Source organism: Lactobacillus hamsteri DSM 5661 = JCM 6256 (genome assembly GCF_000615445.1).
Taxonomy (GTDB): Bacteria; Bacillota; Bacilli; order Lactobacillales; family Lactobacillaceae; genus Lactobacillus; species Lactobacillus hamsteri.
Genome location: NZ_BALY01000016.1, coordinates 1 through 42148, shown reverse-complemented (window position 1 = coordinate 42148; position 42148 = coordinate 1). Strand labels below are relative to the sequence as shown.

The 42148-nt window shown below is 36.3% G+C and carries 32 protein-coding genes, 3 pseudogenes and 1 riboswitch; of the genes and pseudogenes, 22 read left to right on the top strand and 13 right to left on the bottom strand.

Going from position 1 to position 42148, the window contains the following annotated elements; translation table 11 throughout:
• Window positions 1–18: 18 nt before the first annotated feature.
• Window positions 19–882 (bottom strand): GRP family sugar transporter, encoded by an 864-nt coding sequence (locus JCM6256_RS05385; RefSeq protein WP_025080742.1) that lies wholly within the window; start codon window positions 880–882, stop codon window positions 19–21.
• A gap of 238 nt (window positions 883–1120) precedes the next feature.
• On the opposite strand from JCM6256_RS05385, the pseudogene JCM6256_RS09870 reads away from it, so the two are divergent.
• Window positions 1121–2427: pseudogene (locus tag JCM6256_RS09870) on the top strand (NCS2 family permease).
• 259 nt (window positions 2428–2686) lie between these two features.
• On the top strand, window positions 2687–3997 hold the full coding sequence (locus tag JCM6256_RS05375) for an NCS2 family permease (RefSeq protein WP_025080741.1): 1311 nt from the start codon (window positions 2687–2689) through the stop codon (window positions 3995–3997).
• 53 nt (window positions 3998–4050) lie between these two features.
• Here the strand turns inward: JCM6256_RS05375 and JCM6256_RS05370 are convergent, their stop codons facing one another.
• Window positions 4051–4794, bottom strand: coding sequence for a MerR family transcriptional regulator (locus JCM6256_RS05370; protein WP_025080740.1), 744 nt, complete (start codon window positions 4792–4794; stop codon window positions 4051–4053).
• Between the two features lie 139 nt (window positions 4795–4933).
• Window positions 4934–5031: riboswitch (purine riboswitch) on the top strand.
• An 84-nt stretch (window positions 5032–5115) separates the two neighbouring features.
• On the opposite strand from JCM6256_RS05370, the gene JCM6256_RS05365 reads away from it, so the two are divergent.
• From JCM6256_RS05365 to JCM6256_RS05345, 5 genes are all read left to right on the top strand, one after another.
• Window positions 5116–6426 carry an NCS2 family permease gene (locus tag JCM6256_RS05365; RefSeq protein ID WP_025080739.1) on the top strand — a complete coding sequence of 437 codons (1311 nt, stop codon included), beginning with the start codon at window positions 5116–5118 and terminating at the stop codon, window positions 6424–6426.
• A gap of 137 nt (window positions 6427–6563) precedes the next feature.
• Window positions 6564–6998, top strand: a complete 435-nt coding sequence (locus JCM6256_RS05360; protein ID WP_025080738.1) for a CopY/TcrY family copper transport repressor — start codon at window positions 6564–6566, stop codon at window positions 6996–6998.
• 12 nt (window positions 6999–7010) lie between these two features.
• A complete protein-coding gene (locus JCM6256_RS05355; protein WP_025080737.1) occupies window positions 7011–7388 on the top strand; it encodes a cupredoxin domain-containing protein in 378 nt (125 codons plus the stop codon).
• Window positions 7388–7675 carry a cupredoxin domain-containing protein gene (locus JCM6256_RS05350; protein WP_025080736.1) on the top strand — a complete coding sequence of 96 codons (288 nt, stop codon included), beginning with the start codon at window positions 7388–7390 and terminating at the stop codon, window positions 7673–7675. Before JCM6256_RS05355 ends, JCM6256_RS05350 begins: the two co-directional genes overlap by 1 nt.
• On the top strand, window positions 7675–9615 hold the full coding sequence (locus JCM6256_RS05345) for a copper-translocating P-type ATPase (RefSeq protein ID WP_025080735.1): 1941 nt from the start codon (window positions 7675–7677) through the stop codon (window positions 9613–9615). Before JCM6256_RS05350 ends, JCM6256_RS05345 begins: the two co-directional genes overlap by 1 nt.
• Window positions 9616–9662: 47 nt before the next feature.
• On the opposite strand, the gene JCM6256_RS05340 is transcribed toward JCM6256_RS05345, so the two are convergent.
• On the bottom strand, window positions 9663–11078 hold the full coding sequence (locus tag JCM6256_RS05340; RefSeq protein WP_051545875.1) for an APC family permease: 1416 nt from the start codon (window positions 11076–11078) through the stop codon (window positions 9663–9665).
• A 273-nt stretch (window positions 11079–11351) separates the two neighbouring features.
• On the opposite strand from JCM6256_RS05340, the gene JCM6256_RS05335 reads away from it, so the two are divergent.
• The 3 genes from JCM6256_RS05335 to JCM6256_RS05325 all read left to right on the top strand — a co-directional run bounded on the left by JCM6256_RS05335 (window position 11352) and on the right by JCM6256_RS05325 (window position 16255).
• A complete protein-coding gene (locus JCM6256_RS05335) occupies window positions 11352–13463 on the top strand; it encodes a putative ornithine decarboxylase (protein WP_025080733.1) in 2112 nt (703 codons plus the stop codon).
• 10 nt (window positions 13464–13473) lie between these two features.
• Window positions 13474–14739: a methionine gamma-lyase family protein gene (locus JCM6256_RS05330; RefSeq protein WP_025080732.1), complete on the top strand. Its 1266-nt coding sequence runs from the start codon at window positions 13474–13476 to the stop codon at window positions 14737–14739.
• Between the two features lie 157 nt (window positions 14740–14896).
• The gene (locus JCM6256_RS05325; RefSeq protein ID WP_025080731.1) at window positions 14897–16255 is read left to right on the top strand and encodes an MFS transporter; all 1359 of its coding nucleotides are present in this window, start codon (window positions 14897–14899) and stop codon (window positions 16253–16255) included.
• A gap of 124 nt (window positions 16256–16379) precedes the next feature.
• Here the strand turns inward: JCM6256_RS05325 and JCM6256_RS05320 are convergent, their stop codons facing one another.
• Entirely contained in the window at window positions 16380–18032 is a 1653-nt protein-coding gene (locus JCM6256_RS05320) for a malolactic enzyme (protein ID WP_269079370.1), read from the bottom strand.
• A 99-nt stretch (window positions 18033–18131) separates the two neighbouring features.
• Here JCM6256_RS05320 and JCM6256_RS05315 point away from each other — a divergent pair, with 99 nt between their 5' ends.
• The gene (locus JCM6256_RS05315) at window positions 18132–19022 is read left to right on the top strand and encodes a LysR family transcriptional regulator (RefSeq protein ID WP_025080729.1); all 891 of its coding nucleotides are present in this window, start codon (window positions 18132–18134) and stop codon (window positions 19020–19022) included.
• 14 nt (window positions 19023–19036) lie between these two features.
• On the opposite strand, the gene JCM6256_RS05310 is transcribed toward JCM6256_RS05315, so the two are convergent.
• Together JCM6256_RS05310 and JCM6256_RS05305 are read right to left on the bottom strand one after the other, a co-directional pair.
• Window positions 19037–20002 carry an AEC family transporter gene (locus tag JCM6256_RS05310; RefSeq protein WP_025080728.1) on the bottom strand — a complete coding sequence of 322 codons (966 nt, stop codon included), beginning with the start codon at window positions 20000–20002 and terminating at the stop codon, window positions 19037–19039.
• 180 nt (window positions 20003–20182) lie between these two features.
• Complete coding sequence (locus tag JCM6256_RS05305; RefSeq protein WP_025080727.1) at window positions 20183–21736, bottom strand: ClC family H(+)/Cl(-) exchange transporter; 1554 nt, start codon at window positions 21734–21736, stop codon at window positions 20183–20185.
• A 169-nt stretch (window positions 21737–21905) separates the two neighbouring features.
• Here JCM6256_RS05305 and JCM6256_RS05300 point away from each other — a divergent pair, with 169 nt between their 5' ends.
• Window positions 21906–22418, top strand: a complete 513-nt coding sequence (locus tag JCM6256_RS05300) for a hypothetical protein (protein ID WP_025080726.1) — start codon at window positions 21906–21908, stop codon at window positions 22416–22418.
• A 36-nt stretch (window positions 22419–22454) separates the two neighbouring features.
• On the opposite strand, the gene gnd is transcribed toward JCM6256_RS05300, so the two are convergent.
• The 7 genes and pseudogenes from gnd to rpmH form a co-directional block, all read right to left on the bottom strand.
• Window positions 22455–23840, bottom strand: a complete 1386-nt coding sequence (gnd, locus tag JCM6256_RS05295; RefSeq protein WP_025080725.1) for an NADP-dependent phosphogluconate dehydrogenase — start codon at window positions 23838–23840, stop codon at window positions 22455–22457.
• Window positions 23841–23950: 110 nt separating this feature from the next.
• Window positions 23951–25752 (bottom strand): annotated as a pseudogene (spxB, locus tag JCM6256_RS09865) (pyruvate oxidase).
• Window positions 25753–26101: 349 nt separating this feature from the next.
• A complete protein-coding gene (gene mnmG / locus JCM6256_RS05285; protein WP_025080724.1) occupies window positions 26102–27997 on the bottom strand; it encodes a tRNA uridine-5-carboxymethylaminomethyl(34) synthesis enzyme MnmG in 1896 nt (631 codons plus the stop codon).
• 20 nt (window positions 27998–28017) lie between these two features.
• Window positions 28018–29403 (bottom strand): tRNA uridine-5-carboxymethylaminomethyl(34) synthesis GTPase MnmE, encoded by a 1386-nt coding sequence (gene mnmE / locus JCM6256_RS05280; protein WP_025080723.1) that lies wholly within the window; start codon window positions 29401–29403, stop codon window positions 28018–28020.
• Between the two features lie 117 nt (window positions 29404–29520).
• Window positions 29521–30390, bottom strand: a complete 870-nt coding sequence (locus JCM6256_RS05275) for a YidC/Oxa1 family membrane protein insertase (protein ID WP_025080722.1) — start codon at window positions 30388–30390, stop codon at window positions 29521–29523.
• A gap of 1 nt (window position 30391) precedes the next feature.
• Window positions 30392–30757, bottom strand: coding sequence for a ribonuclease P protein component (rnpA, locus tag JCM6256_RS05270; RefSeq protein WP_025080721.1), 366 nt, complete (start codon window positions 30755–30757; stop codon window positions 30392–30394).
• A 52-nt stretch (window positions 30758–30809) separates the two neighbouring features.
• Window positions 30810–30950 (bottom strand): 50S ribosomal protein L34, encoded by a 141-nt coding sequence (gene rpmH, locus JCM6256_RS05265; RefSeq protein WP_008472873.1) that lies wholly within the window; start codon window positions 30948–30950, stop codon window positions 30810–30812.
• 463 nt (window positions 30951–31413) lie between these two features.
• Between rpmH and dnaA the strand changes: the two genes are divergently transcribed.
• From dnaA to JCM6256_RS09860, 10 genes and pseudogenes are all read left to right on the top strand, one after another.
• The gene (gene dnaA / locus JCM6256_RS05260) at window positions 31414–32772 is read left to right on the top strand and encodes a chromosomal replication initiator protein DnaA (protein WP_025080720.1); all 1359 of its coding nucleotides are present in this window, start codon (window positions 31414–31416) and stop codon (window positions 32770–32772) included.
• 174 nt (window positions 32773–32946) lie between these two features.
• Window positions 32947–34077: a DNA polymerase III subunit beta gene (dnaN, locus tag JCM6256_RS05255; RefSeq protein ID WP_025080719.1), complete on the top strand. Its 1131-nt coding sequence runs from the start codon at window positions 32947–32949 to the stop codon at window positions 34075–34077.
• Between the two features lie 224 nt (window positions 34078–34301).
• Window positions 34302–34523 carry a S4 domain-containing protein YaaA gene (yaaA, locus tag JCM6256_RS05250; protein ID WP_025080718.1) on the top strand — a complete coding sequence of 74 codons (222 nt, stop codon included), beginning with the start codon at window positions 34302–34304 and terminating at the stop codon, window positions 34521–34523.
• Complete coding sequence (recF, locus tag JCM6256_RS05245) at window positions 34523–35650, top strand: DNA replication/repair protein RecF (protein ID WP_025080717.1); 1128 nt, start codon at window positions 34523–34525, stop codon at window positions 35648–35650. The genes yaaA and recF overlap by 1 nt, the downstream gene beginning before the upstream one ends.
• Window positions 35651–37609 (top strand): DNA topoisomerase (ATP-hydrolyzing) subunit B, encoded by a 1959-nt coding sequence (gyrB, locus tag JCM6256_RS05240; RefSeq protein WP_025080716.1) that lies wholly within the window; start codon window positions 35651–35653, stop codon window positions 37607–37609. It begins immediately after the preceding gene.
• 10 nt (window positions 37610–37619) lie between these two features.
• A complete protein-coding gene (gene gyrA / locus JCM6256_RS05235) occupies window positions 37620–40103 on the top strand; it encodes a DNA gyrase subunit A (protein ID WP_025080715.1) in 2484 nt (827 codons plus the stop codon).
• A gap of 211 nt (window positions 40104–40314) precedes the next feature.
• Complete coding sequence (gene rpsF, locus JCM6256_RS05230) at window positions 40315–40611, top strand: 30S ribosomal protein S6 (RefSeq protein WP_025080714.1); 297 nt, start codon at window positions 40315–40317, stop codon at window positions 40609–40611.
• A 40-nt stretch (window positions 40612–40651) separates the two neighbouring features.
• A complete protein-coding gene (ssb, locus tag JCM6256_RS05225) occupies window positions 40652–41176 on the top strand; it encodes a single-stranded DNA-binding protein (protein ID WP_025080713.1) in 525 nt (174 codons plus the stop codon).
• Between the two features lie 31 nt (window positions 41177–41207).
• Window positions 41208–41444 (top strand): 30S ribosomal protein S18, encoded by a 237-nt coding sequence (rpsR, locus tag JCM6256_RS05220; protein WP_003549366.1) that lies wholly within the window; start codon window positions 41208–41210, stop codon window positions 41442–41444.
• A 135-nt stretch (window positions 41445–41579) separates the two neighbouring features.
• Window positions 41580–42148: pseudogene (locus JCM6256_RS09860) on the top strand (hypothetical protein); the annotation flags it as partial.

Here is a 42148-nt window from a genome sequence, read left to right as displayed (position 1 = left end):
TTTTATTTTTGAAATAAATTAATGCATAATCGTTGTTAAAATTGCACCGATTAAAATAATGATTAAGCCAGAAATAGTGAAAATGAAACCTTTTTTGGTCTTCTTTTCATGCAAGAATAACATTCCACCTAGTGTAGAAATAACTACAGAAAGTTGAGAAACAACAAAGGCTGTATTAACACCATTATCCTTAACAGAAAGAATATAACCAATTGCGGCAATCGCAAAAATAAAACCTGCAATCAAGCTTTGCCAACTGCTTTTAGCCTTTAATTCACCCAGTTGCTTAGTAAATACTAAGTAAACAAGGACAGCTAAAACCATTCCGACTGATTCTGGGAAGAAAATAGCAAGGCCTGAAGCGGACATTGCCTTAGGAATTGAGTTATAAATGATGAAACCAAGTGTGGTGCAAACTAACATAATAATTGTTCCTACTTGGTTCTTCTCATTGCCTTCGCTTGTTCCCTTATCAGAAATAGAAGTAAGAATTGCTCCGATAATTAACAATGCAATTCCAATAAAGCCCCAAATCTTTGCGTTAGTAGAAGCCCATTCCCCAAAAATCACTACACCAACTAATGATGTTCCGATTAATTGCAAACCTGTAGAAATTGGCATGGTTTCAGAAACACCAATTTTTGCATAACCCGTATATTGACCAAGTTGTCCAACAACCCAGAAAGCACCGGCAAGAGCAGCAAGCCAGAATGTCTTTGCATCAATATTCATTTTAATAAATGGCAAAGCAATAATACCAACAATCAACGTCCCTACCGTTGTTCCCAAAATTTGGTTAATAGGTTTGCCATTTACCTTAGCAACCGCAAGGGGCAAAATTCCCCAAGCAACTGCCGGAATAAACATATAAACAATATTCATATTCAGTTTTCTCCCTAAATTCTTTGTATCAAAAAGTAAGTGAATGAAACTATTTTAGCGGTTTCATTACCTTAAAGTCAATATATTTTCAGAATTTAATTAATCGCTTACATTAATATATAATCGTTTGATTGCCATTTTCTTTTTATAATTCGTATTTACAAAATAAAACTAGAATGATAGAGTATAATAGTTGTTTGAATTGACACAAAACACGAACATTTCTTTGGAGAGAAAAATGAATTTTATTAAATCTTACTTTAAGCTTGATCAATATAAGACAAGCGTAAAAACCGAGTTCTTGGCCGGTTTAACAACCTTCATTAGTATGTCTTACATTTTATTTGTTAATCCTAACGTTTTAGGCGACAGTGGCATGAATACGGGAGCTGTTTTCACCGCAACAGCTTTAGCCGCTGCTCTTGGAACAGCGATTATGGGGATTGTTGCTAATTACCCAATTGGTGAAGCTCCTGCTTTGGGAATCAATGCATTCTTTGCTTACACAGTTTGTGTCGGCATGCATGTTAAGTGGCAAACAGCCTTAGCCAGCGTTTTTGTTGCCTCAATTATTTTTATCTTGATTACTTTGTTTAAATTACGTGAAAAAATTATTGATGCAATTCCTTCCGACTTGAAGTTCGCAATTTCATCAGGTATTGGTTTGTTCATTGCGTTTTTAGGTTTACAAGATGGTGGCTTGATCGTTGACAATAAATCAACTTTGGTTGGTTTAGGATCACTTCATAATCCTCTTGTTTGGATTACTATTTTTGGCTTGCTCGTAACTGTAATTTTGATGATTTTAAACGTTCCTGGCGCTATTTTCATCGGAATGGTTTTATCAGCAATCTTCGGAATCTGTACAGGTCAAATTGCCATTCCTCATAAAGTTGTTTCAATGGCTCCAAGCCTCGCACCAACTTTTGGCCAAGCTGTTTTCCATATTAAAGATATTAATACTTTGCAAATGTGGATCGTTGTTTTAACCTTCCTTCTTGTTACATTCTTTGATACTGCAGGTACTTTAATTGGTTTGGCACAACAAGCCGGCTTTATGAAAAATAATAAGATGCCTCGCGTTGGTAAAGCTTTGGCTGCCGATTCAAGTGCCATGATGGTCGGCTCTGTTTTGGGAACTTCACCTGTGGGTGCTTTCGTTGAATCAAGTGCGGGAATCGCTGTTGGTGGTCGAACTGGTTTAACAGCTGTCTTTGTTGCTATCTTCTTCCTTATTTCAATGATCTTCAGCCACTTTTGGCAGTCTTTACAACTCAAGTTACTGCACCTGCTTTGATCATCGTTGGTGTCTTGATGGCTCAAAATACTGCCCATATTCATTGGAATAAGCTTGAAATTGCCGTTCCATCTTTCTTAATTTTATTAGGTATGCCTCTTACTTATTCAATTTCAGATGGTTTGGCTTTAGGTTTAATCACTTATCCAATTTGTATGGTAGCCGCAAAGCGTGGTAAAGAAGTTAGCCCAATGATGTGGGTACTGTTCGTGGTATTCTTAATCTTCTTGTGGGTACTGAATTACTAAGTAAAAAAGATAAATATTAACAAAGAAGAACTGAGATAATTCTCGGTTCTTTTTTGTTTTCCGAACAAAAATTACGTTTTTCATCCATGGAGGCGAATTCATTCAACAAAAACGAATATAATCACCATTTTATCTTGAAATAGTTAACTATTACTGTATAATTTTAATTGATCATTCGGTATTAACTATTGCATCTTGCGAATATCTTTAGTTTATAGAATATAATCGGATATTTTGCGAACATTGCCAGGAGGGCTATATGAATTCTATTAGTAAATTTTTTCACTTAAATGAGAACAATACCTCATTCAAAACAGAATTACTAGCGGGTTTAACTACTTTCGTAAGTATGTCTTACATTTTATTCGTTAACCCAAATGTGTTAGGTGGAAGTGGAATGGATAAAGGCGCATTATTTACTGTAACGGCCTTATCCTCAGCTTTTACTTGTATCGTAATGGGCTTAATTGCAAACTATCCTATTGCTTCTGCTCCAACCCTTGGTTTAAATGCATTCTTTACTTATACAGTTTGTCTGGGCATGCATGTTAAATGGCAAACAGCCTTGGCTGCTGTCTTAGTTGCTTCTATTTTATTTATTCTGTTAACAGTATTCAAAATCCGTGAAATGATTATCGACGCAATTCCCGCAGATATTAAATATGCGATTTCAGCTGGAATTGGTTTATTTATTGCCTTTATTGGCTTACAAGGTGGTAAGTTAATCCAAAACAGCGACTCAACATTAGTTACAATTGGTAGTTTAAATAATCCTGCTGTTTGGATTACAATTTTCGGTTTGCTTGTAACTGTTTTTCTTATGATAGCCAAAGTTCCGGGAGCTATTTTCATTGGAATGATTTTAGCAGCCATCTTTGGTATCGTAATCGGTCAAATTCCTATGCCAAAAGGAGTAATCTCGGCCGTTCCAAGTATTACGCCAACCTTTGGTCAGGCAATTTTCCATATTGGCGATATTAATACTATGCAGATGTGGGTAGTTGTTTTTACCTTTTTGCTCGTAACATTCTTCGATACTACAGGAACTTTAATTGGCTTGGTTCAACAAGCAGGCCTGATGAAAGACAATAAAATGCCTCGTGCTGGTCAAGCTTTAGCGGCTGACTCATCCGGAATGCTTGTCGGTTCCGTTTTGGGAACCTCGCCTGTTGGCGCCTTTGTTGAATCAAGTTCAGGTATCGCCGTCGGTGGTCGAACTGGTTTAACAGCTGTTTGGGTAGGAATTTTCTTCTTAATCAGTACAATCTTTAGTCCAATTTTAAGCGTCTTTACAACGCAAGTTACCGCACCTGCCTTAATCATTGTCGGTGTTTTAATGGCAGAAAATTTAGCTCATGTTCATTGGACAGATTTGGAAATTGCTATTCCCGCATTCTTAATTGTAGTAGGAATGCCGCTTACGTATTCAATCTCTGATGGTCTAGCTTGGGGGATAATTGCTTATCCAATTTCAATGATTGCCGCTAAAAAATTCAAGCAAATTACCCCAATGATGTGGATCCTATTCATAGTCTTTATTATTTACTTTGCTGTCTTAAACATAAAATGAAAATCTCCTTAATCAAAGAAAACAGAGTTCAAAAATTTGAACTCTGTTTTTGTTCATCGTGCTACTTCTAAGCAATATGATTTTTCATTACACTTAGGACAACGCAATTTTCTAAATTTAGGTGTATGCGCAGCCCAGAAAAATTTTCTAAGTTTTGGAATGAATTCATTTCCGCAATTCGGACAAATATATGCAACATTTTGGTAGTACTTTAATGTTAACAAAGTTCCAAAAATTGCGATTAAGATTACCATTATTGTAAAAATAGCTACTGCCAACATTGGCTTAGCTTCTTTACCTGCAATAACTGTACCATATATTCCTGATATTTCGACTAAAAATAGGATTACAGCATAAATCCACATTTTTCTTCTATAGCGAGTTAATTTTGCTTCATTTTTCATAAGTCTCGTAATGTCAGCTACATTATCATTTTTTATATTTCTAGGTCGTAAGATCTTTTTAAAATCTTTCAACAGTTTCTGTTTATCTTTTAACACTGCTATTTTTTCTTCATTAATCTGTTGTTGCCGTTCAATTAATAATCTAAAAGATTGGGAACTATTTTTATCATGTAATAATTTCTTGATATCTTTTAAAGTAAATCCTAATTCTTTTAAATATGAAATTAGCTTTAACTGTTCAAGTTCTTTGTCCGTATAAATTCGATAGCCATTTTCTTCAATTTTGGCAGGAGAAACCAAATTCTTTTCATCATAAAAGCGAACCGTTCGGGGAGATACTTGTGCTAATTTTGCAATTTCACTAACACTATATTTTTTACTTTCATCTGACATTACTTTCACCTCTTTCTATAATTTAAAATACACGTTTACGATACGTTAAGGTCAAGAGTTATTTGTTATATTTCCTAGGAAATATTGATATGAATTACTTTATATTTTCTCACATTGCATAAGAATTAAAACTCTGCTAGAATACGACTAAAGTAATATCTATATATCGTCGAAATAAGGTCGACAGTTTCTACCCTGATCCGGAAAATCAGGACTATAGGTAATTGAGGTCATAAATTTTAAGGCAGCTTTTACCGTACATGGTTATGGTAGAAGTTGTCTTTTTATTTTTCGATATATTATTTCTACACGGAGGAATCAATGGAGTTGTTAAATAAAGTCTTTCATTTGCAAGATGCTCATACCACTGTCAAACGCGAACTAATCGCTGCATTAACCACATTTGTCAGTCTCTCCTACATCTTATTCGTTAACCCCAATATTTTGCATGCAGCAGGAATTCCAGCTGGCGCAGCTTTTACCGTTACAGCCGTTGCTACAGCAATCGGATGTTTTATTATGGGTTTGGTTGCCAACTATCCAATAGCTTTGGCGCCAACTTTGGGAAGTGCCGCCTTCTTTGCTTACAACGTTTGTGGCAACATGCATATTAATTGGCAAACAGCCTTAGCAGCTGTTTTAGTTGCTTCAATTTTATTTGTATTAATTACAGCTCTTCATTTGCGTGAGTTAGTTGTTGACGCTATTCCACAAGATTTAAAATATGCTATCTCAGCTGGTATTGGATTGTTTATTGCCTTTATCGGCTTGCAAAACGGAAAATTAATCGTTGATAGTAGTTCCTCACTTGTAACGCTTGGAAAGTTTTCTTCTCCAGCTGTCTGGATTACATTATTCGGTTTAGTTCTTACTGTTATTTTGATGGCAATGAACGTTCCAGGCTCAATCTTTATCGGAATGATCGTTACTGCAATATTCGGAATTTGTATTGGTCAAATTCCATTGCCACATTCATTCATTTCTACCCCGCCTTCAATGGCGCCAACTTTTGGTCAAGCAATTTTCCATTTAAGTGACATTAATACGCCACAATTGTTTATTGTTGTTTTGACCTTTTTGCTTGTTACCTTCTTTGATACAGCAGGTACTTTAATCGGAATGACTGAACAAGCTGGTTTAGTAGATAAAGATGGCAAAATCCCACGCATCGGTCGTGCCTTTGCTGCAGATTCAACAGCTATGATCGAAGGTGCAATTTGCGGTACAGCTCCTCTTGGAACTTCAGTTGAATCAAGTGCCGGTATCGCTATGGGCGGTCGAACAGGTTTAACTGCAATTTTTATTGGTATTTTCTTCTTGATTTCAATGATCTTCAGCCCACTTTTAGCGGTTATTCCAACAACAGTTACAGCTCCTGCTTTGATTATTGTTGGCGTGCTTATGGCATCTAATTTGAAGAAGATCGATTGGGAAAAATTTGAAATTGCCTTCCCTGCTTTCTTAATTGTTGTTGGTATGCCTCTTACTTACAGCATTTCTGATGGGCTTGCTTTAGGTATGATCGCTTACCCAATTACGATGATTGCAACTAAACGTTATAAAGAAGTTTCTGTAATGATGTATATTCTATTCTTTATCTTTATCGGATTCTTCTTGATTACTAATTTATAAAAATAAAGTTTCATATGAAACATCTAGCAAGAACTTAGTAAGTTCTTGCTTTTTTATTATTCAAAAGATAGGTATCTTAGTTTACAAGTGTAAACTTATGGTGTATATTTACAATTGTAAACGAAAGGAAACAAAACATGATGCACGAAACAGTTAATACAATTTCAGATAGCGAATGGGAAGTCATGCGCATTGTCTGGACGCTTCAATCCGCCAGTTCAACTCAAATTATTGAAGAACTACAGGCAAAAAAAGATTGGACAGAGTCAACTATTAAAACTTTGCTTCGGCGTTTAGTAAAAAAAGGCCTGCTAGCAACCAAAAAAGACGGTAGACGCTTTATTTATTCGGCCACGGTCAATCAAACCGATATGATGGCAGAAGCCGCTCAAGAGCTTTTAAATCGCATGTGCGATATGCACAAAGGAGAAGTGATTCTTAAACTTTTAAATGACTCTCCTATTTCTAAAAACGATTTAAATAAAATGAAAAAAGAAATAGCTATAAAAGAAAAAACGGCTCCAAAAATGGTTCCATGCAATTGTTTGCCTGGAAAAGAAAAAATTTGTTAGAGGTAAATAATTATGAATATTTCACAAATTTTTACAATCGTTATTGGCTTAATTTTAATAGCCTTCATTATTTGGTGGTTCTTTGGCAAGCATAAAGAAGCCAGTGGTACTTCAACAATTGTTAACAATGAACAAACAGCAACAATTGTTGTTAATGGAGGCTATTCTCCTTCAACCGTTGTCTTGAAAAAAGGCGTCCCTGCTCAAGTAAACTTTGACATGCGCGACTCTACTGCTTGCTTATCGCACGTTGTATTTGAGCAGCTTGGCGTTAATGAAGATTTAACTAAACAAAAAATTACTACAGTTAATATTCCAACAGACAAAGCAGGAACTTATAACTTTGCTTGCGGAATGGATATGTTTCATGGAAAGGTTGTTGTTAAATAATGAGTATTTTTTCAAAAAAACAAACTAAAAAAGTCGTTGTAAATGCAGAAAACCATGGTTATAAACCTGATACAATCACTTTCAAGCAAGGCAAACCTGCTCAACTTAAATTTATTTCATCAGACAATATGGGCTGCATGAATGAAATTGTTTCTAAAGATTTAAACTTTGATGAAAATTTAGATGGTAAAAAAGAAGTCATAATCGATATTCCTACTGACAAGCCCGGAACTTATAACTACGCTTGCGGAATGGATATGTTCCATGGAAAGGTTGTTGTTAAGTAATGAAATTATCCAATATTAAACGCTTTTGGATTTCATTCATTTTAGCAATTCCAATGCTTATCCAAATGATTGCAATGCCTTTTCATTGGATGATGCCCGGATATAATTGGATCGCATTTATAACGACAACAATTATCATGGCAATTTCAGCTGCGCCCTATTGGAAAAGTGCGTGGGCAGCCTTTAAAAAGCATAGTGCTAATATGAATACACTCGTGGCGGTAGGAACTTCTGTTGCCTATTTTTACAGCATTTTCGCTATGTTTACCGGTCGTGAAGTTTACTTCGAAAGTGCCGCTTTTGTAACAGTATTTGTTTTGCTTGGCGATGCTATGGAAGAAAAAATGCACGATAATGCCTCCAATGCTTTAGCTAAATTAATGGATTTACAAGCAAAAGATGCCGAGGTATTACGTGACGGCAAATACGTAAAAATTCCATTAGAGGATGTGCAAGTCGGTGACTTAATTCGAGTTAAACCCGGAGAAAAGATCCCCGTTGATGGAACGATCATGGAAGGATCCTCTACAATTGATGAATCAATGGTTACAGGTGAAAGCATGCCTGTAACTAAAAAAGCTGGCGATCCAGTTGTAGGTTCAACGATTAACAATAACGGAACAATTACATTTAAAGCAACAAAAATTGGCCAAGATACTATGCTTGCTCAAATTGTTGATTTAGTTAAAAAGGCTCAAACCAGTCATGCTCCAATTCAAAAGATGACTGATAAAATTTCAAATATTTTTGTTCCCGCTGTCTTAATCATCGCTATTCTAACTTTTATCATTTGGTATGCATTTTTAGGTGCAACTATTGTTGAAGCAATGCTATTTGCAGTTTCTGTCATCGTTATCGCTTGCCCATGTGCACTCGGCTTAGCAACTCCAACAGCATTAATGGTAGGTACAGCAAGAAGCGCAAAGATGGGCGTTTTGATCAAAAATGGTGAAGTCCTTGAAGAAGTCAGCGACATTGATACTGTTGTTTTTGACAAAACCGGAACTATCACAATTGGTAAACCCGAAGTCACAGATATTATCGGCGACAATGAGAAAGTTCTCTCTGTTGCAGCAAGTCTCGAAGAATCTTCTGAACATCCTCTTGCCTCCGCAATTATGAAAAAGGCCACAGAAGAAAAAATTCCTTTAATAAAAGCAAACCATTTTGAGGCTATCGAAGGCAAAGGGGTTAAAGCAGAATACAACGATCAAATTGCTTTTGTCGGTAGTGAAAAAATTGCATCAAATATTGAAATTCCCCAGGAAATATCTCAAAATGCTGAACAATTACAAAGACAAGCAAAGATAGTTGTCTACGTTGGTTTCAATAATCAAATTATTGGACTTATTGCTATTCAAGATACGCCCAAACCAAGTTCAAAAGAAGCAATCACTGAATTAAAAAAGCGTGGTTTAACAACTATTATGCTTACTGGTGATAATGAAAAAGTTGCTCAAGCGATTGCCGATGAAGTTGGCATCGATAAAGTAATTGCTGGTGTTTTACCAACTGAAAAAGCACAACATATCAAAGATTTACAAAATTCTGGTAAAAAAGTAGCCTTTGTTGGTGATGGAATTAATGACGCTCCTGCTTTATCAACCGCAGATGTTGGTATCGCAATGGGTTCAGGAACTGACATTGCCATCGATTCAGGTGGAATTGTCCTTGTACAAAACGATTTAAGAGGCGTTGTGAGAGCGTTAGATATTTCTAAGAAGACTTTCAATAGAATTAAATTAAACCTCTTCTGGGCACTTATCTACAACACAATTGGTATTCCTATTGCCGCCGGGCTTTTTATGGGCTTAGGTTTAACTTTAAGTCCTGAACTCGCCGGCCTTGCAATGGCCTTCTCATCTGTTTCAGTTGTTGGTAGTTCACTTTTGCTTAATAAAACAAAAATTGCTGGTGATACAACCCAAAAAGCTGTTTAAAGCAATAAAAAAGACGCTTCTAAATTTACAGAAGCGTCTTTTTATTTTTACATCATTTCGTTTTTCTTTTCTTTATGCTTACGCATAAGTGGCAAGATAAATCCTAAACCGAAAAGAACGAATACAGTAATAAAGTTCATAATTAATTGATGACTAAAGGCAACTGTACCAACCTTAACATTTTGTGGAATGAAACCTAAAGTGGCACATACAAAAGTAAAGGCTAAACACCAACCACCAACGATTAAAGCACCAGTCTTATTTTTAATAAAGACATAGTCTGAATGATATTTTTCTTGATGAAGACGCATTGCTACAAAGGCAAAGAATACCCAGCAGGTCTTGTATGGAGAAATAATACCATTAATGTTCAAAAGCCAGTTATAAATCGTGTTGATATTAGGCAAAGTTCCTGTAAGCAAAAGAAGGAATAAGCTTAAACCAACTGTGAAAGTGTATGAGTGAACAGGACGACCGTTTTTATTTTTCTTTTCAGTAAGCCACTTAGGCATGAATCTATCAGCAACGTCGCCCGCAAACACACGACTTGAAGCATCCAATAAAACGGCAAGCTGAGCCATCATAAACAATGCTTGAACAACGGCAAAGATGTACATCAAAAGCTTACCTACACCCAAACTTTCACCCAATAATTGGAATGCATAGTATGGACCATTCATCTTAAAGTCGTGTGGAATATGATGAGCATTAAAGAACATTGCCAAAGCTAAAGTTCCAAAAATAGTAAGAAAACCTGTCATAATAGCAAGCATCCACATTGCCTTTGGAAAATCACGCTTTGGATTGCGCATTTGAGAAACGTAAGGAGCAGCAAGTTCCGCACCAGACATCGCGAAGATTAACAAACCAGTTGTTGAGAAGTAATTCAAACTAAATGATGGTTTAAATGCACCCCAGTTGAATGGTTGAGTTGCAATATGATGCCCGTGCATAACAGCCCAAGCTGCCAAAAGCACAAAGAGCATAGACATGATGAACATTGCCCCTCCACCAAGAAGTGAAAGGATTTCCAAAGAATTCTTCAAACGATTCTCAAGCAAAATGAACAACAAAATAATGGCAAATGTTAACAATCCGAACCAGAAAGTTGACATTCTTTTATCTAAAGAATTATCGCCAAAAATTATCCAGCTGAATGACACAATAACTGAGTTAGAAACATCAACGATATAAGGAACACTTTGTACCCAGTACATCCATGATGTCCAATAACCCAATGTATCATTACTGCTTCGACGAACCCATGATGCTAAACCTCCGGCTTGATTATCAAATGTCAAACTCATCTGACTAGCAATCAAAGCATAAGGAATAACATAAGAAAAAAGTAAGAAAATCCAAGAAACTACTACTGAAAGTCCTTGATTTTGAAATGGGTAAAAAATGTTTTCAAAACTGATGATGGTAACGAAGTCAAGCAAGGCAATGACCGGCCAGCTCATATAGTGTTTTTTAGGTTCTAAACTATCCAATTTTATCCTCCAAAATAATTAAAGATTTTTTCTATAACATATCTTCAATATTTGGGGGCTTTAATTGTATGCAAATACACAAACTCCTCAAATCCACTTGTATATAACCTCAATGTAGATATAATCTATTTTTGGTACTTTATTTTTGAATACTCTGTTGTTTTTATACTAAACCGTAAAAAACGTACGTGGAAAATTATAAGGATTTATATCCATTTTGCAATAGTTTTTGGAGGAGAAATTATGAATTTCCTAAAAATCGCCATTGGCAATCATGTGAAATTCAGTGATCTTGAGAATTGGAAAACCACTTCTCTTACAAAGGACACTGACGGTGCATCTCTTGCAGCAATCGTTGTAAACAAAAATGATAATAACTCGTTAAAGGTTGCTACAGATTTACAAAAATCTTCAGGCCTTGGTATCCCAATTATTAAGATCACAGATAATACTCCAACAGAAAATGAAGTCCAAAAAATTACTCATACCGCACAAAATTATACTAAAGAAATGGTCCCGGGTTTCTTAACTGATTTAATCAACTTTGCGGAAGACCGACCAATCAGTTTTACAACTCCCGGACACCACAATGGCTTATATTATGCCAAACACCCAGCTGGTGCTGTTTTCAATGAATTTTTCGGCAAAAATTTAATGTTCGCCGACACAAGCGATACCGTTGCTGAGCTAGGTGACACAATGACTCATGAAGGTACGCCTTTAACTGCTGAACAAAAGGCAGCTCAAACCTATAACGCTGATAAAGTTTATTTCTGTACAAACGGTACAACAAGTGCAAACTCAATCTGCGCTAGCGCTGTCCTTACTAAAGGCGATTTGGTTTTATTTGATCGTAACAATCACAAGTCTTTATACAACAGTGCATTAGTAATGACTGGCGCTAAGCCCGTTTACATTCAAACTGATCGTAACCCTCTGGGATTAATCGGTGAAATGAATCCAAAAGCCTTAGATGAAGAAAATATTCGTAAGCAAATCGCCAAAATTGACCCTGAGAAAGCAAAAGCTAAGCGTCCCTTTAGATTGGCTATTATTCAATCAGAAACCTATGATGGCCTATTTTATGACGCTAAATGGTTAATTGATAAAATTGGTAAGCTTTGTGATTACATTCTTTTTGATTGTGCTTGGGGTGGTTTTGAACAATTTGTTCCAATCATGAATCACTTATCACCTCTTGCCTATAATTACGGTCCTGATGATCCCGGAATTTTAGTTACCCAATCACTTCATAAACAACAAGCCGGAATGGGACAGGCATCACAAATTTTAAAGAAGGACTCTCATATCAAAGGTCAAAAGCGATATGTAGATCATAAACACTTCAATAATGCCTATTTAAAATTTGTAACTTCAAGTTATTCTTACCCACTATATGCTTCTTTAACCGTTAACTCATATCTAACAGCCGGTGAAGGAAATAAAAAATGGTGGGACGAAATCCTACGCAATGGTATTGTGTTCCGTAAGAAATTGCTTAAAAAATCAAAACTATTTAAGCCTTTTGTTCCTGACAACTTTGCGAATATCTCAACGGACGAGTTAGCAACTAATCATAAGTATTGGGACTTTAACCATAACGATTACTGGCATGGATTTAAAGAAATTGCTGATGGTGAAGCAATGCTCGATCCATTAAAAATTACCGTTATTTCCCCGGGAATAAATATTAAAGATGCAAGTTATGAAGAAAAAGGAATTCCCAGCGCTGTAGTTTCTGAATTCTTAATGGAAAAACGCATCATTCGTGCTAAGGCTGATCTTAATTCCCTTCTTTTCTTGCTCACTCCTGGTGACACTAAAGAAGAGCTTGATACGCTTTTAAATTCATTCTTAGAATTTGAAAAATTATATAACGAAGACGCTCCACTTGCTAATGCCTTGCCTAAATTAGCTAAAGTTTATCCAGATCGATACAAAGGTTATACTCTAAAGCAATTATGCCAAGAAATGCATGACTACTATAAAGCAAACAAAACTTTCATTTTGCAAAAAGAATTATTTGCTAAACCCGACATGCAAACTTACGTTATGACGCCTGAAGAAGCCGACACTTTATTCATGCGCAATCAAAGCGAATTAGTCGACCTAAAAGACGTTCAAGGAAGAATTGCCGCTGAAGGTGCTCTTCCTTATCCACCTGGTGTATTTATTGTTGCTCCTGGTGAAAGATGGTCAGAAATCGATCAAAAATACTTTGAAGTATTAGCTGGCGCAATCGAAAAATTCCCAGGCTTTGTACCAGAAATTCAGGGTGTCTATTTATCTAAGCAAAAAGACGGTACAATTTTAGTACAAGCTGAAATTTTAAAAGAGAATATCAAGAATAATTAAGGAGAAAATAATGGTTTTATCTTGGAAAGAAAATTTACCTAAAGATTTAAGTGAAAAAGTAGCTAAGGTTGATAAGCTTATCGCACCTCGCTTACACGAAATTGACGAACAAGTTCTTTACAACCAACAACGTGTTTTAGATTTATTCAGAAAACATCGCGTTGGTGAAGAAGATTTAGTTCCTTCAACCGGTTACGGTTATGACGATATCGGCCGTGACAAAATTGAAGCAATTTATGCCGATTACTTCAAAACTGATGATGCTTTAGTTCGTTCACAATTCTCATCAGCTACGCAAGCTATCTCTGTTGGGCTTTTCAGTATGCTTCGTCCTGGTGATACTCTTTACTATCTAACAGGTACTCCTTACGATACAATTCAAGAAGTCATCGGTCTTGCTGGTAACAAACCTGGCAATATGAAAGAATGGGGCATTAACTTTAAAACAACAGAACTTCTTGATAACGGTGAAGTTAATTACGAACAAGCTAAAAAAGATTTACAAGATAAATCTATTAAAGTTGTAACTATTCAACGTTCATTGGGCTATGCGGTTCGTGCAAGTTTCACTATGGAAAAAATTAAGAAGATGCTCAAATTCATTAAGGAAGTTCGCCCAGACGTAAATATCTTCATTGATAATTGTTATGGTGAATTTTCTGAATGTGAAGAACCTACTTTCTATGGTGCAGACATGATGGCTGGTTCCCTTTTTAAGAACGCTGGAGCAGGAATTGTTAAGGGTGGAGCCTTCTTAGTTGGCCGCAAAGATTTAATCGAAGGTGCAGGTTCACGTTTGAACGTTCCTGGTGCAGGAAAAGGCGAAGGCGCAACCTGGGGCTACTTACGTGATATTTACCAAGGATTCTTTATGGCAGCTCATACTACCGGTGAAGCATTAAAAGGTATGATTTATACTGCAGCTTTATGTGAAGAAATGGGAATGAAAGTTGCTCCTAAGTGGAATGACCCAAGAACAGATATCGTTCAAACTGTAACTTTTGGCAAGCCAGATCCAATGGTTAAATTCTGTGCCGCAATCCAACACTACTCACCTATGAATTCATTCGTAGATCCAATTCCATATCATCAAGATGGTTATGAAGACGATGTTGTAATGGCATCAGGAAGCTTCACTGAAGGTTCAACTATTGAACTTTCTTCTGATGGTCCGTTACGTCCACCATACCGTTTATACATTCAAGGCGGTCTATCTTACGCTCATGATAAAATTGCAATTACACATGCTGTAGAAGAGACATTCTACAAAGATTAAGTAATAAGTTAAAAAGAGATTAGGCAATTGATCTAATCTCTTTTTTTGCATAAATTTATATTTTTTGTTAAGGTAATATATGTTATTCGATACTAGTATACCTTTAAGGAGATGAGTTTTAAATAGATTTTGTGCCCCTTTGCATGAATCTATTCTTATGAGAGATCAAGAGAAACGAGAAAAATTAATTAGAGAAAAGAAAAATTATAAAAAGGCACCATTAATGCCTGTACATTTACGAGTGTTTGTTGCCGTGATTTTAGGCCAAATAGCTTGTGGTTATTCTCTCGGAATTTCTGGTACAGCATTATCCGAAGCAGCAAAGTATATTCAAATTAGTGATCTTTGGACAGGATTAATTGGAGCCGGAGCTTTAATTGGTTTAGCAGGCAGCTTAATTGTCGGTCGTATTTCCGATAAAATTGGACGTCGCAGAATGCTAATGATTAATATGTATATCTTAGCAATCTTTACACTTTTTCATTTAACAACTGCCAATTTGCTCCTAACTTTTATTTTAAGAGTAATCATCGGTTTAATGATTGCTATTGATTATACTGTTGGAAACGCCCTATTAACCGAATGGCTTCCTAAAGGTGAAGATAGTAAACGCCAAAGTCACTTATTAATTTATTGGACAATTGGTTTTATCGCTTCGTATATAGTCGGAACTTTTTTAACAGGTTTCGGGCCTCATACTTGGCAAATTATCCTCGCTACAGGCGCCGTGCCTGCATTAATTACTGCAATTTTTCGCTCAATTTTTACTTTACCAGCCTCACCAACTTGGCTTGCTAGCCAAGGTAAAGTTAAAACAGCAAATAAAGTTATTCAAAAGCATATGGGCCGAAAATGGCGCTTGCCTAAGCGTTTCTTTAAACGTGAAAAGAAGGCTAAAGATGTTAACAGCGTTACATTTGCTACTTTATTTTCAAAGAAATATTTACGCAAGACGCTAGTTGGTGGAATTTTCTACGCATGTCAGGCTTTCGCATTCTTTGGTATTAGTATTTTCTTGCCGATTCTTTTAAAAGGAATGGGCATCACTGATGCAAAAGTTTCAGGAATTATTTATAACGGCGGTATGTTAATCGGCGTTTTACTGGGAATTTTTATTTTTAATAAAATTAGTCGCCGTGCCTTCTTAATTAGCAACTTCCTTATTTCTGGATTGCTAATCGGAAGTTTAGTGATTTTTACTAATATAAATTCAACGATCAAATTAACTATTTTCGCTATATTCGCTATTATTCTTTCATCTGGACTTGTTTTAGATTACCCCTACCCAACTGAACTATTTGATGTAAAAGTCCGCGGTATGGGCGTAGGAACGTGTATAACGATTAGCCGAATTGGGGCAGCTGCCGGAACGTTTTTACTGCCAATTTTAACCAACAATGGTGGAACAAACCTATCAATGATAGTTTGTGCACTTGTTTTATTATTTAGTTTCATCGTTTGCCTTATTTGGGCACCTGAAACTTCGGCAAAATTTATTAAAGAAAATAATCAATAAAAATTTAATATACAAAAAAATCCCTCAAGAATATCTCTTGAAGGATTTTTTATAACAAATAGTACTTAGTGAGTTTTATTCAATCATACGAAAAAGCAAATTATGATGTTAGAGAATTTTCAATTTAATATCTAGGAGTCCATTTCATAGCTTCTGTAGCTTTTTTAGCATCTTTAATATCTTTACCTGCTAAGCCTTGATCAATTGCAGATTGAGCAACTGCGACGGCTTCTTTAGCAGTAAATGATTGAAGTTTAGCTACAGGAGGAAGAACTGCAGCTCCATCTTCATTCGGATCAACAATACCGCCAAGTGAATGAGCTGCTGCTGAAAGCATTTCATCATTAACTAATTTGGCCTGACTAGCTAAAACACCAAGACCCAATCCTGGATAAATTAAAGCATTATTAGCTTGACCGATATTGTAAGTTACACCTTTATATTCAACAGGATCTGATGGAATTCCCGTTGCAACTAAGGCACGACCATCTGTCCATTTAATTAGATCTTCAGCACTTGCTTCAATCAATTTAGTTGGATTGGAAATAGGGAAAATTACGGGACGTTCAGTATGAGAAGCCATTTCTTTAATTGCTTTTTCAGTGAACGCACCTGGCTTAGTTGAAGTTCCGATCATCACAGTTGGATGAACAGTTTTAAACACAGCTTCTAAATTAGTCAATTCATCAGCATTTTCAAATTCAGAACGGTCACGCACAAATGGCTTTTGTTCAGGAGTCAATCCTGGAGTATCATTGAAAAGCAATCCTTGTTTATCAACCAAATAGAAATGCTTTTTAGCTTCTTCTGGATCCATGCCTTCAACAAGCAATTCACGATAAAGCATATTAGCGATTCCCATGCCAGCTGTTCCTGCACCAAAAGTTAAAAAGATTTGATCAGTAAATTTTTGTTTTGAGATATTCATAGCGCCTAAAACGCCTGATAAACAAACGATTCCTGTTCCTTGAACATCATCATTAAAAACAGGGATCTCCTTACGATACATATTCAAAATTTTTGTTGCATTATCACGTCCGAAATCTTCAAAGTGAATATAAACATCTGGAAATAAATCACGAGCAATTTTAACAAATTGCTTAACCATTGCATAATATTTATCGCCAGTTATACGAGCATGTTTATTTCCTAGATATAGTGGATCGTTAATTAAAGTTTGGTTATTTGTACCAACATCAAGTGAAACAGGTAAAACTTCACGAGGATCAATACCAGCAGCTGCTGTATAGACCATTAACTTTCCAACCGAAATGTTAACGCCATTTGCACCCCAATCACCAATACCTAAAATTCCCTCACCATCTGTTACCACAATAAGTTTGATCTTACGACCACCTGCAGCATTACGTAAACTTTCTTCAATGTCTTCAGGACTATCAATAGAAAGAAATGCAGCACCTTGTGGTTTCATAAAAATTTCACTATATTTTTCAATAGCTGGCGCAATAACTGGATCGTAAACAACAGGCAATAATTCTACTAGGTGTTGTTGCATTACATAATAGAACAGTGTTCTATTAGTATTAAAAATTTCCATTAAGAACTTCCGTCTTTGCATTCCTTCTGGACGAAGACGATATTGCTCATAAACTCTTTGTGACTGTTCTTCAATAGTTTGAACTTTATTTGGTAAAGTTCCGACCAAGCCCAAAGTTTCGCGTTCACTCTTGGTAAATGCAGTCCCTTTATTAGTAAATGGATTATTTAAAATGTTATATGCATTAGTCATTAAATAAGCCTCCTGTTTGTTCTCCAAAACTTTTTTCTTGTATCATGGATGAAGTATATTCCCTGGGAAATTTTATAGTCAAATAATACAGAATACCAAACTTTTATTTATATGAGGTCAAAAACATTGAATATTCAAGATTTCAAATATTACCATGAACTAGTAAATTTAAAGAGCTATACAAAAACTGCAGAAAAATTTGGAGTAAGTCAACCTACCATTACTGCAGCCGTCAAAAGACTCGAGAAAAAATTTGGCGGAAAATTTTTAATTCGTGATCAATCACATAAAAACATCATCATTACTAAGCTTGGGATGCAGTTTGATGAACATGTGCAATCAATTTTAAATGAAGTAAACGTCGCTGAACAAGAAATTAAACAAGAAGCCACAGCTAACATTCCATTCGGGTTGCCACCAATTATCGGCCGTAATTTCTTTCCTACACTTGTTCCAAAATTACTTGAAAAAAGAATTTTAAATCGATTAAGTGTAATTGAAAGCGGCTCTTATGACTTGCATCAGCTTCTCGTAGAGGGAAATATTAATTTCTCCTTATTGGGCCTTACACAACCTAATGTAGCTTCCGGAATTAAATTAAAAATTATTAAACGCTATCCTATTTGCATAATCGTCAACAAAGATCATCCTTTTGCTAAGAAAAAAACAATTCACTTTAAGGACATTGCTGATGAAGATTTTATCGGTTTAAATAGTGATTATATCCATACCCGCGCCTTAGATCGAATGATCAAAAAGAATAAAATTAGTTTAAATACAATCTATCGCAGTCCCGACGTAACAGTAGTCAAATCATTAGTTGCACAAGGAATTGGTATTTCATACTTAACCACTTTAGCTATTAATCAAAATGACGATGTTGTTGCTCTTCCGCTTTTAGATAAAGAAAAGCCGGAATTTATCTTAGGAGCTGCAACTCGTGAAAACCATATTATGACCACTAAGGAAGAGGAACTCTGGCAAATTTTAACTAAAGATATAAAAAAAGAAGACTAGCGTCTTCTTTTTTCTTATGCCGTAATCATCATAAGAATTGGCACAACAACTATAAATAAAATTGTACTCAACACAACCACATTAGTTGCATAATCAACATCTCCATGAGCCTCATCAGCCAAAACAGGTAAGACGGCAAGTGCAGGAGTACCTGATTGAACAATAAAAGTTTCACCCATCAATTTTGGAACATCAAGCCCCACAGAAGGCGCAACTAAGCGTACTAATAAAATCATGATAGCTGGTGCAATAACGAATCTTCCAATTAAAGCAAAAGCACTGTCTTTATCTACCCGAACATTTTTAATACCAGAATCAGCTAAAACGATCCCAATATAAACTAAAGATAATGGCGTTACAAGGTTACCAATATAAGTAAAGGTTTGACTGGCAAAAGTTGGTAACTTAAGCCCCGTAAGAAGCCAAATAATTGCAACAAGGAAGCCGACTAAAGGCATTGGCAACAGTTTCTTCCATTCAATTTTATGTTTCTTCTTTTCTTTAGCAATTAAAGTTGGATCATCATTTTTAATAAGAAATACACCAAATGCCCAAGTAGAAATAGTATTAATGATGTAGTAAACAAGAAAATATGGCATTGCCTTATTTCCAAACAACGCAACATTTAACGGCATGCCAATAAAAATGGTATTAGCATTGGCAATCGTGTTAATAAATATACCACGACGTCCAACTGGAACTTTAATAATTTTAACCAAGACAAAGGCAATAATATAAGAAATTACTACTCCAATAAATGGCAACAGTAAATTTTCAAACAAATTAAGTAAACTTCCTCTTGTTAAGTTGTTCTGAACGGAAATAAATATTGAAGCTGGAAGTGCAATTTGAGTAATCAACTTAGAAATATTTCCTGCAAAAGTATCAGCAAACCAACCTTTAAGTCGTAAAATATAACCTAATAGCATGATAAGTACGATCACTATTACACTAGATATTGATGATAAAAATGCTGTCATTACTTAAAAATTCTCCTCTCATATAACTCAAACTTTAGTTACGTCAAAAGTTACTATATATGAATCATATATAAGCATAGTATTTATATCATCTTTTTTTAAAATTGCAAAAATATATTCTTAATACTAAAAATAACCGTTGCCTATCTAGGTAACGGTTATTTTAGTTATTATTAAATTTTATCCATCTAATTCTACGCCCTGCAGTTTCTTCATTGCGTCATAAACTTCGCCACGCTTATTAGAGTCAACAGCTAAGACTAGCATATCGCCGGCCGCTATTTCGGTATGACCATTAGGAATAATTTGATCACTACCACGTTGGATTAATTTAACCAAAGTATCTTCTGGCCAATCAATATCAGCAACCTTTTTATCCACTAAATGACTGCTTTCATATACAGGAACAGTAAGTTGATCTTCATGTCCCGATGCTTTAGCCACGCCATTTTTACCTTGCATTGCGTTAGCCAAACTATCGTAAATTGGTCGTCCGCCTAAAAGCTCATCAATTAATAAAGCGATAAACGCTACAACAGCTAAAGGCATTAAATGAAGTAGTGAGCCAACCATTTCAGTAATTAAAATGATTGCCGTAAACGGTGCACGAATAATTGCCGCAAAAAGACCCGCCATAGAGAAAACAACCAAATTAACTACGAATCTTTGTGGAAGCAAACCAAGCTGCACCATCAAAGTTCCATAAGTGGCACCAATTAATGCGCCCATTGTTAAGATTGGCAAGAAAATACCACTTGGAAGACCTGAATCATAAGAAATAATTGAAAAAACAAGTCTTAATACAAAGAAGAATGCCAGCATCCCTACCGTAATCCAACCTTGAGTTGTAATTGTTTTAGATAATGACAAAATCAAATGATTACCAGGACCCGTAATCAAAGGCCAGAAATAAGCAATCGGAATCAAAATTGCCAATGGAATTAAACCATGAAGCCATCTTGGCAAAAATGTAATCTTTAAATAAACTTTTTTCAAACTGAATAAGCCTACCTTGTATAAATGACCAAGTACGCCAAGTACAAGTCCAAGCAAGATCAAATGCCAATATAACGGCAACGGAAATGAATAGTTATAAATAATGGCTAAGGAATGATGCAAGCCAAAGAAATTGGAAACGACAAAATTAGCAGCAATAGCACCAGCTAACGCATTCATCCATACACGTGGTGAAAAATTATGGAAAACCTCTTCAAGAACGAACAAAGCTCCCGAAAGCGGCGCACCAAAAGCAGCTGACAAACCACTAGCTGCACCTGTTGCCAAAAGTGCACGTCGATTAGTCTTAGTTTGTTTAAATCCTTCACCAACACCTTGTCCAATTGATGAACCGAGTTGAAGAGATGGTCCTTCAGGTCCTAAGAAAAGTCCAGTTCCAATTACTAAAATCCCGCCAATTAATTTACGCCAAAGAATTGGAAACCATCTTACTGAGAGCTTTCCTTGAAGTTCAAGCTTAACTTCTGGAATACCTGAACCACCAACATGTGGTTGTTGCTTAACGAAATAGCCAGAAATTACGGCTACTAAAACAAATCCAACAATAATTGCAATAAACCAAGCTGGATTTTTATGCGCTAAACTAAATAAATGCAACCAAAATCCAGAAGTTTCTTCAATACCAAATCTAAAAATTCCAACAACTACACCCGTAATGATACCTACGATAAGTGCTTGTCCCAGTAATTTTAGACTAGTACTATCCTCATTATTCATAAAATCCCCACTCTATAAATGAATTAACAGTAACATTACTATTCTACAACAAAAAAAGAGAACTCAAATAGTGAGTTCTCTTTTTCGTGTTACACGTGTAACTTTTTATAGTATAATATCCTATCTTCAGTTATAACAATAGTTGATTGAATAATTTGGAGGTTAAAATATGCATTTAGCATTTTCATTTTTGGAAGCAATTGGGGCATGGCTACTTTTTATTTTTCCACTTTATCAAGCTATGCTTGAACTAGATGAGCAAGTTGAAAAGGTAAAAAATAAAGAAAAAAATGCTATAAAAAAAATAAAGACAATACCAAAAGTTGCACCATTATATTGGATATGGCCACCACTGAAAATCAAACTCGAGAAAAAACGAATGTTAAAGATTTTGTCACTCTATGATATTTCTAATGACCAATTAGAAATATTTTCTCGTTTAGTTGATAAAGCTACCGCTTGGTTTTATGTTGCTCTAGGAGCGTTATTGGTGGCAATTGCAAATACTCACGAAGTTTTTGTAGAATTATATCCTAGTTTATCATTAGAGATATTTTGGATAATAATTATCGTTATTACAATTTTAGGAATTATGCTTGATCGCTATCGTATGAGTGATTACCGCATTAAGAAATTTATTTACGAATTAAAAGATACATTTAATCAAACAAAAAAGAAGTGATCTAATCTCACTTCTTTTTTGTTATCCTAAATCAAATTATTTTTCTTCATACCATTCAGTATGGAATGTACCTTCACGGTCATTTCTAAGGTAAGTGTGAGCACCAAAGTAATCACGTTGACCTTGAATTAAGTTTGCTGGCAAACTTGGGTTGAAGATTGATTCCAAGTAGTTAAGGGATGCACTCAATGTTGGTGTAGGAATACCAGCCTTAACTGCTAAGCTAACAACTTCACGCAATGCATGGATATTATTTTCCATTAATTCTTTGAAATATGGATCTTGGAATAAAACATCAAGTTCTTTATCATCTGCATAAGCTTTTTCGATATCTTTAAGCATTGATGAACGAATGATACATCCAGCTTCCCAGTTTTGAGCAATTGATGGGTAACGCAATTTCCAGTCATAAGCCTTAGCAGCCATAGTTAATTGTTGGAAACCTTGAGCATATGCTACAGCTTGAGTCAATTGCAATGATTTTTCCAAGTTATCAATTAAATCTTCTGGAACATCGCCATTCCAAACAACGCTTTTACCTTCACGAGTAGTTGCCTTTGACATGAAACGAGCAATAACGGCTTCAGCAACAACACTGATTGGAGCACCTAAAGCTACACCATCTTCAAGCATCCAGTTACCTGTACCCTTGTATGAAGCAATGTTCATAATATGATCAATAATATGATCAGGGGTTAAATCATCTTTTTGCTTTAAAACATTAGTAGTAATTTCGGTAAGGTAAGCATGAACACGACCATTATTCCATTTAGCAAAAATATCTGACATTTCATCATTGCTCTTACCAGCAATTTTGCGCAAGATATCGTAAACTTCTGAGAATTCTTGCATAATAGCATATTCAATACCGTTATGAACCATCTTTACATAGTGACCACTTGAACTTGGTCCAATGTAAGATACACATGGACGGCCTTCTGGAGTCTTAGCAGCGATTGCTTCGAGGATTGGAGCAACTCCATTGTAAGCTTCTTCATCACCACCAGGCATTAAAGCTGGACCATTTAAAGCACCTTCTTCACCACCGGACACTCCCATACCGATGAAGTGAATGCCATGTTTTTCCATTTCTTCAAAACGACGAGTAGTATCGTGGAAGTTTGAGTTACCACCATCAATTAAAATGTCGCCCTTATCAAGAAGTGGCAATAATTTTTGTAAAGTTTGATCTACTGGATTACCAGCCATAATTTGAATCAAAATCTTACGTGGCTTTTCAAGTGAGTTAACGAATTCTTCCCAAGTATAACAAGGCTTTAACTTATCATCTTCATACTTAGCAAAAGCATCAACTTCAGGTTTATCAATACTAAAACCAGAAACTGAAAAGCCATGATTTCTAACGTTCAAAGCGAGGTTTTTACCCATTACGGATAAACCAATAACGCCGAATTGTTGCATAATTAAAATTCCTCCATCCAATCTTTCTCATTTTATATTATACGAGTAGAACAAGAAAAAAGCGAAGCCAAACGGTTTCGCTTTTCAATAAAATTTTGTTACCAAGCAAATTAGTGTTGTGAAGCGCCTGAAACAGTATCTGGGGCTGGTTCTGGCTCTGTTTCTTCATGTTGAGATGCACCTGAAGCAGCGTCAGCTTCCAAACCATACTTTTCAGCAAAGTAACTAAATGGCTTCAAATCTTCAGCTTGATATTTCTTGACGAAGGCTGGATCGTCAAGAGTATTCAATTCAGTTGAGTATGGCATTTCATGGGTGTACTTAACATCAATAAGCATTGGTCCATCCATTTTCTTCCATTCTTTAACTGCAGCTTCGAATTCTTTCTTAGTACGTACAGTTACACCCTTAACGTTCATACCTTCGGCTACTTTTGCCCAATCGTTATCTGGAAGAATAACGCCTGATAATGGTTGGTTAGATTCATCTTCTTGTTCTGCTTGAATGTAGCCTAAAGTTTCGTTAGTAAATACAATGTTTAAAACATGCATGTTGTAACGAGCCATAGTAAGAAGCTCTTGGTTCATCATGCAAAACCACCATCACCGGCTAATTGCCATACTTCACGATCTGGATAAACAGTTGCAGCAGTAAGAGCAGCAGGAGCACCATAGCCCATAGTTGCATGAAGGCCTGAAGTAGTCCACTTTTGATCATCATGAAGTTTAAGCAAACGACAATGATCAACGTTTACGTTACCAACATCCACAGCAAATACGGCATTGTCAGCAGCTTCTTTGTTAATTACATCCCAAATTGGTTCTGGACGAACTGGACTTTCATCTGAGTCTTTAAAGCTTGTTTGCCATGCATCCCAGTTTTCACGATCCGCAATAGCTGCTTTGTAAAGTGGAGATTCACGACGTTCTTCACCGGCATCAATAATTGCTCGAAGAGCCTTCTTAGCATCTGCTAACATTGACACATCGGTCTTATGACGTTTGCCAAATTTAGCTGGATCAACATCAATTTGAATAACCTTGGCATTCTTTGGGAACCATAAGATTGAAAATGGTGAATTGTTTCCTACCCAAACAACTAAGTCAGTGTAATTTTGAACTTCTTGAGCAGGTTTTGGTCCAATACGACCAATAGTACCCATGTATGCTGGGAAGTCGTCTTCTACAATACCCTTACCAAGGTATGAAGTAAGAAGCGGAGCCTTAAACTTTTCAGCAAATTCCTTAATTTCATCGCCAGCACCTTTAGCACCCAAGCCGTAATACATAACTGGATTTTTGGCTTCCTTAAGAAGTTTTACGGCATCTTCTACAGAAGTCTTAGTTGGTGCTGGATAGTTATCTTTAACATGAGCGTTATAGTTTACACGGAAGTTATCATCAATATTTTGCCAGCCAAAATCTTTAGGAATAATTACAACTGCTGGACCTTTTCTTGCATAAGCTTGACGAATAGCTTCATCCATAATTACTGGAATTTGGTCAGCTGTCTTTGGTTGACGGCACCAAACACTAGCGTTTAAGAACCACTTATCTTCATCAAAAGCTTGGAAGAAATCGATATCTTGACGGCTAGTTGGAACGTTAGCCACGATTGCTACCATTGGAGTCTTATCAAATTTTGCATCATATAAGCCATTAAATAAGTGAGCAGCACCAGGACCTGCTGATCCAAAGCATACTCCCAATTTACCAGTTAATTTATACTCAGCAGAAGCTGCTAAAGCACCAGCTTCTTCATGACGTACTTCAATAAACTTAATCTTATCTTTCCAGTTGTGAACTGCATTCATACCTGAGTCAAATGAACCACCTGGGAAGCCGAAAACATGATCAATATCCCAATCATACATTACTTGGAACATTGCATCTGCGCCACTAATTTTTGTCATCTTAAGTGCATCTCCTTCACAAATATTTTTGTCCTCACTCATCATTAAAACATAATTTTTCACATTTGCAAACGCTAACATTGCCGTTTTTATAACGATGTAACCGCTTTTGAAAGAATGTAATTTCACAAACTTTAAGAAAAGTATATTGCTTCTCCCATAACGTTAACTCTTATAAATGTGAAAACATTATCAAAATAAATACTTTCGTGAATTTTAAAAATATTTCCCAAGAAAATGTTTTTTATTTGTGAAAATATACTTACTAGGCTTCCAGGTTTTCCACATACTAAAAATAGCGTACCTGTGTCTTAGCACAAGTACGCTATTTACTTATTGTGGATATTTACTACTTTTTTACTTTTGAGTATCGACCATTTTGAATATATACACTCAAAATTGCCAAATCGGCCGGATTTACACCTGAAATTCTTTCTGCTTGAGCCAAAGTTTCAGGACGAATCTTTTCAAACTTTTGACGAGCTTCAGTTGCCAAGCCTTCAATGGCATTGTAATCAATATCTTCCGGAATCTTCTTAGCCTCTTGGCGGTGCAAGCGATCGATTCTTACTTGTTCTTTCTTAATATAGCCAGCATATTTGATATTGATTTCTACTTGCTCCTTAACATAGCGATCATCTGAGATCTTTTCACCAGTAATTTTTTCAATATCATCAATTTTAACACGTGGACGGCGAAGGAACACGTCTGCCTTTAATCCTGCACTAAGTTTATCTTCTCCAATATTTCTCAAAAATTCTTGAACTTCATCAGTTGGGTGGATAGTAATCGAAGCAAGCTTTTCCTTTGCTTCTTCAATTGCCTTCTTCTTTTCTTCAAACTTCTCATAGCGTTCATCTGAAATAAGACCCAATTTATGACCATATGGAGTTAAACGAAGGTCGGCATTATCATGACGTAAAATCAATCTATATTCCGCACGAGAGGTTAATAAACGGTAAGGCTCATTAGTACCCTTGGTTACCAAATCATCGATTAAAACGCCAATATAAGCTTCGTCACGGCCCAAAGTAAAGCCAGGTTTTCCTTGAGCACGAAGAGCAGCGTTAATTCCTGCGATAAGACCTTGACCTGCAGCTTCTTCATAGCCGGAAGTTCCGTTCATTTGACCTGCAGCAAACAAGTTCTTAATGTTTTTAGTTTCCAAAGTATGAGTCAATTGCCATGGATCGATAACGTCGTACTCAATTGCATAACCTGGACGCATCATTTCTGCATGTTCAAGTCCCGCAACGGTATGAAGCATTCTTAATTGAACTTCTTCAGGCATTGATGTTGAGAAATCACCAACATAATATTCCTTGGTATTTAAACCTTCTGGTTCAAGGAAAAGCTGGTGACGGTTTTTATCAGCAAAGCGGACTACCTTGGTTTCAATTGAAGGACAATATCGTGGACCTACACCGACAATATCACCTGAGAACATTGGCGAACGATCCAAATTATCATTGATAATTTCATGAGTAACAGGATTAGTATATGTCATCCAGCATGATACTTGATCCTTTAAGTAATCTGCATCCCTTGTTTCATAAGAAAAATGACGTGGAATTTTATCGCCAGGTTCTTCTTCAGTCTTTGAAAAATCAATGGTATTTCCATTCACACGTGGAGGCGTACCCGTCTTAAAACGACGAAGCTTGAAGCCAAGTTTTTCCAAATTTTCTGATAATTTAATTGCTGGAATTGTGTTGTTAGGACCTGATGAGTAATTAAGTTCACCAATAAAGATTCGGCCACGAGCAGCTGTCCCCGTAGTAAGAACAACACTTTTTGCATGATATCTTGCCCCAGTATTTGTAATTACACCTTTGCAGACGCCGTCTTCAACAACAAGTTGGTCAACAACCGCCTGACGCAAAGTTAAGTTGGGCGTATTTTCAATTGTATCTTTCATGCGTTCGTGATATTTATTTTTATCGGCTTGCGCACGAAGGGCACGAACAGCAGGACCTTTACCAGTATTAAGCATTCTCATTTGAATGTAGGTTGCATCGATATTTTTGCCCATTTGACCGCCCAAAGCGTCGATTTCACGGACAACAGTACCTTTAGCCGGACCGCCGACAGAAGGGTTACATGGCATAAAAGCAACCATATCAAGGCCGATAGTTAAAACCAAAGTCTTTAAACCCATATGAGCACTAGCCAAAGCAGCTTCGCATCCCGCATGACCAGCGCCAACTACAATAACATCATATTCATTAGTATCGTAAACTTTCATTACTTACTTTCTCCTAAAAATTACTTACCTAAACAGAATTGACTAAAGAGCGTATTAATTAATTCATCCGGCGCACTATCACCAGTAATTTCTCCCAGCGTATCCCACGCATCATTAAAATCAATTTGCGCAATATCAACAGGAACTTCGTCATCCACAGCCTTTACAACATCTTGCAATTGCTTTTTAGCCTTAGCAAGAAGACCAGATTGACGTTGATTAGTAACCATAACTTGATCATTAGAATTTTCAATTCCGGCAAAGAATAATTTCTTGATTAAATCTGCTAAAGCATCAAGATTTTCTTCTTTCAAAATAGAAGTTGAAATAACTTCACTGCCAGTTAGCTTTTTCATATCCTCAATTGATAACTTTTGACCAAGGTCCATTTTGTTCAAAATAATTATGCGCTTCTTATCTGCTGTTTCTTTAATTAACGCTTTATCTTCGTCATTAAGATCTTGACTGCCATCAATTAAGAGCAACACCAAATCAGCTTGTTTTAAAGCTTTTTGTGAACGTTCAACCCCAATTTTTTCAACCTTGTCTTCAGTATGGTGAATTCCGGCCGTATCAATCAACTTGAGTGGAACGCCATTTACAGAAACATATTCTTCAAGAGTATCACGCGTTGTCCCAGCAACATCTGTGACAATTGCCTTATCACTTTGAGTTAGATAATTAAGAAGTGAAGATTTACCAACATTAGGTTGACCAACAATTGCAGTAGCTAAACCATTTCTTAAAATGGTTCCTTCTTGAGCAGTTTTTAAAAGCTTATCAATTTTCGCAATAACATCTTTAGAAGTATCTGCCATTTGCTTAGCAGTTATTTGATCCGCATCATATTCTGGATAATCAATATTTACTTCTACATTAGCCAAAGTATCCAAAATTTCTTTACGCATGGCACGAATCTTCTCAAGCAATCCACCAGCTAACTGTCCGACAGCCACTTGACGGGCTTTATCGGTTTTGGCACGAACAATATCCATAACACTTTCAGCTTGAGTCAAATCAATTCGGCCATTTACAAAGGCACGCTTAGTAAACTCACCAGGATCGGCCATTCGTGCACCATTAGCCAAAAGCAGCTGCAAAATGTGATTAGTTACAACAATTCCACCATGACAGTTGATTTCAACAATGTCTTCACGTGTAAATGTTTTTGGCGCTCTAAGGACTGTAACCATTGATTCATCGATAGTTTTATCCGTTTCTGGATCAATAATATGACCATAGTGAATCGTATGAGTAGGTACTTTGGTCAAATCCGCGCCTTTAAAAACTTTATTAGCAATCTTAACTGCATCTTCACCAGACATTCTGACGATAGAGATCCCGCCTTCGCCAATTGGAGTTGAGATAGCAGCAATTGTATCGAACTCAGTTAAAGTTTGAGCCATAATTATCCCTTTTCCTTTTCTCAATAAAAAAAGTGCATTATACCACCATGACAAAATAGATCATGATGGATAAAGCACTTTGACTACTTTATCTAAAAATGATTTTAGATTAATATTCTATTTTTTACGTCCAATACGCTTGTAAGCTTTTCTCAAGCGACGTTTACGCTCACGTTCTTCTTCTGCCTTTTCTTCTTGTTCATGCTTATATTTAATAGGATTCTGCAAGAAGAAAGTTTGAATGGCTTGGAAGAGGTTAGAAATAACCCAGTAAAGTGTAATCGCAGATTGGAAGCCAATCGCCATTACCCCTACCATAACTGCCATACCATATGTCATTACCTTAGTCATACCATTTTGAGATGACTTAGGAGTAGACATTTGACTGATATAAGTAGAAATAAAAGTGAAGATCATTGCCAAAATAGGCATTACGTAATATGGATCGGGCTTACCCAAATCCATCCATAAGAAACGACCATTTTGCAATTGCGGCGTACGCCAAATAGCTTGGTACAAAGCATACATAACTGGCAACTGAATAATTAATGGAAGACAGCCAGTATAAGGATTTACGCCAGCTTCTTTATATAATTTATTCGTTTCTTGTGACAATAATTGTCTAGATTCTGTGTCACGTCCAGGATATTTCTTACGTAATTCATTGACTTGTGGCTGAATATCCTGCATCTTCTTTGTACTTTTGATTGAAATAGCATTCAAAGGCAAAAGAATTACACGAACAATTATTGTAAAGACGATAATCGTCCAACCATAATTGTTGCCTAAAAGTTTAGCAAGCCAAAGCAAGAATGCTGAAACGTAGTAAACGATCCAGCGATCCCACCAATTTCCACTAGTATGAGAAATTGGTGCTTGTTGTCCTGCAGTAGTTGTAGCACATCCAGTTAAAATAACTGCAAGAGCCATCACCGCAAGGACTGCAATCAGACGTTTGACATTTTTCTTGGTTAAAATGTCTTTCACTCTAATTTTCCTCATTTTCATTTGGCATTTCAATGACGTGAGCCAAGGCCAGAGCATGTACTAAATTTCTGCGTACCTTAGTCATGTCAAAATTACGAGCTGAAGGTCTGGTGATTACTAAAAAATCGATATGCGGATCAATATCTGCCTTTCGCTCAGTAAGCACCGCCCGAATGTAACGTTTGAGTCGATTTCGAACAACTGCGGTATGACCGACCTTTTTGCCGACAGAAATACCCACACGAAAATGTTTATTTTCGGTTCTTTCTATTTTATAGATAACGAAAGCCCGATTTGCAACTGAATCACCAGTTTCAAATACATGCTGAAAATCCTTTTCAGATTTTACACGATAAGATTTTCTCAAAACGTTTCATTCCACTCTAGTAGACTAAAAAAACCACTGGGATTTCAGTGGTTTAAGCAGATAAGACTTTTCTACCCTTTGCACGGCGTCTTGCTAAAACCTTACGGCCATTTGCTGTACTCATACGCTTCATAAAGCCATGAACACGTGAACGGTGACGCTTCTTAGGTTGGTAAGTTCTTTTAGTTGTCATAAACTGCACCTCCAATTTTTATACGTGCCAACTGCACAATTTCTTATTAAGAATAGCATGATTAGGCAAAAAAACCAAGGGTTAAATTCAAAAAAACCGCGATTTGTAAAGCTTTTTGAAAAGATTTTTTTGTGGAAAAAATAGTGCTATATTTATCCACGAGTGATAATCCACAAAACTATTCTCATGTTTTTCCACAATTCACAGCCTGTTCAAAACTTTTTGCACACGGTGTGGATATTTAGTAGATTAAGGTTTAAACTTAGATAGAAAGTTATATTTTTATCCACAAGGCTATTGTATATAAATTCTCGTTAATTTTTTTATTCCCAAATATTAGATTGATATTAAAAAAATAATCCACAGCCTGTTAATTGGGTATTACTTTTATTGGCTTGTGGAAAACTATTTTTTAAAATGATAAAATAAATAATGCTTTTTCAGACTTAGGGAGGAATGTATTTTGTTTGACATAGAGAAATTCTGGCAACATTTTAACGATGAAATGCGCGAGCGTTTCAACGAAGTTGCATACAATGCTTGGTTCAAAAACACAAAACCAATTTCATATGATGAAAATTCACGTGAATTAAAAATTGCAGTCCAAAATCCCGTAGCAAAAGGATACTGGGAAAAAAATCTTTCTTCCCAATTAATTCAATCTGCATACGGTTACGCAGGAATTGAGCTTCTACCTACCTTTCAAATTGAGGGTGATACTAGTCCAGAAAGAATCGTAACTCCAGAACCTCGATATAAAATTGAAGAAAAAATTTCTAACAGAAATGAATTTACAAAAAATCTTAGATTAAATGAAAACTATACTTTTGATAATTTTGTTCAAGGTGAAGGAAACAAATTAGCAGCTGGAGCTGCATTGGCTGTTGCCGATAGTCCTGGTAGTTTTTATAACCCTCTTTTTATTTTTGGCGGGGTAGGTTTAGGTAAAACGCATTTAATGCAAGCAATTGGTCACCAAATGCTCGCTGAACGTCCTAATGCTAAAGTGGTTTATATCCAGAGTGAAACTTTTGTTAATGATTTCATTAATTCAATCAAAAATAAGACACAAGATAAATTCCGTGAAAAATATAGAACTTGTGACTTACTGTTAGTCGATGATATTCAATTCTTTGCTAAAAAAGAGGGAATTCAGGAAGAATTTTTCCACACTTTTGAAACTTTATATAATGATCAAAAGCAAATCGTTATGACCAGCGATCGTTTGCCAACTGAAATTCCAGATTTATCTGAACGTTTAGTCTCTCGATTCACCTGGGGATTACAGGTGGAAATCACTCCCCCAGATTTAGAAACCCGAATTGCAATTTTAAGTAAGAAAGCTGAAGCAGATGGCCTAACTATTGATGAAAATACTTTAGATTATATTGCTTCCCAAGTTGATACGAATATCCGTGAGCTTGAAGGAGCCTTAGTAAAAGTCCAGGCTCATGCCACAATCGAAAAAGAAGATATTAACGTTAACTTAGCGCGCGAAGCTTTAACAGACTTAAAACTAGTTCAGAAAAACCGTGGCTTGCAAATTTCCAAAATACAAGAAGTAGTCGCCAATTATTTTCAAACTTCTACAGCTGAACTAAAGGGCAAAAAGCGCGTCCGTCAAATTGTTATCCCCAGACAAATCGCAATGTATCTTTCTCGTGAATTAACAGATTCTAGTTTGCCTAAAATTGGGCAAGAATTTGGTGGTAAAGACCATACAACAGTTATGCACGCATATGAAAAGATTGATCGACAGATAAAAACTGACTCAGAAATTAAATCTGCAGTCTTTGATTTGAGACAATTACTTACTCATTAACAATTTATCCACTGTGGAAAAAGATAAGTCTTATCCACATCTTTTCAACTGCAACATTTCCGGTATTTCAAGGATAATAAGAGTTTTCAACATTAATCACAGGGTCTACTACTACTAAGAAATTAAATATATAATTAATATAAAAAAACGTACCCGAAATTTAGGAGGCAATAAATGAAATTTACAATCAATCGCAATTTATTTATCGATAACTTAAATAATGTAATGCGCGCCATTTCTTCAAGAGCAACTATTCCAATTTTGAGCGGCATAAAATTGGTGCTTACAGATGATGAATTAATCTTAACTGGTAGCGACGCAGATATTTCCATTGAAATCAAAATACCAGTAAGTGAAGATCTAAACGTAGAATCCACAGGTTCAATTGTTTTACCTGCTCGTTTCTTTAGCGAAATTATTAAAAAGCTTCCGGGCAAGGATTTTTCTTTTGAAGTAAAAGAAAGTTTCCAAACAAAAATTTCATCTGAAAATAGTGAATTTACAATTAATGGTTTAGACGCTAATAACTATCCTAGATTGCCAGAAATTCCTGACGAGTCCTCTTTTGTTATTGGCGGTAAAATTTTGCGTGAAATTATTAACGAAACCCAATTTGCTGTTGCAAATGACGAAAGTCGTTTAGTACTTTGTGGTGTGCATTTCACATTTAGTCCAAATGCCATTAAAGCAGTGGCTACTGATTCCCACCGTTTATCAGAAAGAACTATTTCTTTAGAAAATGGACCTCAAAATGAAACTGATTTAATAATTCCAGGTAAAAGTTTGCAAGAATTATCACGTATCATTGGTGAAGCTGATCCAGAAATCAGAGTTTGTCCAGGTGATAACCAAGTTTTATGTCAAATTGGAAATATTTCATTCTATTCTCGTTTGCTTGATGGAAACTATCCAGACACTGATCGTTTGCTTCCAAGTGAAAGCACGACTGAAATTGAAATTGATTTAGCTGAACTTTCAAGTGCGCTTGATCGTGCAAGTTTGTTAACTCATGCTGGTCGTAATAACGTTGTTGACTTAGATTTGAATACTGAAAATCAAACAGTTAAATTAACAGGTACATCTGCTGAAATTGGTAATGTCGAAGAAGATGTAAGTTTTAAGAACCTACAAGGAGAGAACTTGAAGATTTCATTCAACCCTGATTATCTTCGTGATGCCTTGCGTGCTTCTATTACAGATGCTGTAATCATGAAATTTACTCAACCTTTACGTCCATTTACAGTTATCCCTAACAAAGAAGACGTAAGATTCGTCCAATTGATTACGCCTGTAAGAACTTTTTAACCTATAATTTGGTAATAAATAAAAAAGACCATCAACTTGATGGTCTTTTTTGCATGCTTTTTTATTCTGAGTACTCAAATTTGACGTCATATTATTTTTAACCCATATGACTATGATCTGATTTGTTCATGAAAAAATCGCTTAAAACGCCTGAGAATGCCTATTTTGTTTGTTTTTTAACTGATTAACGAATATAATTATATAAGTAGATTAGAGTATTGAAGGTGAGTACTATTAAGAATTTTACGGTTAAAGGTGAATATATTACTTTAAGTCAATTTTTGAAGGAAGAAAGTATTATTTCATCCGGTGGACAAGCAAAATGGTATTTACGCGATAATCCTGTGATTTTGAATGGTCAGAGTGAAAATCGACGTGGAAAAAAATTGCGTGCTGGCGATAAGTTAGAAGTAGACGGTACACAATATGAATTTCGGCAAGGTTAATGTATCTCGATAGTTTTATCGTCCAAAATTATCGTAATCTAAAAGAAATTAATACTCGATTCGATCCCAATGTAAATATTTTTATTGGTAAAAATGCACAAGGAAAAACCAATCTGTTAGAGTCGATATATTTTTTAGCTTTAACTCGTTCGCACCGTACAAACAGCGATCGAGAATTAATTGCTTTTGATAAAGAATATGCCAACTTAATGGGAAGAGTTCATAAAAGTCAATTAGATCTTGATTTGCGTGTTTTGATTACCAAAAAGGGTAAAAAAGTTTGGGTTAATCGAGTAGAACAAGCAAAGCTGTCAAAATATGTTGGGCAGTTAAATGCTATTTTATTTTCACCCGAAGATTTAGATTTAATTAAAGGTGCGCCTGCCTTAAGACGCCGTTTTATGGATCAAGAGTTTGGTCAAATTAGTTCAGAATATTTATATTTTGCAAGTAAGTATCGGCAAGTATTGATGCAGAAAAATACTTATTTGAAGCGTCTGGCTAAAGGTGAAACAAACGATCAAATTTTTTTGGATGTTCTTTCAGATCAGCTTGCAGGAGTAGCAGCTGAAATCATTTCTCGTCGCTTTAAGTTTTTGAAATATTTAAGTCATGCGGCTAGCGATGCATATGAGCATATTAGTTTAGCTAGTGAGAAGTTAAGTATAGCCTATCATCCATCTGTATCAGGGATTAAGGCTGATGATACAACTGAGCAGATGTATCAAAAACTGCAAGAAAGCTATCGGAAAAATAAAGCCAATGAAATGAGGAAGGGTACCACCCTTTCTGGTCCACATCGAGATGATATTCAATTTAAACTTAACGGTAAAAATGCTCATTTATATGCTTCACAAGGCCAACAACGCTCAATTGCCTTAAGTATTAAATTGGCAGAGATTCAATTAGTACATCATTTAACGGATGAATATCCGATACTCTTATTAGATGACGTTATGAGTGAGTTAGATCATGGACGTCAAAGTGCGCTTTTAAATTATATTCATGGAAAAACGCAAACTTTTATTACCACCACAGATTTGGAAGGGATTTCCTGGGACATAATTAAGCAGCCGAAGATCTATCATATTCAATCCGGCAAAATTAGTTTGGAAAAGGAGAATTAAATGGCTGATAAGGATAAACTTGAAAAAGTTAAAAATTATGAAAAAGAAGCCGATAAGTATAATGCCAGTCAAATTCAAGTCTTAGGCGGACTTGAAGCCGTTCGCAAGCGTCCTGGTATGTACATTGGTTCAACAAGTTCTCAGGGTTTGCACCACTTAGTATGGGAAGTTATTGACAACAGTATTGACGAACGATTAGCTGGTTTTGCTACTAAAATTGAAATTACAGTTAATGAAGATGGCAGCGTGACTGTTCAAGATGATGGTCGTGGTATTCCTGTTGATATTCAAAAGAAAACTGGCCGTCCAGCTTTGGAAACTGTATTTACAGTATTACACGCCGGAGGTAAATTCGGCGGTGGCGGATACAAGGTTTCTGGAGGTTTGCACGGTGTTGGTGCCTCAGTAGTTAACGCTCTTTCCACTAAGCTTGACGTAACCGTTATGCGTGATGGTAAGAAGTACTTTATTGATTTTGATCATGGCCGTGTTAAGGATGAAATGAAGCAAATCGGTACTGTTCCTTTGACTGAACATGGTACTATCGTTCATTTCTATCCAGATCCAGATATCTTTACCGAAACTACAACTTTTGATGACAAGATTTTAAAGAATAGAATTCGTGAACTTGCTTTCTTGAATAAAGGATTGAAATTAACCTTTACTGATAAGCGTAAGGATTCTGCTGAAACCGATGTATATTTGTTTGAAGGTGGTATTAAGGAATACGTATCATTCTTAAACAAAGATACTGAGATTCTTTTTGATGATCCAATTTACGTTGAAGGTGATTACGACGGCATCAATGTTGAAGTAGCTTTGCAATACACTAATGGTTATAAAACTACTTTAATGACTTTTGCCAACAACATTCATACTTATGAAGGCGGAATGCACGAAGCTGGATTTAAGACTGCTTTGACTCGGGTGGTTAACGATTATGCTCATAAGGCTAAGATCTTAAAGGACAAAGACGACAATCTTTCTGGTGAAGATATTCGTGAAGGAATGACCGCCGTTGTTTCAGTTAAGCACCCTGATCCTCAATTTGAAGGTCAAACTAAGACTAAACTTGGTAATTCAGATGCTAGAAAAGCAGTTGATAAAGCTTTTTCTGAAGCATTTAGTCGTTTCTTGATGGAAAACCCAAGCGTAGGTCGCAAGATTGTTGAAAAGGCCCAACTTGCTGAACGTGCTAGAAGTGCAGCTAAACGTGCGCGTGAAGTTACCCGTAAGAAATCAGGGCTTGAAATTGCTAATTTGCCAGGTAAGTTAGCTGACAATACAAGTAATGATCCAAGCATTTCTGAATTATTTATCGTCGAAGGTAACTCAGCCGGTGGTTCTGCTAAGCAAGGCCGTTCTCGTTTGACTCAGGCTATTTTGCCAATCAGAGGTAAAATTTTAAACGTTGAAAAAGCTTCAATGGATAGAATTTTAGCTAACCAAGAAATTCGCTCATTGTTTACTGCATTAGGAACTGGCTTTGGTGCTGACTTTGATGTTTCTAAAGCTCGTTATCATAAATTAATTATCATGACGGATGCCGATGTCGATGGAGCTCACATTCGTACGCTTTTGCTTACGCTCTTCTACAACTACATGCGTCCAATGATCGAAAAAGGATATGTATATATCGCTCGTCCGCCTCTTTACCAAGTTCGTCAAGGTAAAGTAGTTAAATACCTTGATACTGATGAAGAACTTCATGACTACTTAGGCAGCTTACAACCAAGTCCTAAACCTGTTGTTCAACGTTACAAGGGATTGGGTGAAATGGACCCTGAACAATTGTGGGAAACTACCATGAATCCAGAAAATCGTCGCCTTGATCGAGTAAGTCCTGAATATGCTAAAGATGCTGACGAAGTCTTTGAGTTATTGATGGGTAATGAAGTAGCACCAAGACGTGACTTTATTGAAAAGAACGCTAAATACGTTGAAAACTTGGATGCTTAGGAGGAAATAAATGGATAACGATAATCAAACACAAGATCGTAGAATCCGTAACGTTGACTTAACTAGCACGATGCGTAGTTCCTTCCTAGACTACGCTATGTCAGTTATCGTTGCTCGTGCTTTGCCAGACGTTCGTGATGGTTTGAAACCTGTACAGCGTCGTATTCTTTACGGAATGAGCGAATTAGGTGTTACGCCTGACAAGCCTTATAAGAAATCTGCAAGAATTGTTGGGGAAGTTATGGGTAAGTTCCACCCACACGGTGACTCATCAATTTACTTGGCTATGGCTCACATGGCGCAAGATTTCTCATATCGTTACATGTTAGTTGACGGTCACGGTAACTTTGGTTCTGTCGATGGAGATGAGCCAGCCGCAATGCGTTATACCGAAGCTAGAATGAGCAAGATTGCTGTTGAAATGCTTCGCGATATCAACAAAAATACTGTTGATTGGCAACGTAACTACGATGATACTGAAAATGAACCTGTTGTTTTACCAGCTAGAATTCCTAACTTACTTGTTAATGGTGCAAACGGTATTGCTGTTGGTATGACTACTAACATTCCGCCTCATAATTTGCGTGAAGTTATTAGCGGTTTGCACATGCTTATGAAGAATCCTAATGCGACTACTAAGGATTTGATGAAGGCAATTCCAGGCCCAGATTTCCCAACAGGCGGAATTATCATGGGACGTGGCGGAATTTATCGTGCCTACGAAAGTGGTAAAGGCAACATTGTTGTTCGTGCAAAAACCAATATCGAAACTGAAAAGAATGGTCGCGAACGAATCATTGTTAGTGAAATTCCATTCATGGTTAACAAGGCAGAATTAGTTAAGAAAATTGCCGACTTAGCTAGAGAAAAAGTAATTGATGGAATTACTGGCGTTCGTGATGAATCTGACCAGACAGGTATGAGAATTACCATTGATATTCGTCGGGATGCAAGTGCCAGCGTTGTTTTGAACAACTTGTTCAAAGAAACTCAAATGCAAGCCAACTTCGGTATGAATATGGTTGCCATTGTTGATGGCGCTCCTCACTTCTTGACATTGAAGCAAATGCTTCAATACTACCTTGATCACCAAGAAGATGTTGTAACTCGTCGTACTAAGTTTGAGTTAGCTAAGGCGGAAGCTAGAGCTCATATTCTTGAAGGGCTAAGAATTGCTCTTGATCATATTGATGAAATCGTTCACATCATTCGTTCAAGTCAATCAAGTGATATTGCTAAGGCTGCTTTGATTAGCAGATTCGGTTTAGACGATAAGCAATCTCAAGCTATTTTGGATATGCGTTTAGTTCGCTTAACTGGTTTGGAACGCGACAAGGTTGAAGCTGAATACAAAGATTTGCTTGCTAAGATTGCGGATTACAAAGATATTCTTGCTAAGCCAGAACGTATTGATCAAATTATTTACGATGAACTTCTTGAAACTCAAAAGAGATTTGGTGATGATCGTCGTACTGAAATTGGCGCAAGTGAAGTTATTTCAATTGAAGATGAAGATTTAATTGAAAAGCAAAATGTTCTTTTGACTTTGACTCACCGTGGTTACATCAAGAGAATGCCGATTACTGAATTCAAGACCCAAAACCGTGGTGGTAAAGGTGTTAAGGGTATGGGCGTTCAAGATGACGACTTTACTGAAAACTTAATTTACTCAAGTACTCATGATATGCTTTTGTTCTTTACCAACATGGGTAAGGTTTACTCAAAGAAAGCTTATGAAATTCCTGAATTTGGTAGAACTGCCAAAGGTTTGCCAATTGTAAACCTTCTTCAACTTGATAAGGGTGAAAAGATTCAAACTATTATCAATATTCCTGAAGGCGCAGATGATAATTACTTATTCTTCATCACTAAGATGGGAACAGTTAAGCGTACGCGCGTAAGTGAATTTGAAAATATTAGAAATAGCGGTTTGATTGCTTTAACTCTTAAAGATGGCGACGAATTAAACAATGTTTTGACTACTGATGGTAAACAAAATATTTTAATTGGTACTCACTTGGGTTATGCCGTAACCTTTAATGAAAGCGATGTTCGTCCAATGGGTAGAACAGCCGCTGGTGTTCGTGGTATCAACTTGCGTGATAATGACTATGTTGTTGGTTCAGAAGTTATCAAGCCTGATGACGAAGTTCTTGTTATTTCAGAAAAGGGTTATGGTAAGAGAACTGCAGCTAGCGAATATCCAATTAAGGGTCGTGGCGGTAAAGGTATTAAGACTGCCAATATCAGTGAAAAGAATGGTCCGCTTGCCGGCGTGACTGTCGTTGATGGATCTAAGGATATCATGGTTATTACGACTGACGGTATCATGATTCGTTTCAAGATCGACGATGTTTCTCAAACTGGTAGAAATACTTTAGGTGTTCGCTTAATCAAGGTTGATGGCGACAGCAAGGTAGCAAGTCTTGCGACAGTTCCAACTGAAGAAGAACAAGAAATCATTGATGATTCAAAATCAGACGAAAATAATTAAGATTTTCTAAACAAAAAAGAATTCTAAAAAATTATCAAACAATTTTGCGTATTTAAATATGAGGGGCAAAAGCCTCAAGGATCACGTGAATTTTTGTTTGGTAATTTTATATTTATGTGCTAGAATTAGAACTTGCGAGTAATAATTTTCCATTACTCCTTGTTCTTGAAATAGCAAGAACCATATAGTCCAGAAGGAGGTGCAATAGTCCATGGCAACTACTAAGTACGAAGTAACTTACATTATCAAGCCTGATATTGACGAAGAATCAAAGAAGGCAGTCGTTGACAACTACGATAAGGTTATCGCAGACAACGGCGGTACTATGGTTGAATCCAAAGACTGGGGCAAGCGTCATTTTGCATACGAAATCGATAAGTATCGTGAAGGTACTTACCACATCATGACTTTCACTGCAGAAAACGCTGACGCAGTTAACGAATTTGGCCGTTTGTCCAAGATTGACAACGCTGTTTTGCGTTCAATGACTGTTAAGTTGGACAAGTAATTTATCATTTATCGTGATTTAGGAAAGGGAGGACCGAAGTATGATTAATAGAGTTGTACTTGTTGGCCGATTAACACGTGATCCTGAATTGCGTACTACTGGGAGTGGAATCTCGGTTGCTACGTTTACTCTTGCTGTTGACCGTCAATTTACTAATGCTCAAGGTGAGAGAGGCGCAGACTTTATCAGCTGTGTAATTTGGAGAAAATCTGCAGAAAACTTCTGTAACTTTACTTCAAAAGGTTCATTGGTTGGTATTGATGGCCGTATTCAAACCAGAACTTACGATGATAAAGACGGGAAAAGAGTATATGTAACTGAAGTTGTTGTTGATAACTTCGCATTGCTCGAATCACGTAAAGATCGTGAAGCCCGCGGTCAAAATGGTGGTTATACACCAAATAATAATGGAAATGCTAGCGCACAAAATACTAACAATTTCCAACCAAATAATGGCGCAGCACCTGTAAATAACAATAATTCACAAAGCAATAATAATGCTCAAGATCCATTTGCTGGATCCGGTGATACTATTGATATTTCAGATGATGATTTGCCATTCTAAAAATAGATTATAAAAGAAAGGACCTAGGGATATGGCTCAACAAAGAAGAGGCGGCCGTCGTCGTCGCAAGGTTGACTACATCGCAGCTAACCACATCGACTACGTTGACTACAAGGACGTTGATCTGTTGAAACGTTTTATCTCAGAAAGAGGTAAGATTTTACCACGTCGTGTCACTGGCACTAGTGCAAAGAACCAACGTAAAGTTGCAAATGCAATTAAGAGAGCTCGTATTATGGGCTTGTTGCCATTTGTTGCTGAAGACTAATTGGTCAATCAACTAATAATACAAAAGAGAATTGGACTTGTTCCAATTCTTTTTTTATGCTCATTTTTCTTAGACTTGCCCAATAAGGTATAATTAATAATGAAATATCATACCTATTTTTAGGAAGGATCTTTTATGAAAGATTTTTTGCGTAAGCTTGAATTGCCAGTTTTTATTAAAGACTCGCGATTAACAGCTTCCGTAATAATCATTTTGGTGTTGTCACTTCTTGGTGGCATCATTGGGATGATTATTAATCCTTTATTTGGCTTAGCTTTGGTATTAATTTTTATTTTAACCGTAGCTTTTGTCGTTTATGGGACCTATGTTTTAGCCGGTAATGCTAATAATTTTGCAATGAATTTATCTTACCGAATAAAACGTAGTGAACAAGAAGCGTTAATTAAGATGCCACTGGGTATTTTGCTTTACGATGATGATCATCAAATTCAATGGGTAAACCCGTATTTGCAGCTTTACCTAAAAAATGATGATCTAATTGGACATACGATTGAATCAGTTGATCCAGATCTTAACAAACTGCTCAATGAAGCAATTGAAGCAAAAACTGTTGAAAATCATATTGTTAGTTGGGACGGACATCAATTTGAGATGGTCGTCCAAAATAATTTGGGAGTTATTTATTTACTTGATATTACTCGCTATGCAAAAATTGAGAATAAATATCAAGCTGAACGTTTAGC

Coding starts and splice junctions, on each gene's coding strand:
- JCM6256_RS05385 (WP_025080742.1), bottom strand. CDS start 882: ATGAATATTGTTTATATGTTTATTCCGGCAGTTGCTTGGGGAATTTTG.
- rpsR (WP_003549366.1), top strand. CDS start 41,208: ATGGCTCAACAAAGAAGAGGCGGCCGTCGTCGTCGCAAGGTTGACTAC.
- mnmE (WP_025080723.1), bottom strand. CDS start 29,403: ATGGCTCAAACTTTAACTGAGTTCGATACAATTGCTGCTATCTCAACT.
- JCM6256_RS05345 (WP_025080735.1), top strand. CDS start 7,675: ATGAAATTATCCAATATTAAACGCTTTTGGATTTCATTCATTTTAGCA.
- gyrB (WP_025080716.1), top strand. CDS start 35,651: ATGGCTGATAAGGATAAACTTGAAAAAGTTAAAAATTATGAAAAAGAA.
- gyrA (WP_025080715.1), top strand. CDS start 37,620: ATGGATAACGATAATCAAACACAAGATCGTAGAATCCGTAACGTTGAC.
- JCM6256_RS05330 (WP_025080732.1), top strand. CDS start 13,474: ATGGTTTTATCTTGGAAAGAAAATTTACCTAAAGATTTAAGTGAAAAA.
- JCM6256_RS05305 (WP_025080727.1), bottom strand. CDS start 21,736: ATGAATAATGAGGATAGTACTAGTCTAAAATTACTGGGACAAGCACTT.
- rpmH (WP_008472873.1), bottom strand. CDS start 30,950: ATGACAACTAAAAGAACTTACCAACCTAAGAAGCGTCACCGTTCACGT.
- JCM6256_RS05365 (WP_025080739.1), top strand. CDS start 5,116: ATGGAGTTGTTAAATAAAGTCTTTCATTTGCAAGATGCTCATACCACT.
- JCM6256_RS05375 (WP_025080741.1), top strand. CDS start 2,687: ATGAATTCTATTAGTAAATTTTTTCACTTAAATGAGAACAATACCTCA.
- JCM6256_RS05300 (WP_025080726.1), top strand. CDS start 21,906: ATGCATTTAGCATTTTCATTTTTGGAAGCAATTGGGGCATGGCTACTT.
- mnmG (WP_025080724.1), bottom strand. CDS start 27,997: ATGAAAGTTTACGATACTAATGAATATGATGTTATTGTAGTTGGCGCT.
- JCM6256_RS05355 (WP_025080737.1), top strand. CDS start 7,011: ATGAATATTTCACAAATTTTTACAATCGTTATTGGCTTAATTTTAATA.
- JCM6256_RS05325 (WP_025080731.1), top strand. CDS start 14,897: ATGAGAGATCAAGAGAAACGAGAAAAATTAATTAGAGAAAAGAAAAAT.
- rpsF (WP_025080714.1), top strand. CDS start 40,315: ATGGCAACTACTAAGTACGAAGTAACTTACATTATCAAGCCTGATATT.
- JCM6256_RS05360 (WP_025080738.1), top strand. CDS start 6,564: ATGATGCACGAAACAGTTAATACAATTTCAGATAGCGAATGGGAAGTC.
- gnd (WP_025080725.1), bottom strand. CDS start 23,840: ATGCAACAATTCGGCGTTATTGGTTTATCCGTAATGGGTAAAAACCTC.
- recF (WP_025080717.1), top strand. CDS start 34,523: ATGTATCTCGATAGTTTTATCGTCCAAAATTATCGTAATCTAAAAGAA.
- JCM6256_RS05310 (WP_025080728.1), bottom strand. CDS start 20,002: ATGACAGCATTTTTATCATCAATATCTAGTGTAATAGTGATCGTACTT.
- JCM6256_RS05340 (WP_051545875.1), bottom strand. CDS start 11,078: ATGAGCTGGCCGGTCATTGCCTTGCTTGACTTCGTTACCATCATCAGT.
- JCM6256_RS05350 (WP_025080736.1), top strand. CDS start 7,388: ATGAGTATTTTTTCAAAAAAACAAACTAAAAAAGTCGTTGTAAATGCA.
- ssb (WP_025080713.1), top strand. CDS start 40,652: ATGATTAATAGAGTTGTACTTGTTGGCCGATTAACACGTGATCCTGAA.
- JCM6256_RS05370 (WP_025080740.1), bottom strand. CDS start 4,794: ATGTCAGATGAAAGTAAAAAATATAGTGTTAGTGAAATTGCAAAATTA.
- dnaN (WP_025080719.1), top strand. CDS start 32,947: ATGAAATTTACAATCAATCGCAATTTATTTATCGATAACTTAAATAAT.
- JCM6256_RS05335 (WP_025080733.1), top strand. CDS start 11,352: ATGAATTTCCTAAAAATCGCCATTGGCAATCATGTGAAATTCAGTGAT.